Consider the following 56,044-nt stretch of genomic DNA (forward strand, 5'->3'; position numbering starts at 1 on the left):
TCGCGGCCTTCGCCATCGGGATGCCGAGGGCCTTCGACACGAAGGGCACGGTGCGGCTGGCGCGCGGGTTCGCCTCGATCACGTAGAGCACTCCGGCGCTGATCGCGAACTGCACGTTCAGCAGGCCTCGCACTCCCACGCCCTCGGCGATGGCGAGCGTCGCGGTGCGCACGCGGTCGACATCCGTACGGCCGAGCGAGACCGGGGGCAGGGTGCAGCTCGAGTCTCCGGAGTGGATCCCGGCTTCCTCGAGGTGCTCCATGACGCCGCCGATGTAGAGGTCGGTGCCGTCGTAGAGCGCGTCGACGTCGAGCTCGATCGCGTCGTCGAGGAAGCGGTCCACCAGCAGCGGCTTGCCCTCCTCGATCACGACCTCGCCGGCGGTGCGGACGAAGTACTCGCGCAGCGACGCGGTGTCGTAGACGATCTCCATGCCGCGTCCGCCGAGAACGAAGCTCGGGCGCACGAGCACCGGGTAGCCGATGTCCCCGGCGATGCGCACGGCACCCTCGACGTCGATCGCCGTCCCGTTGCGCGGGGCGACGAGGCCTGCGTCGTCGAGCAGGCGGGCGAACAGCTCGCGCTCCTCGGCGAGGTCGATCGCAGCCGGGCTCGTGCCGAGCACGGTGTATCCCGCTGCCTCGATGCCCTTCGCGAGCCCCAGCGGGGTCTGACCGCCGAGCTGGCAGACGACACCGAGGATCGTTCCGCTGCGTGCCTCCGCGTCGAGCACCTCGAGCACGTCCTCGAGCGTCAGCGGCTCGAAGTACAGGCGGTCGGAGGTGTCGTAGTCGGTCGAGACCGTCTCGGGGTTGCAGTTGACCATGACGGTCTCGTACCCGGCGTCCGACAGCGCGAAAGAGGCGTGCACGCACGAGTAGTCGAACTCGACGCCCTGCCCGATGCGGTTGGGGCCCGAGCCGATGATGACCACCTTGGTGCGGTCGGACGGCGCCACCTCGGTCTCGAAGTCGTAGCTCGAGTAGTGGTACGGCGTGAGCGCGGGGAACTCGCCGGCGCATGTGTCGACCGTCTTGAAGACCGGGCGCACGTCGAAGCCGTGACGGATGCGGCGCACCTCGGCCTCGTCCAGGCCGCGCAGCTCGGCGATCTGCAGATCCGAGAAGCCGTGCTCCTTCGCGTAGCGCAGAGTCGCGGCATCGAGCTCGTCGGCGGATGCCACGGCTTCAGCGACCTCGTTGATCAGGACGATCTGGTCGAGGAACCACGGGTCCATGGCCGTCGCGTCGAACGCCTGCTCGATCGTCGCCCCCTTGCGCAGCGCCTGCTGCAGCACGACGATGCGTCCGTCTGTCGGGGTCTTCGAGATCTCGAGCAGCTCGTCGACCGTGCGGTTCTCCTCGCCCCAGTGGAAGCTGGATCCCCGCTTCTCGAGCGAGCGCAGCGCCTTCTGCAGCGCGGTGGTGTAGTTGCGTCCGATGGCCATGGCCTCGCCGACCGACTTCATGGTGGTGGTGAGCGTGGCGTCAGCGGCCGGGAACTTCTCGAACGCGAAACGGGGCACCTTCACCACGACGTAGTCGAGCGTCGGCTCGAAGCTCGCAGGCGTCACGCCGGTGATGTCGTTGGGGATCTCGTCGAGACGGTAGCCCAGGGCGAGCTTGGCGGCGAGCTTCGCGATCGGGAAGCCCGTGGCCTTCGAGGCGAGCGCCGACGAGCGGGAGACACGCGGGTTCATCTCGATGACGATGATGCGACCGTTGGTCGGGTCGACCGCGAACTGGATGTTGCAGCCGCCGGTGTCGACGCCGACCGAGCGGATGATGTCGATCGAGATGTCGCGCATCTTCTGGTACTCGCGGTCGGTGAGGGTGAGCGCCGGAGCCACGGTGATCGAATCGCCGGTGTGAACCCCGACCGGGTCGACGTTCTCGATCGAGCAGACGACCACCGTGTTGTCGGCGGTGTCGCGCATGAGCTCGAGCTCGTACTCCTTCCATCCGAGGATCGATTCCTCGAGGAGCACCTCGTTGGTCGGCGAATCGTGCAGTCCTGCGCCGCCGATGCGACGGAGGTCGGCCTCGTCGTAGGCGAAGCCCGAACCGAGGCCGCCCATGGTGAACGACGGGCGCACGACGAGCGGGTAGCCCAGCTCGTCGGCCCCCGCTAGCAGCTCGTCCATGGTGTGGCAGATGACGGAGCGGGCGACGTCGGCACCCGCTTCGAGCACGAGCTCCTTGAACACCTGGCGGTCCTCGCCACGGCGGATGGCCTCGACCTTCGCGCCGATCAGCTCGACGTCGTACTTCTCGAGGATGCCGCGGGCGTGCAGCGCCATGGCCGCGTTCAGCGCGGTCTGCCCGCCGAGGGTCGGGAGGATCGCGTCGGGCTTCTCCTTGGCGATGATCGTCTCGATGACCTCGGGCGTGATCGGCTCGATATAGGTGGCATCGGCGAAGTCGGGGTCGGTCATGATCGTGGCGGGGTTGGAGTTCACGAGGATGACGCGCACGCCCTCCTCGCGCAGCACCCGGCAGGCTTGGGTTCCCGAATAGTCGAACTCGCATGCCTGGCCGATGACGATCGGGCCGGAGCCGATGACCAGGACGGAATTGATGTCTGCGCGCTTCGGCATCAGTTGGCGCCCTTCTTGTTGGCGAGCACCAGCTCGCGGAAACGACTGAACAGGTAGTGGGCGTCGTGCGGACCTGCCGCCGCCTCGGGGTGGTACTGCACGGAGAACGCCGGCACGTCGAGGGCCCGCAGGCCCTCCACGACCCGATCGTTCAGGCCGACGTGGCTGACCTCGGCGCGTCCGTAGCCATGGGGGCTGTCGAACTCGCCGTCGATCGGCGCGTCGACCGCGAAGCCGTGGTTGTGCGCGGTGATCTCGACGCGCCCGGTCGCCTTGTCGATGACGGGCTGGTTGAGGCCCCGGTGACCGAAGGTGAGCTTGTACGTACCCAAGCCCAGCGCCCGGCCGAACAGCTGGTTTCCGAAGCAGATCCCGAAGTACGGGATGCGCGCGTCGAGAACCTGCCTGAGCACGGCGACCTGCTGATCGGATGCCGCGGGATCGCCGGGGCCGTTCGAGTAGAACACGCCGTCCGGCTCGACCGCCGCGATGTCGTCGAACGACGAGGACTGCGGCAGCACGTGCACGTCGAATCCGAGTGCGGCGAGGTTGTCGAGAGTGGACTGCTTGACTCCGAGGTCGAGCACCGCGACGTTGCCGATGCGCTCGGTGCTGGCCGGGATGACGACCGGTTCCGCGACCGAGACGGTCGCCGACAGGTTCTGGCCGGCCATCTCGGGCGCAGCGGTCACCCGCTGAAGCTGCTCCTCGGCATCCATCGCCGCGTCGGCGCCCGAGAAGATCCCACCGCGCATCGACCCCGTGTCGCGGATCCGGCGGGTCAGCGCACGCGTGTCGATACCGCTGATGCCGACGATGCCGCCGCGCACGAGAGCGTCGTCCAGGGATTCCTCCGAGCGCCAGTTCGACACCCGGCGGGCGGGGTCGCGCACGATGTACCCGGCGACCCAGATGCGCGACGACTCCTCGTCTTCGCGGTTCATGCCGGTGTTGCCGATGTGGGGTGCGGTCTGCAGGACGATCTGACCCGCGTACGACGGGTCGGTCAGCGTCTCCTGGTAGCCCGACATGCCGGTGGCGAAGACGACCTCGCCGAGGGTCGTGCCACGCGCGCCATAGGCGCGGCCCTCGAAGCGGGTGCCGTCCTCGAGAACGAGCACTGCGGGCTCTGCGGGGGTGATGGATGTCATGAGTTCTCTCCGTTCTCCGCTGCCGCGCACAGGCGCTCGAGCTGCGGAAGGATGTCTGCGGGCCCGCCGGAGGCGAGCCGGATGAAGGAGTCGACGTGCACGCCGTCGGCGACCCGCCATACGAGGCGGATGAGGCCGTCGCGCTCCACGACGCGGTCGATGGCGACCGTGGCCCGGTCGGCGGCGGCGAGCCGCGTGGATGCCAGGAAGACGGTCGGAGCGCCATCGAGGCTGAGGGCGACGCCGCGGTCGGTCAGCACGAGCTCTCCACGCGCGCGGTAGGTCAGCGGGCTGACCGCGAGGCGCTCGAGAGGCTGGTCGTGCTTCGTCGTGGCCACGTACAGGATCTCGTGCCTGCCCGTCACCTCGGCGTGCTCGGGGACCCCGATCGGCGCGGTGAGGTCGGAGTCGCGTCGCAGTCTTCGGCGCCATGCGAGGAACATGGTCAGCAGGATGAGCGCGGCGACGAGGCCGATGATCAGACCGGCGGTCTCCCGGCTCACTCGCCCAGCTCCTCGACGAGCACTCCCCCGTCGACGGTCACGACGCCGCCGTGGATCGTCCACTGCACGCGCCCGGGCAGCTCGCGCCCGAGGTACGGGGAGTTGTGACTGCGTCCGTGCAGGTCGGCCTCGGTGAAGACACCGGGCACGCTCGGGTCGTACAGCGTGACGTGTGCGGGACGCCCGGCCTCGAGCGTGCCGAACCCGTCGAGTCGACCGATCTGCGCCGGCGCCGAGCTCATCACCCGGGCGACGTCGGTCCAGTCGAGCTGGCCGGTTTCGACCATCGCCTGGTGGACGACCCGCAGTGCGCTCTCGAGCCCGACCATGCCGTTCGCCGCCGCCTGCCATTCGCAGGCCTTGTTCTCGGCCGGGTGCGGGGCGTGGTCGGTGGCCACGATGTCGATCGTTCCGTCGGCGAGACCCTCGCGCACCGCCATGACGTCCTCAGCCGTGCGCAGCGGCGGGTTGACCTTGTAGCGCGCGTCGTAGTCGCGCACGAGGTCGTCGGTGAGCAGCAGGTGGTGGGGGGTGACTTCTGCGGTCACCTGGATGCCGCGCTTCTTGGCCCACCGGATGATGTCGACCGATCCTGCGGTCGAGAGATGGCAGACATGCAGACGGGAGCCGACGTGCTCGGCGAGCAGCACGTCGCGCGCGATGATCGATTCCTCGGCGACGGCCGGCCATCCGGTGAGACCCAGCTCGGCCGAGACGACGCCCTCGTTCATCTGGGCGCCCTCGGTGAGACGCGGGTCCTGCGCATGCTGGGCGATGACGCCGTCGAACGACTTCACGTACTCGAGTGCGCGTCGCATGATCAGCGGGTCCCAGACGCAGAACCCGTCGTCGCTGAAGACACGCACACGCGCTCGCGACCCGGCCATGGCCCCGAGCTCGGCCAGGCGCTCGCCCTTCTGGCCGACGGTGACCGCGCCGATGGGCTGCACGGTCGCATAGCCCGCTGCCTCGCCGAGGGCGAGCTCCTGCTCGACGACGCCGGCCGTGTCCGCGACGGGCTGGGTGTTGGGCATGGCGAAGACAGCCGTGAAGCCGCCGGCGGCCGCAGCGCGGGTGCCGGTGAGCACGGTCTCGGATGCCTCGAAGCCGGGCTCACGCAGGTGGGTGTGCAGGTCGACGAGTCCGGGGAGCGCGACCAGGCCGGCTGCATCGATCACTCGCGCGCCCGATCTGGTGAGGCCCGAGCCGACCTCGGCGATGACGCCGTTCTCGATCACGATGTCGGCGCTGTCGCGCCCGAGCAGCTGGACGCCTGCGATGACGAGGGTCTGGCTCATTTCACTTCCCCTCTTCGTTGCGCTCGCCTGCCAGCAGCAGGTAGAGCACGGCCATGCGCACCGAGACTCCGTTGGTGACCTGCTCCAGCACGGTGGAGCGGGGCGAGTCTGCGGCTTCGGATGAGATCTCCAGCCCGCGGTTCATAGGACCGGGGTGCATGACGATGCTATCGTCCGGCAGCGTCGCCGCACGGACGGCATCCAGACCCCACAGTCGGGAATACTCCCGCTCAGTGGGGAAATATGCGGCGTGCATGCGCTCGGCCTGGATGCGCAGCATCATGACGGCGTCCGGCCCGTCGGCGAGGGCCGCGTCGAGGTCGTAGAGCACGCGCACCGGCCACTGCGTGACGTTCTGCGGCACGAGCGTCGGCGGGGTCACGAGGGTGACGTCGGCGCCGAGCAGCGAGAGCAGCCAGACGTTGGATCGGGCGACGCGCGAGTGCAGCACGTCTCCCACGATGACGACGCGCAGGCCCGAGAGGTCGTGACCTCGGCTGTCGCGCCCGTACCGTCGCTTGCGGATCGTGAAGGCGTCGAGCAGGGCCTGGGTGGGATGCTCATGCGTGCCGTCGCCCGCGTTGACGACGCCGGCCGAGATCCAGCCGCTGGTCGCGAGCGTGCGGGGCGCACCGGATGCCGGATGCCGCACGACCACGGCATCCGCGCCCATGGCCTCCAGCGTCTGGGCGGTGTCCTTCAGGCTCTCGCCCTTCGACACGCTCGATCCCTTGGCGGCGAAGTTGATGACGTCTGCGGAGAGTCTCTTCGCAGCGGCTTCGAACGAGATCCGGGTGCGGGTGGAGTCCTCGAAGAACAGGTTCACCACGGTCTTGCCGAGCAGGGTCGGCAGCTTCTTGACCTCCCGGAACTGCGTGTCGGCCATGTCCTCCGCGACGTCGAGGATGCGCAGCGCCTGCTCGCGATCGAGGGTGCGGGTGTCGAGCAGGTGCCTCATGACTCGATCGTCACCTCGTCGGACCCGTCGAGCTCGCGCAGGCGCACGTTGACGCGCTCCGCTCGCGACGACGGGATGTTCTTGCCCACGAAGTCGGGGCGGATGGGCAGCTCACGGTGACCGCGGTCGACGAGGATCGCCAGACGCACGGCCGAGGGGCGGCCGATCGACTGCAGCGCATCGAGCGCGGCGCGGATGCTGCGCCCCGAGAAGAGCACGTCGTCGACGAGCACGACCGTCTTGCCGTCGATGCCGTCGGCGGGGATCTCGGTGCGCTTGGGAGCACGTGTCGGGTGCTTCGACAGATCATCGCGGAACAGCGTGATGTCGAGCGATCCCACCGGGATGTCCGTCTCGGCGATGCCGGAGATGATCGGACCGAGTCGCTCGGCGAGCGTGACTCCCCTGGTCGGGATGCCGAGGAGGACGAGACCTTCGCCGCCGCGATTGGACTCGAGGATCTCGTGCGCGATGCGGGTCAGAGCGCGCGTGATATCGGCTTCGTGCAGCACTGTGCGTGCAGACATCGGCCACTTCCCTTCTCCGCCTCTCAGGACGGCTTTAAAGGTTCGGTGATGGTCCGATTCTAACGATTCGGCTCCTCCGCCGCTGGTATACCAACCGGCGCGGAGCATCGATCCTTGACACCTAGTGTTGCTAGGCCTAGTGTCACTAGGCATGAACGCGGAATCTCTCAAAGGGCACATGGACATGCTCGTGCTCTCGGTCGTCGCGCGAGGGCCGTTGCACGGCTACGGCGTCATCGACGCGCTGCGGGAGCGCAGCGACGGGTCGTTCGATCTGGCCGAGGGCACGGTCTATCCCGTCCTCCATCGTCTGGAGCGGGCGGGTCTGCTGACTCACGCGTGGTCGGAGTCCACGGGCCGGCGCCGCAAGCTCTACCGACTCACGCCGGCCGGTACGGCTCGGCTGCGCGAACAGCAGAGCCGGTGGCGCGAGTTCGTGGACGCTGTCGAGTCGGTCATCGGAGGCCGGGCATGGCCGGCGATGGCCTGATCGACGGGTACCTCGCGGCGCTGCACGCACGCACACGCGGCCGCGCCGACCAGCGTGACCTCATCGACGAGATCGCGGACCACCTGCTCTCGGCCGCAGAGCGCCTGGAGCAGCGGGGCGTGCCCCGCGCCGAAGCGGAATCACGCGCTCTGACGCGGCTGGGCGACCCTCGCCTCGTCGCGTCGCTTCTCACCTCCACACCATCGAAAGGCACCGTCTTGTCACTGTTCTTCGCACGCCGACTCGGCATCTTCGCCGGCTTGGCCTCCGTCACCTGGGCCCTCGCAGCCGTATCCACCTACTACGGCTTCACGGCGCTGTCCGGCAGCTGGTCGCAGGAGAGCTACCTCGCCTCGGCCATGCTGGTCGCCACCGCGTGCCTGCTCACCACCGCCGTGCTCTTCGGCGTCAACATCCGCGCGCGCGGTCGGGTAGACGCGGGCACCGTCTGGATCACCGTGCTCGGCTTGTTCGCCACCGCCGTGGCGGTGCTCCTCGCCTGGGCGGTGACCATCTGGCTTCCTGTGCTCGCCGCCGCGGTCACGTGGACGTGCATCCGTGCCCGGCGCGCCCATGCCGGATCACCGGCGTTCGCCGCCGCTCTCGCCGTGCTCTCGCCGCTGCTGGCCATCGCAGTGATCGCCGTGAGCGTCTTCGGCGTGATCACGGGAGACGAGATGGACCTCGCGATCTGGGCTTCGGTCGCCGCTCTCGGGGTGCTGCTCATCGCCGGATTCGTCGACATCGCGGCCCGGGTCTCGCACACATTCCGTCTGACATCGGCCACCGCCTGACGCCTCGGGCATCCGAGGGCCGAGCGTCGACAGCGAGGTCGGCGTTCCGATGGGCCCGTGCGCCTCGGTGCGGATTTCCGCGAGTCGGAGTCAGGCGCCGAGGCGCAGGGCGTCTTCGGTAACCGGGCAGCGCTCCGCGCGGATCGGGTGCCCCGTCGTGGTCAGGCACTTGCCCGTCGCGAGGTCCCACTTCCAGTCGTGCATCGAGCACGTCAGGATGCCGTCTTCGATCTTCCCGGTGCGGGTGAGGTCGGCGCGCAGATGCGGGCAGCGCCGCTGCACGATCCAGTCGCCGATCTCGGCGTCTTCGGTCTGGTCGGTCTGCTCCTGATACCAGTTCTCGACGTACTCGATCCGGTCGACCGAGAGGCACTTGAGGAACGTGGTCAGGAACTCGTTGAACTTGCCGCTGCGTCCGACCGAGAACTGCATCGACAGGAAGATCGAGTTCGACCAGTCGATCTCGTGGTCTCGGATGTTCGTCGAGACCAGGTCAGCGGGGATCGTGTACCAGTAGATGCACTCCTCGCCGGCGTACTCGCGGACCTTGGCCTTGGGGAAGTCGACGACCATGTCGAGGTCGCCGATCTTGAAGCGGACGTTGCCGCCGACACCGAGGCGGATGGTGCGCGACTTCTTCAGCAGCGGCTCCCACCACTCCTTGATCGCAGTGAGCATCTCGTCGGGCGGCATCACCGCCGCCCGGGTCGCCTCCTCGTCGATGATCTCCTGCTGCCGCGTGGCCTTCTGCTCGGCCAGGTACTCCCACTTGTCGTCGAAGATGTGGTCGATCTCCGCCTGGGAGTAAAGGCTCTGCGACACGTTCAGCTCACCGTGGTTCATGTCGACCACGGTGCCGGGGATGAAGAGATGACCGTCGTACTGAGGCGCCAGCTCCTTCATGTGCGCCAGGAACTCCTTCTGATCCGTGAAGATCGAGTCGTCGTTCCGGCCCTTGCCGTTGTACTGGAAGAGCTCTTCGCGCAGGAACATGGGCGGTCCCGCCATCGGGAAGACGTGAGGGGCGTCGACCTTCTCGATGTAGTACATGGCCCGCTTGTTCTGCGCATCGCGCTTCAGACCGGCGAACTTCTGCTTGGCGTCCTGGGGCAGGTCGTAGACCATGGGCCACCAGATCGCTCCGGAGACCTGGGTGAAGTACGCCTCGGGCTTGCCGAACGACAGCAGCGCCTCGAGGTCGAGCGGATGCGAGTCGTTCTGGTTGAGGATCGAGGCCGTACCGTCATCGACGCTCAGGGAGGAGTCGCCGATCGGGCCGTCGCTCGGCGCGCGCAACGGCGTGATCATGATCTTCAGGTCTCCGCGCTCGATCACCTGACCGGCGGGCGCGTAGGTGATGTTGTTGTAGCCGAGCGTGCGGATGTCGACCTCGAGGTCGTCGGTGACGTACTCGGGCAGCAGCACCTCGATGTCCTTGGAGATGTACTTCTCGAGCAGCTTCGGATCGAAGTGGTCGCGGTGGCGGTGCGAGATGTACAGGAAGTCCGCGTCGCGCCCGAAGCGCTCCCAGTCGAGGCCGCGGTTGTCGGGGAACGGGAACCACGAGCCGTAGAACGAAGGACCGAGAACCGGGTCGCAGATGATGTTTCCGCCGGCCGTCTCGATGAACATCCCGGCATGGCCGAGTCCCGTGATCCGCATGTCTCTCCTCTGGGTTGGACAGCGTCAATTCTAACGAGCGCTTGCTGTACGCGGTCGGTGACCGGCCGTGCTTATCCGGATGCCCGTCCGTCTCGCGGCGGTCAGGAGTCCAGTAGCCCGCGGATGTCGTCTGCAGTGAGCGCCTGCGAGAACAGCGCCTCGTCGTCCATCACCGCGGTGAACAGCCGGGCCTTGCGCTGCTGCAGCGCCAGGACCTTCTCCTCGATGGTTCCGGCGGCGATGAGCCGGTACACGAAGACCCGCTGCGTCTGGCCGATCCGATGTGTGCGGTCGATCGCCTGCGCCTCGGCTGCGGGATTCCACCACGGATCGAGGAGGAAGACGTAGTCGGCCTCGGTCAGGGTGAGCCCGAATCCACCCGCCTTGAGACTGATGAGGAACACCGGCGCGTCGCCGGAGCGGAACCCGTCGATGACATCCTCCCGACGGCGAGTCGAACCGTCGAGATGCTCGTAGCCGATGCCTGCTTCGCGGAGCCGCTCGGCCGCCATCTCGAGGTAGGACGTGAACTGGCTGAACACCAGTGCACGATGACCCTCCGCGCGGAGCTCCTGCACGTGCTCGAGAAGCACGTCGAGCTTCGCCGAGACGGCTTCAGAGGCATCCGGGTCGATCAGCCTCGGGGAGAGCGCGAGCATGCGCAGCATCGTGAGCGAGCGGAACACGATGAAGCGGTTGCGGTCGAGATCGGCGAGCAGTCCGAGCACCTTCTGCCGCTCACGCTGCAGCACCGTGTCGTACACCGCTCTGTGGGCGGGGCTCAGGTCGACGATGAGCTCCTGCACCTGCTTCTCGGGGAGGTCGGCCGCGACCAGCTCTTTCGTGCGGCGCAGCATGAGAGGGCGGATGCGGCGGCGCAGCCGCTCGAGTCGCTGCTGACGATACGGGGCGCCCTCCTCGTTCTCCGGTACCTTGCCCTGCTCGATCGGCTGCACGTAGTCCTCGCGGAAGCGGCGCTTCGAGGGGAACAGCCCTGGCGCCGTCAGGGCGAACAGGGCCCATACGTCGGTGAGGCTGTTCTCGAGCGGCGTGCCGGTGACGGCGATGGTCACCGTTGAGCGCAGCTTCGCGATGGCGAGGTGCACCTTCGTCGCCGGATTCTTCGCGAACTGCGCCTCGTCGATGATGACACCCGCCCAGTCGATGCCCTGGTACTCCTCGGCGTCCAGCCGGAGCAGCGTGTAGGAGGTGACGAGGATCTCGGCGTCGGCGACCATGGTCGCGATCTCGTCGGGCCGCCGGGCCCCCGTGCCCTCTACCACCCGTACGCGAAGCTCCGGGGTGAATCTGCCCGCCTCGCTGCGCCAGGTGCTCAAGACCGACGTCGGCGCGATCACGAGGAACGGCCTCTTCTCCCCCGTCTCGACGGCGTGGGCGACCAGGGAGAGCAGCTGCAGCGTCTTGCCGAGACCCATGTCGTCGGCGAGGATGCCCCCCAGACGGTGCTTCCAGAGGAATGCGAGCCAGTCGAGTCCCTGCTGCTGATACGGGCGCAGCTGCGCCCGCAGGCCGCTGGGCGGTGCCGTGGGAGGAACGTGCTCGATCCCTCGCAGCCCCTCTGCTGTCGCGCGCCAGCCGACCGCCTGCTCGGACTCGTCGGCGAGGTCTTCGAAGTCGTCCCAGAGGGCGGTCTGGTAACGGCTGATCCGAGGACCTGTCTCCCACTCGGTGAGAGCCCCCGCCTCGTCGATCAGCTCGCGCAGCTGCTGCAGCGCGGGATGCGCGAGAGAGAAATAGGTGCCGTCGACCAGCATGAGCTTGGTGCGCCGCATGCTCAGCGCGGTGAACAGGGGTGTGAAGGGGATGGAGTGCCCGTCGATCTTCACGAGCACGCCGAGGTCGAACCAGTCCGGGTCGGTCGACTCGACCGTCGACACCGAGATCTCCGGGGTCCCGGTCAGCTCGCGGTACCTGCGGCGCCGCCCGGTCACGACGACCTTGATGTCCGCAGCCTCGTACGCCGGCAGGACGTGAGCGGCCCACTCCGCGGCGGCGAGCTGCTCGAGCTCGCCCTGGTGGCGGAACGGCTCGCCGCTCCCGGTGGCCCAGACGGCCTCGAGCTCGCGCGTGCGCCGGTGTTCGGCATCCGGATCCCTGAACCGCTCGGCGCCCGCGAACGGGACCGGGCCGTGGCCGGCGTACTCCCACTCGAACCGGTAGTCGATGCGGTGCCCGCTGCGGAACGCGACGCGCAGCAGCGGCTCCGGAACGGCGAGCGTGGGCAGCGCGACGTCGGGTGCCGACACCGCGGTCTGTCGTGCGATCGCGGGGTACGCCTCGGCGAGGAACCCCTGCCTGTCGCGCTCCGGCACATCGATCGGCGCAGCGGCGTTCAGCGCGCTGAGCACGGGAGGTGCCAGCGCGACCCGTGCGATGGCGACCTCGATGCCCGCCCCGACCAGCTGCCAGTGGTAGACGCCGATCCGTCCGATGGGGCGGATGGTTCCCGCGGCCGCCGCCTGGCCGTCGATCGCGGCGTCGACGCTCACGGCGAGCCCGCCGCTGTCGTTGGGATCGATACGGAGCCCGATCTGCGCCGTGCCGGCGAGAGCGACCGTCGTGTGCTTCTGCGTCGGGACGATCGGGATGCCCAGCCCGGGGAGCGCGTCGAGATGCTGCCAGAGCAGCGGGGTCTCGACGCGGTCGAGTGCGATCCAGTCGCCGGCGGTGCCCGAGAGCAGCGAGTCACGGGCGATATTGAGGAAGTCGGTGAACCAGCGCGCCTGATCCGCGTCGTACCGCCCCGCAGACCGCCGCACGGAATCCCAGCTCGCATCGCCCTGAATCCACTTGCCCGTGGACGCGCTGCGCGTCAGCGGGCGCACCACGAGCAGCAGCTCGCCATGCTCGCCCGCCAGATCGCGGGGCGTCGCGGTCTGCAGCGCAGCCGGTCCCCACCGATCGAACGAGCGATCAGGGCGCATCCGCAGCTCGATGCCGATCGCGAGCGGCTGAGCATCCGCCGACGTGCGGGATGAATCCAGAAGCGCGCGCCATGCGGGCGGCGGCACGGGGCGCGCGAAGGCGCCGAACTGCTCCCACGGCTCGCGAGGCGGAGGCGGCGCGATGACCGGCCGTGCCTGCACCGGGGTGGTGACCTCGACGCTCTCGTCCGGGGCGACGATGATCGCGGCGACCACATGCTTGCACGCGGTCGCGACACGACACGAGCATCTGGTCGTCATGATGCGCTGCCCGTCGAAGCGGACGCGGCAGCGATAGGGCTCGCGCTCGCTGCCGAAGACCTCGGCGGCCAGCGTCTGCGTCTGCGCATCCCACCGGGCGGCCGCGACGCGCCCCCTTCGTGCATAGTCGAGGCCCCGCTGATACCCGCCATCGCCGGCGAGGTCGCGCAGAACGCTGACGGCAGGACGGGGAGGGCTCATGACAGCATCCTCCCCGTCACCACCGACACGCGCGTCGGGGCGTGTGGTGATCAGATGGATCGCGCGATGCGCGCGAGCACCCCGTGCACGAACGCGCCGGAATCCTCGGTCGAGAGCTCCTTCGCGAGCTCCACGGCCTCATCGATCGCGACGGCCGTCGGCACCTCGTCGTTGTAGACGATCTCCCACGTGCCGATGCGCAGCAGGGCCCGGTCGACCGCCGGCATGCGGTCGAGCTTCCAGTCGTTGCTGTGGGTGGTGATGTGCTCGTCGATCTCGTCGCGGTTGTCGATGATGCCGTCGACGATGTCGCGGGCGTAGAGCCACGACGCCTCGCGAGACGGCTCGCTCGCGGCGCGCTTCGCGGCGGCGGCGAGCACGACCGAGAGCTCCTCGCCGCGCACGTCGGCGGAGAACAGGATGTCGAGGGCGCGCTTGCGCGCCTTGGTGCGAGCGCTCAAGATCAGTCGTTGACGCGGCCGAGGTAGTCACCCGTGCGGGTGTCGACCTTGACCTTGGTGCCGGTCTCGAGGAAGAGCGGAACCTGGATCTCGTAGCCGGTCTCGAGAGTCGCGGGCTTGGTGCCGGCCGACGAGCGGTCGCCCTGCAGACCGGGCTCGGTGTAGGTGACCTCGAGCACGACCGAAGCCGGGAGCTCGATGTAGAGCGGGTTGCCGTTGTTCAGCGCGATCTGCACCTGCTGGTTCTCGAGCATGTAGTTCTTCGCGTCGCCGACGGTGACCGCGGGGACGTTGATCTGGTCGTAGTCCTCCTGGTCCATGAAGACGAAGCTGTCGCCGTCGGTGTACAGGTAGGTGAAGTCACGGCGATCGACGTTCTCGATCTCGATCTTCGTGCCGGCGTTGTAGGTCTTGTCGACCGACTTGCCCGTGACGACGTTCTTGAGCTTGGTGCGGACGAACGCGCCGCCCTTGCCCGGCTTGACGTGCTGGAACTCCACGACGCTCCAGAGCTGTCCGTCGATCTTGATGACGACGCCGTTCTTGATGTCTGCGGTGGATGCCATGGTGATGCGGGTCCGTTCGTTCAGAAGTTTCGAGGGCCGGGCGCGGTTGCGCGCAGAGAAGTGGCCGAGAAGCGATTCTATCGGATGCCCTGGATCGGGCGTGCGGAACGCCCGATCCAGGCGCGTTCAGAGCAGCGTGGCGAGCTCGCGCACAGCATCCGCGTAGCCCTCCACTCCCCTGCCGACGACGCGCACGGCGGCCACGTCATCGAGGTACGAGAAGTGCCGGAACTCCTCCCGTGCGTATACGTCGGAGATGTGAACCTCGGCGAACGGCAGGCCGACGCCCGTCAGGGCGTCCCGGAGCGACACCGAGGTGTGCGTGAGGCCGCCCGGGTTGATGACGATCGCCGCGCAGTCGTCCCGCGCCGCGTGGATCGCGTCGATCAGGACCCCCTCGTGATTGCTCTGCAGAGCGCGCAGCTCGTACCCGGCCTCGGCGGCAGCCGATGCGGTGAGCCGCTCGACGTCGGCCAGCGTCGCCGTGCCGTACACGTCGGGCTCGCGGGTGCCGAGCAGGTTGAGGTTCGGGCCGTTGAGCAGCATCATCCGGCGCGTGTCGCTCATCCCGCGATCTCCTGGTAGGCGGCGAACATCAGCGACTCGTCAGGGGCCTGCACGACAGTCGGCTTGGCGATGTCGTCGAGAAGGATGAAGCGCAGCATCCCTCCGCGGGCCTTCTTGTCGCGCTGCATGGTGGCGAGGAGCTGCTGCCAGGCGCCCGCCCGGTAGGTCGTCGGCAGCCCCAGCGACTCGAGCACCGAGCGGTGGCGGTCGGCGCCGGCATCCGACAGGCGTCCTGCGAGACGCGACAGCTCGGCGGCGTACATCATGCCGATCGAGATCGCCGCTCCGTGTCGCCACTGGTAGCGCTCGGCGTGCTCGATGGCGTGTCCCAGTGTGTGCCCGTAGTTGAGGATCTCGCGCAGCCCGGCCTCGCGGAAGTCGTCGGACACGACCTTCGCCTTCATGTCGATCGCGAGCTCGACGGTGCGACGGAACTCGTCGGTCGTCGGGTCGACCGCCCGCTCGGGCGACGCCTCGACGATGTCGAGGATCTCGGGCGCCCAGATGAAGCCGGCCTTGACGACCTCCGCATAGCCTGCGGTCGCCTCGTTGGCGCTCAGCGTCTGCAGCTCGTCGAGGTCGCCGACCACCGCGCGCGGAGCCCAGAACGCGCCGACCATGTTCTTGCCCTCTGCGGTGTTCACGCCGGTCTTGCCGCCCACGGCCGCATCGACCAGGCCGAGCACGGTGGTCGGCACCTGGACGACCTGCACACCGCGGAGCCAGGTCGCGGCGACGAAGCCCGCGACATCGGTGACCGATCCGCCGCCGTATCCGATCACAGCGTCCGTGCGGGTGAAGTCCGCCTGGCCCATGACCTGCCAGCAGAACGCCGCCACCTCGATGCGCTTGCCTGCCTCGGCATCCGGGATCTCGGCCAGCAGCACGTCGAGACCGCCGTCGGCCATCAGCCTCTCGCGAAGGTCGGCCGCGCGCTTGCCGAGCGTCGGCGGGTGCACGACGAGCACTTTCCGGACGGCCGGATCGAGAGCGGTCTTCACGTGGTCGAGGATGTCGCGGCCGACCGTGATCTCGTACGGGGTCTGGCCTGTGACGGTGATGCTGGTCGTGGTCATTGCTGGTTCCTCCTCCAGTCGGCGATCTCCTCCGCCAGTGCGCGCATAGGTCTGCGTGACGTGTCCACGGTCAGGTCGGCGACCTCTTCGTACCAGCCGCGTCGCTGATCGAAGATGGTCCGCCACCTCTCCAACGGGTCATCCTGGCCGGCGAGCAGAGGTCGCCCTGCCCCACCGATCCGCCGTTCGACGGCGTCGGGGCTGACGGTCAGGAACACGACCGGATGCCTGTGCAGCAGTGCCCGGGTGTCGGCATCCATCACGGCTCCCCCGCCGAGGGACACGACGCCGCCCTGTCCGACCGCGGTCGCGACGGCCTCGCGCTCGAGTTCACGGAAGTGCGTCTCCCCGTGCTCGGCGAAGATCACCGGGATGGGACCGTGCTCCGCGGCGACGCGCTTGTCGGTGTCGGTGAACGGCACGTCGAGCAGACGCGCGACCTTCCGGCCCACGCTCGTCTTGCCCGCAGCCATCGGGCCGACCAGCACGAGCGTCAGCGGATGCTCAGACGAGCTCATCATGGGCGAGCAGCGCCGCCTCGGATGCGGGGGCCGTGCGCAGCGCTTCGGGGATCGATGCCAGGTACGACTCGACGTTGCGACGGGTCTCGCGAATGCTGTCGCCGCCGAACTTCTCCAGCAGCGAGTTCGCGATCTCGATGGCGACCATCGCCTCGGCGACCACGCCGGCGGCAGGAACGGCGCAGACATCGGAGCGCTGGTGGTGCGCTGTCGCGGTCTCGCCGGACGCGACGTCGACCGTGCGCAGGGCGCGCGGTACCGTGGCGATCGGCTTCATCCCGGCGCGCACGCGCAGCACCGTGCCGGTGCTCATGCCACCCTCGATGCCGCCGGCGCGATCGGATGCACGGGTGATGCCGCCGTCGCGGGCGAACAGCTCGTCGTGAGCAGCCGAGCCTCGGCGACGAGTGGTCTCGAAGCCGTCGCCGACCTCCACGCCCTTGATCGCCTGGATGCTCATCAGCGCCTGCGCGAGGCGTCCGTCGAGGCGGCGGTCCCAGTGCACATGCGACCCGATCCCCGGAGGAAGGCCGTACGCGAGCACCTCGACGATGCCGCCGAGGGTGTCTCCGTCCTTGCGAGCGGAGTCGACCTCTTCGACCATGCGCGCGGAGGTCGCCGCGTCGAAGCAGCGCAGCGGGTCGGCGTCGAGCGCATCGACGTCGTCCGGAGTCGGCAGCTCTGCATCCGCCGGCGCGTGCACAGGTCCGATGGAGAGGGTGTGGCTGACGAGGCGGATGCCCAGCTCCGAGAGGAATGCGCGCGCCACCGCACCGAGCGCGACGCGGGCCGCCGTCTCGCGAGCGCTCGCGCGTTCGAGGATGGGTCGCGCCTCGTCGAAGTCGTACTTCTGCATGCCGACCAGATCGGCGTGCCCGGGACGGGGCCGCGTGAGCGCCGCTCCCCTGCCACGCGACTTCTCGGTCAGCTCGACAGGCTCCGCGCTCATGACCTCGGTCCACTTCGGCCACTCGGTGTTGCCGATGCGCAGCGCGATGGGGCTGCCGAGAGTGAGGCCGTGACGCACGCCGCTCGAGATCGACAGCTCGTCCTGCTCGAACTTCATGCGTGAACCGCGTCCGTAGCCGAGCTTGCGCCGCTGGAGATCGGCCTGGATCGCCTCGGCCGAGACGGTCACACCGGAGGGCAGGCCCTCCACGATGGCGATGAGTTCGGGGCCGTGCGATTCGCCGGCAGTGAGCACGCGGAGCATTGCTCTAGTCTTCCATGCCCGCAAGGCGCATGATGTCGACTGTGACGGCCTCGTCGGGCAGCTCATGCCGCTGATCGCCTGTGCGGAAGATGCGGATCTGCCGCACAGCCTGGAACAGCAGCATCTCGAAGCCGGAGATGACGTTCGCCTGCGGCCACAGAGCGGCCAGAGCCGAGGGCCACGGCGCGTATGCCGCCTCGAACAGCGTGCCCCCGACCACGGCGAGAGGATGCGCGACGTCAGCATCGAGTACGGTGCCGCTGGGCAGCGTGGCGACGGTGACGTCGACGTCCGACGCGGTCGCCGAGAAGTCCGCGGTCGTCAGTCGGACTCCGAGCGCCTCCGCAGTCGGTCTCAGGCGGTCGACGGCCTCGGGCCGTCTCGCGCGGAATTCGACCTCGGTGGCGCCGAGATCGCTGAGGGCGACGAGGGCGGATGCCGCGGTCGCACCGGCGCCGAGGATGCGCGCCGTCCGCACCCCGGTGACTCCGGCGTGGGTGAACGCGTCGACGATGCCGCCGACATCGGTGTTGAAGCCGCGCAGCGTCTCGCCGAGGAGAAGGGTGTTGACCGCCCCGGTGAGCGCCGCGTGACGGTCGAGCTCGTCGGCTGCGTCGTGCGCGGCCTCCTTGAGGGGCATGGTCAGCGAGAGACCGCGCCACGAGCCGTCGAGAGAGTCCAGTGCCTCACGGAAGCCGTCGCGGCCGATCCGCCGGCGCTCGTACGTCCAGTCCAGCCCCATCCGGGCGTAAGCGGCCAGATGCAGCTGCGGTGAACGGCTGTGCCCGATCGGGTCGCCCCACACCGCCAGGTGGCGGCGATCGGTCATGTCAGCAGCCCTTGTAGTCGGGATTGGCCGAGCACCATTCGGCGAGCCGGTCGATGCCCTTCTGATGCTGCTCGTAGGTCTCGGAGAACTGGGTCTCCCCCGTGCTGAAGTCGACGGTGACGAAGTACAGCCACGGGCCGTCGGCGGGGTGCATGGCGGCGTCGATCGCGGCGTCGCCTGCATTCGCGATCGGCGTCGCCGGCAGGCCCGTGATGACGTACGTGTTCCACGGATTGTCGTCGAACTGCGCCTCCTTCGAGGTGCTGGCCTTTCCTGCGTGCAGCTCGCCGTAGCCGTACTGCGCGGTCGAGTCCATCTGCAGCATCATGCCGTCCTCGACGCGGTTCTGGATGACGCGGGAGACCTTCGGGAAGTCAGGCGTGCGTGCCTCGCGCTCGATGATCGAGGCGATCGTCAGAACACGCTGGGCTTCGGCATCCGGCACCCCGGCCTTCTTCAGCGACTCGCGGGTGCGATCGACCATGGCGGCGATCACGTCCTTCGCGGACGCGCCGGGATCGAAGGTGTAGACGGCGGGGAAGAGCCATCCCTCGAGGTTCTGCGCGTCGACGCCGTAGACCTTCGGGTCCTTCACCGCCGCCTGCAGATCCCCGAGCGGGATGCCGACGCCTTCTGCGATCCGCGGCAGCGAGGAGTCGACCGTGCTGCCCTCAGCGATCCGCACGGCGTTCTCCATGCGGTTCTCCGGATCCTCGAGCGCCTTCAGGGCGTCCTTCGCCGTCATCTTCTGCTGCAGCTTGTAGACGCCGGGGAAGAACGTGGCGTTCGGCTCGTTCTCGATCAGGTAGTCGTAGAAGACACGGTCGGTCTTGGTCACCTTGGCTTCGAAGAGGGCCGTCGACACCGGAGAGCCGGTGTCGCCCTTCTTGATGGTGACGTACGCCTCGCCCGTGGCGAGGCCGGGTTCGTAGTCCTTCGGCTCGCCCCAGCCCATGATGTCGTCGATCTTGTCCTGGTAGGTGCTGTAGACCCAGGCACCGCCCGCCGCGATCCCCCCGCCGATCACGAGCAGGATGATCAGAGCGATCAGGCAGCCGCGTCCCTTGCGCCGGCGCGGGGCCTCGACCGCTGATTCCGGAGCGAACAGAGCGTCGAGCGGGTGGTCGGAGTCGTCCTTCGGCTTCTGCTCAGCTGGAGCGGCCGCGGACGACTCGGCCGCAGCGGCCGGCTGCGCGGCGACGGGCTGCGCAGGCTGCGCGGGTATCTGCCGCGTCTCATCGCCCGCGTGGGGTGCGCGCTGCCGCCCCTCGGGCTCACGAGCGGCCGCCTCGCGGGCTGCGGCCTCACGAAGGGCGCGACGCGAGCCCGGGGCGGGCTCATCTCTCACCTCGCGCTCGGGCAGGGGTGTGGATGCGGTGGGGACGTTGTCGAAGAAGTCCCCGAGGGAACCGGTCGTGCGGTGGTGCGGGTCAGACATCGCGCGGCGGCTCCTGGGGGGCGGGGATCAACGCACCGGCGGGGCGACCGGTGCTCTTCTCGGTGTCGACCGCATGCTGCAACAGCACCACTGCGGCCACCTGGTCGACAATGCTACGAGACTTCTTCTGCGATCGCCCCGAAGCACGCAGTGCCGTGTGTGCGCTGACGGTGCTGAGGCGCTCGTCGACCATCCGCACGTCCAGTCCGGATCGACGCTGCACCTCCTCCGCGAACTGCAGCGCGTCGGTGGTCGAGAGCGTCTCCTCGCCGCGCATGTTCACAGGCAGGCCGACGACGATCTCCAGTGGCTCCCACTCGGCGACGATCTGCATGATGCGATCGATGGATGTCTCCGAGCGGGGCACCGTCTCGACCGGCACCGCGAGCATTCCGTCGGGGTCGCATCGGGACACGCCGACGCGAGCCCTGCCGACGTCGATGCCGATCCGGGTTCCGCGGCGGAAGCCGGTCACGCGCCCGAGAGCTCCGAGACGACAGCCGACAGAGCTGCGTCCAGCGCCGATGGGTCGGTGCCGCCACCCTGGGCGACGTCGTCCTTCCCGCCACCGCCGCCGCCGAGGGTCCCGGCGGCGATGCGCACGAGTGCACCGGCCTTCGCGCCGGCCTGACGCGCTGCGTCGTTGGTCGCGACCACGACGATCGGCCTGCCTGCCACGATGCCGCCGAAGGCGACGACTGCGGCGTCTGAGCCGAGGCGCTCGCGAACGCTCAGCGCGAGCGTGCGGATGTCGTCCGCCGAGCCGACCTCGCCCAGCGACGTGGCCGCCACGCGGTAGCCGCCCGCCTGAGATGCCGCCTCCACCAGCGCGGGCACACGGCCTTCGCGCTCCTTCGCCTCGAACTGCGCGATGCGCTTCTCGGCGGCCTTCAGATTCGCCTGAAGCTCCTCGATGCGGGCGCCGAGCTGGTCGCGGGGCGCCTTGAGCGCGGAAGTCAGCTGCGAGACCACGGTGCGCTCGGCGGCGAGCTCGCGGAAGGCGTCCTGACCGACCAGCGCCTCGATCCGGCGGTTGGAGGCTCCGACCGACGACTCGCCGACCAGGCTGACGAGTCCGATCTCCGAGCTCGTCGACACGTGCGTTCCGGCGCAGAGCTCACGCGACCACGGGCCGCCGATGTCGACCATCCGCACGACATCGCCGTACTTCTCACCGAACAGCGCCATCGCGCCGGCTTCCTTGGCCTCATCGAGCGACACGATGCGGGTGGTCACCTCGAGGGCATCGTTCACCGCGCGGTTAGTGATCTCCTCGATCTCGGAGCGCGTGTCGAGCGACAGCGGCTGCGACCACGAGAAGTCGAAGCGCATGTAGCCGGCGCGGTTGAGCGAACCGGCCTGCGTGGCGGTCTTGCCGAGAGTGTCGCGAAGTGCGGCGTGCACCAGGTGCGTGGCCGAGTGCGCCTGCCGAGCCGCGCGGCGGTTGGCCGCATCCACCACGGTGGTGGCCCGGTCGTCGACCGAGACCGAACCGGAGGCGACGTGCACGGTGTGGCTGATCAGGCCGGGAACGGGACGCTGGACGTCGAGGACGTCCAGCTCGAAACCCGCCCCGACGATGGTTCCCTTGTCGGCCACCTGGCCACCCGACTCGGCGTACAGGGTGGTCTCGGCGAGGATGATCTCGGCGACCTGTCCCTCGGACGCGGTCTGCGTGGGAGCCCCGTCGACGATCAGTCCGAGCACGCGGGACTCGGTCTGCAGGTCGGTGTAGCCGGCGAAGCCGGTCTCACCGAGTGCACGGTACTCGCGGTACACCGAGACATCGGCGAGCTGACGCTTGCGATTGCGGGCGTCGGCCTTGGCGCGATCGCGCTGCTCCTTCATGAGGGAGTCGAACGCCGTGCGATCCACGTCGAGCCCGGCCTCCTCGGCGACCTCGAGTGTCAGATCGATCGGGAAGCCGTACGTGTCGTGCAGGAGGAATGCCTCCGACCCGCTGAGTGTCGCGCCACCGGCCTTCTTCGTGTCGGCCAGAGCGAGATCGAGGATGGTCGAGCCCTGTGCGAGCGTGCGACGGAAGGTCTCCTCCTCCGCGAACGCGGCGGACGACAGGGTCGTCCACTCGGTCTCGAGCACGGGATACGCGGACTTCATCGCGTCCTTCGAGGCCGCGAAGAGCTCAGGAAACGACGGGGCGTCGACGCCGAGCAGGCGCATGGCGCGCACCGTCCTACGCATCAGCCGGCGCAGGATGTAGCCGCGGCCCTCGTTCGAGGGCCGCACGCCGTCGGAGAGCAGCATCAGCGAAGAGCGCACGTGGTCTGCGATGACCCGGAATCGCACGTCGTCCTCGTGCGCGGCACCGTACGTCTTCCCCGAGAGCTCCACGGCACGGTCGAGCACCGGACGGACCTGGTCGGTCTCGTACATGTTCTCGACACCCTGCTTGAGGAACGCGACGCGCTCGAGGCCCATGCCGGTGTCGATGTTCTTCATGGGCAGCTCGCCGACGATGTCGAACTCGGTCTTGCTCCGCACATTCTCGACGAATTCCTGCATGAACACGAGGTTCCAGATCTCGAGGAAGCGGGAGTCGTCGGCGGCGGGTCCGCCGTCCTTGCCGTAGGCCGGTCCTCGATCGAAGAAGATCTCCGAGTCGGGGCCGCCGGGGCCGGGCTGACCGGTGTTCCAGTAGTTGTCTGCGCGTCCGAGACGCTGGATGCGTTCGGGCTTGAGACCGATGATGTCGCGCCAGATGGCCTCCGCCTCGTCATCCGTCTCGTAGACGGTGACCCACAGGTCCTTCTCGTCGAAGCCGAGGCCTCCGTCGGCCTCTGAGGAGGTGAGCAGCTCCCACGCGTAGCGGATCGCGCCTTCCTTGAAGTAGTCGCCGAACGACCAGTTGCCGAGCATCTGGAAGAAGGTGCCGTGACGAGCCGTGCGTCCGACCTCTTCGATGTCGTTGGTGCGGATGCACTTCTGCACATCAGCGATGCGGGGATGCGGCGCGGGCACGACACCGGTGAGGTACGGGATCATCGGCACCATGCCTGCGACGGTGAAGAGCAGCGACGGGTCGTCGCTCACCAGGGATGCCGAGGGGACGATGAGGTGGTCGTTCTTCTCGAAGTAGTCGAGATAGCGCTGCGCGATCTCCGCAGTTTTCATAGAGCTCGTGGCATTCCTTGCGTAGGAGCGCCGCGTCGGTGCGCGCGGCGCGAGAGGGGGATCGTGGTCAGTCTTCGACGGAGTCGGACAGGCGGGCGTCCTGCTGCCGATACGCGTCGCCGATGATGGCTGTGACCTGCGACAGCCTCGCGTCGAGGTCTGCGAAGAGCTCTTGTCCGCGGGGGTCCTTGTTCATGAAGTGGGCGGCGACGAAACCGCCGATCACGCCGATCAGGAGCCAAGACAGTCTCTTCATCGCTCCATCCTACGACGAGAGGCGCCGGGGATTCCCCGGCGCCTCTCGCGTGGATGCTGATATCAGCGGGCTGCGTAGTACTCGACGACGAGCTGCACTTCACAGGTCACGGGGACCTCGGCGCGCTTCGGACGACGGACCAGGCGGGCCTGCAGCTTGTCGAGCTCGACCTCGAGGTAGCCCGGAACCGGGGGCAGGACCTCGGCGTGACCGCCGGCTGCTGCGACCTGGAAAGGCTCGAGAGCCTCGGACTTGGCCTTGACGTGGATGAGCTGACCCGGCTTCACACGGAACGACGGGCGGTCGACGAGCTGACCGTCGACCAGGATGTGACGGTGCACGACCAGCTGGCGGGCCTGCGCGGTCGTGCGGGCGAAGCCGGCGCGCAGCACGAGGGCGTCGAGACGCATCTCGAGCAGCTCGACCAGGTTCTCACCGGTCAGGCCGTCCTTGCGGCGAGCCTCGTTGAACGCGATGCGCAGCTGCTTCTCGCGGATGCCGTACTGCTCGCGCAGACGCTGCTTCTCACGCAGACGGACGGCGTAGTCGCTGTCAGCCTTGCGCTTGGTGCGGCCGTGCTCGCCCGGAGCGTAGGGACGCTTCTCGAGGTAGCGGGCGGCCTTCGGGGTGAGCGGGATTCCCAGCGCGCGGCTGAGACGGACCTTGCGGCGGTCCTGGGACTTCGTGACCACGAAGTGTTCCTTCCGTGACGTGGACGCGTCTTTCGCGCCTCACGGGCGTATCGCCTCGCTTCCTCCTTCTCGTCGCGCACGCCGGGGCGCGTCGGGAAGTGGTGCAGGAGAGAGGGATGCCCGAAAACTCTGTTTCGAGCCGATCCATTCTAACAGACCTGCGGATTCCTCAGCGATCGCCGAGAATCCTGCGGATGCGCTCGAGCCTGGGCGCGATGTCACGTTCGGCGCCGAGGTTCTTCGGCTCGTAGTAGCGGCGCCCGACCAGCTCGTCTGGCAGGTACTGCTGCGGCAGTATGCCTGCATCGCTGTCGTGCGGATAGCGATAGCCCTTGCCGTGGCCCAGGCGCTTCGCACCGGCGTAGTGCGCGTCGCGGAGATGGATCGGCACGCGACCGAAGCCACCGGCGCGGACGTCGGCGATCGCCTGGTTGATGGCCGTGTACGCGGCGTTCGACTTCGCCGTGGTCGCGAGATAGATGGTCGCCTCTGCGAGAGGGATGCGCCCCTCCGGCATCCCGATGAATGCGACCGCATCAGCGGCCGCCGTCGCGATGGTGAGCGCCTGCGGGTCGGCGAGACCGATGTCCTCCGCCGCGGAGATCACCAGCCGCCGGGCGATGAACCGCGGGTCCTCCCCCGCCTCGATCATCCGCGCCAGGTAGTGCACCGCAGCGTCTGGATCGGACCCGCGGATCGACTTGATGAACGCGCTGATCACGTCGTAGTGCTCGTCGCCCTGCCGGTCGTAGCGAAGGAGCGCCCGGTCGACGGCCTGGGCGACGTCCTCATCCGAGACGACGACCTCTTCCCCCTCCTCGTGCTTCGAGATCGCGACCGCGGCCGCAGCCTCGAGCCCGGTGAGGGCGCGACGCCCATCGCCGGAGGCGAGCCGGACCAGTGCCGCCCTGGCGTCGTCGGAGACGGTCACCGTGCCTGCGAGGCCGCGGGCATCCTGGACCGCACGGTCGAGCAGCACGCCGATGTCGTCGTCGGTCAGGGGCTTCAGGGTCAGCAGGAGCGAGCGCGAGAGCAGGGGCGAGATCACCGAGAACGAGGGATTCTCGGTCGTGGCGGCGATGAGGATGACCCATCCGTTCTCCACGCCGGGCAGCAGGGCGTCCTGCTGGGCCTTCGTGAAGCGATGGATCTCGTCGAGGAAGAGGATCGTCGTCTGCCCGTAGAGATCGCGCTGCGTGATCGCCTCCTGCATGACCTCTCGCACGTCCTTGACGCCGGCCGTGATCGCCGACAGCTCGACGAACCGGCGGCCGGACGAGCGGGCGATCGCCTGGGCGAGCGTGGTCTTGCCCGTGCCGGGAGGTCCCCAGAGGATGATCGACACCGCCCCCGGCGCCTTGGCATCAGGGTCGGCGAGAGCGACGATCGGCGAACCCGCCCGCAGCAGATGCTGCTGCCCGGCCACCTCGTCGAGCGAGACCGGTCGCATGCGCACGGCGAGCGGGGTCTGTCCCGACATGAGGGGGGCTGAGGTCATCCCTCCAGGCTAGTCGGGGCCGCAGACACACGGTCGTCGCCGGTAGGCTCGCACACGATCGGATCAGGAGGACGTCCATGGCTGCACGCGGCTCTCGCACCCCTCAGCGCGCACGCACCGAGGCTGAGCGCGCCCGGCTGTACGCCGCCCGGGCTGCGTGGCATGCGAAGGTCCTCGGCCGGCGCCGTCGTGACACGGTCGTCGCCGCCGTCGTCGGCTCGATCATCGTGGCAGGCGCGATCGCGAGTCAGGCGGTGCACGCGCAGGTGACAGCCCCCGAGCCCGCGCCGAGCAGCACATCCGCACCCGTCGACAGTCCGACACCCGCGTTCTCCCCCAGCCCGGAGCCGAGCCCCGGCAGGAGCGTGACTCCGACGCAGACTCCGGGCGAGTGAACTAGGCTGAGCAACGTCCTTTCCCACTCCCGCGGAGCGACCGCGCAAGGAGAACATCGTGTCTGACAACGACGCCCCCACGCCCACCCGTGCCGTGCCCGGTCCGCCCGTCCCGGCACCGCCGCGCAAGCCGATGCCGGCTGCCGCTCCGGCGGCCGCTGCGGCCCCGGCCGTCGCGCCGAGCGCATCGGACGCCGCCGAATGGGGGCGCGTCGCCGAAGACGGCACCGTCGAGGTGCGCGAGGGCGACACCTGGCGCCCGGTCGGTCAGTACCCTGACGGCACGCCCGAAGAGGCGCTGGCCTATTTCGCGCGCAAGTACGACGATCTCGCGGTCAAGCTCGGCACGCTCGAGACCCGTGCGCAGAACGGCGGCGCCTCGGCATCCGATCTCACCAAGCAGGCCACGCACCTGCGCGGCGAGGCCACCGACGCCGCAGCCGTCGGCGACCTCGTGTCGCTGCGTGAGCGCATCGAGGCACTCCTCTCCTCGCTCGCAGAGGCCACCGCACAGGAGTCCGCCGCCGCCAAGGAGGCGATGGATGCCGCGATCGCCGAGCGGACCGTCATCGTGGAGAAGGCCGAGGCCATCGCGGCTCGCGATCTCTCGAAGGTGCAGTGGAAGCAGGTCACCGTCGAGATGACGGAGCTGTTCGACTCATGGCAGGCCCACCAGCAGAACGCGCCGCGCCTGCCGAAGGGCGTGGCCCAGCAGCTCTGGAAGCGATTCCGGGATGCGCGAACCACGGTCGACAAGGCCCGCCGTGCGTTCTTCTCCGAGCTCGACGACGCGCACCGCGCCGCACGCGACGCCAAGGCGCGCCTGGTCGAGCGCGCCGAGGCCCTCGCCCCGCGCGGGGTCGACGGCATCCCGGCGTACCGCGACCTGCTCGATGCCTGGAAGGCGTCCGGCCGAGCCGGCCGCAAGGCTGACGACGCCCTGTGGGCACGCTTCAAGGCGGCCGGCGACGCACTCTACGCGGCCCGCGCAGAGCAGAACGCCGCCGAAGAGGCCGACTCCGCGCCGAAGATCGAGGCTCGCGAGGCCCTGCTCGACGAGGCCAAGGCCGTGGCGGACGAGCCGAACCTGAAGCGTGCTCGCGCTCTGCTGACCCGCATCCAGCGGCAGTGGGATGAGGTCGGACGCATCTTCCCGCGCGAGAAGGAGCGTGCGCTCGATGACCGCATGCGCTCCATCGAGCAGGCGCTGAAGTCCCGCGAGGACGTCGACTGGAAGAAGAACAATCCCGAGACCAAGGCGCGCGCCAACGACATGAGCTCGCAGCTGCTTGAGGCGATCGAGAAGCTCGAGGCCGAACTCGCCGCCGCCGAGAAGTCCGGAGACAAGCGTGCGATCGCGCAGGCGACTGAAGCGCTCGCGGCTCGCCGCTCGTGGCTGAGCGCCCTCGGCGGCTGATCTCGGCTTCAGCGGGTCTATCCACAGTATGAGCCGCGGTGTCCTCGGTGAGGATTCCGCGGCTCATACTGTTGAGCGTGCATCCCGTCCTGTTCTATCGTCCCGGTGAGCGGCTCACCCTCTCCGAGCTGAGCGCGGCGCGCCTCGACGGCCATGTGGTCGAGATCGGCGAGGGATACATGCCGTGCGACACCGTCGAGGGGGCTGGTGCGAGGGCCGTGAGCCTCTCCTCTCTCATGCCGGCAGGGACGGCGCTGAGCGGGGTGAGCGCCGCATGGGTGCACGGCGCCGGTGATCTGCCGCCCGTCGTGCATCACGTGACGCGGATCAGCCGCAGCCGGCAGCGCGTCACCGTCTCAGCGAGGGTCGTGCATCATGAGCGGCTGCTCGGGCCAGACGAGCGGCAGTCGATCGGCGGCGTCTGGGTTCAGACACCGGTCGCGGCGGCCGTGACGCTGCTGTTCGGTTCCGCTCGCAACCGAGAGGATGCGGGCTGGCTGCATGCTCTCGCCGACGTCTCCCCCGGACTGATCGACGATGTGCGAGCACAGGTGCTTCCGCTGGGGCGCAGGCCCGGCGCCCGCCATGCCCAGCGGATGCTGGACGCCTGGCCCGTCAGGACGTCGTGACGCGGTACACGTCGTAGACCGCATCGATACGGCGCACGGCGTTCAGCACGCGATCCAGGTGCACGGAATCACCCATCTCGAACACGAACCGGCTCAGAGCGAGACGCTCATCGGTCGTCGACACCGTCGCCGAGAGGATGTTGACGTGATGCTCGCTGAGAACCCGCGTGACGTCGGAGAGCAGACCAGAGCGGTCGAGTGCCTCGACCTGGATCTGCACGCGGAAGACGCTCTTGGTCGTGGGAGCCCACTCGACCTCGATGAACCTCTCGGGGTCGGAACCCAGCGCCTTCACGTTCACGCAGTCCTGGCGGTGCACCGAGACTCCGCTTCCGCGGGTGACGAACCCGACGATGGGGTCGCCGGGCACCGGCGTGCAGCAGCGTGCGAGCTTCACCAGGATGTCGGAGGCGCCGCGCACGAGCACACCCGAATCGCTTGTGCGGGGCTCGCGAGCGGGTGCCTGGCCAGGGAGCTGGATCGCTCCGGTGCTGGTGTCCTCGTCGGCGGCGACGAGCGCCGTGACCTTCTCGAGCACCGACTGCGTCGAGACATGCCCCTCGCCCACGGCGGCATACAGACCCGAGACGTCCTCGTAGCGCAGCTGACGAGCGACCTCGGCGAAGGACTCCTGGTTCATCAGGCGCTGCAGGGGCAGGTTCTGCTTGCGCATGGCGCGAGCGATCGCCTCTTTGCCCTGCTCGATGGCCTCTTCGCGGCGCTCCTTGGTGAACCACCCGCGGATCTTGTTGCGCGCGCGAGTGCTCTTCACGAAGCTCAGCCAGTCCTGGCTGGGGCCGGCGTCGGGGTTCTTGGAGGTGAAGACCTCGACGACGTCGCCGCTCTTCAGCTCGGTCTCCAGCGGCACGAGACGACCGTTGACCTTCGCACCCATCGTGCGGTGACCGATCTCGGTGTGCACGGCGTAGGCGAAGTCGACGGTGGTCGCACCGGCGGGCAGACCGACGACCCGCCCCTTCGGGGTGAAGACGTACACCTCCTTCGCGCCGATCTCGAAGCGCAGGGAGTCCAGGAACTCGCTGGGGTCGGCCGTCTCGGCCTGCCAGTCGGAGATGTGCGCGAGCCACGCCATGTCGGCGTCGGCGGCCTTGGCGTCCACCTTCCCGCCGTTCATCCGCTCCTTGTACATCCAGTGCGCCGCGACGCCGAATTCGGCCTGCTGGTGCATCTCGTGGGTGCGGATCTGGATCTCGACCGTGCGGCCGGAGGGGCCGATCACCGTCGTGTGAAGCGACTGGTAGAGGTTGAACTTCGGGGTCGCGATGTAGTCCTTGAAGCGTCCGGGCAGCGGAGTCCAACGGGAGTGGATGGCTCCGAGCACGGCGTAGCAGTCGCGCACGGAGTTGACCAGCACGCGGATGCCGATGAGGTCGTAGATGTCGTCGAACTCGCGTCCTCGCACGACCATCTTCTGGTAGACGGAGTACAGCTGCTTCGGCCGGCCAACGACCTTGCCGCGGATGCGCAGCTCGCGCAGGTCCTCGTTGATCGACTCGACGACGTTCTGCAGATACTTCTCGCGCTGGGGCGTGCGCTGGGCGATCAGGCTGTTGATCTCGGCGTAGATCTTGGGGTGCAGCACCGCGAACGAGAGATCCTCGAGCTCGGACTTGATCGTCTGGATACCCAGGCGATGCGCGAGCGGCGCATAGATCTCGAGGGTCTCCTTGGCCTTCCGCGCCGACTTCTCGGGCGGCACGAACCCCCAGGTGCGCGCGTTGTGGAGGCGATCGGCGAGCTTGATAAGCAGCACCCGGATGTCCTTCGACATCGCGACGATCATCTTGCGGACCGTCTCGGCCTGAGCGCTCTCGCCGTACTTGACCTTGTCGAGCTTGGTCACGCCGTCGACGAGCATGGCGACCTCGTCGCCGAACTCGGCCGTCAGCTCGGTGAGCGCGTAGCCGGTGTCCTCCACCGTGTCGTGCAGCAGGGCCGCCGCGATCGCCCGCGGGCCGAGACCCAGCTCGGCGAGGATCTGCGCGACGGCGAGCGGATGCGTGATGTACGGCTCGCCGCTCTGCCGGAACTGACCCTCGTGCTTCTCTCGGGCGACACGGTACGCGCGCTCGATGATCGGCAGATCGCCTCGAGGGTGATTGGCTCGGACGGTGCGGATCAGGTTGTCGAGATCGTTGACCCTGGGCGCACGCGAGAAGATGCGCGGTACCAGCCGGCGCAGGCTCGACACCTGCGTTGTGGTCTGCGAATCCGCCATCTTCTGCTCCCGTCCCCGATCAGATCATCCTACGCGCGACCGGGCGCCTGCCCGACCCCGGGAGGGCCGGTCACACCTTCGCGACAGCGCGGTCTCGTGCCTCGTGCACCTTCGCGTCGTGGGCGACGATGGCGGGCTCCTTCTCGCGGAACAGCGAGTACAGAGGAGCGGCCACGAAGAGCGTCGAGTACGTGGCGACGATGATGCCCACGAAGATCGACAGCGAGATGTCGGTGAGCGTCTCGGCGCCGAACCACAGCGAGCCGATGAACAGGATCGCGCCGACCGGCAGAGCGGCGACGACCGACGTGTTGATCGAGCGGATCAGCGTCTGGTTCACCGCGAGGTTCACCGACTCACCGAACGTGCGGGTGGTCTGATTGACGTCCTCAGTGGTGTTCTCGCGGATCTTGTCGAACACGACCGTGGTGTCGTACAGCGAGTACGCCAGGATCGTGAGGAATCCGATCACGGCCGCAGGTGAGATCTCGAAGCCGGCCAGCGCGTACACGCCCACGGTGATGAGGAGCACGTCGAGCAGACCGATGATGGCTGCGGCCGACATCTTCCAGGTGCGGAAGTAGATCGCCAGGATGAGGAAGGTCAGCGCAAGGAAGATCGCGAGGCCCCACAGAGACTGGCGCGTGACGTTCTCGCCCCAGGCCGGGCCGATGAACGAGTCGGTGATCTCGTCGGCCTTGACGTCGTAGGCCTCGGAGAGAGCCGCCTTGACCTCCTGGGTCTCATCCGGGGTCATCTGGTCGGTCTGCACCCGCACGTCGCGGTCGTTCACCGTGACGACCTTGGCTGCGGCCTCGGGCACGATCGAGCGGACGGCGTCGGTCGCCAGGCTCTGGTCGGTCGACGACGGCGCGAGCACGACGAACTGCGATCCACCGGTGAACTCGATCGAGAACTGCACAGGGCGGATCAGCGGCACGAGCGCCGAGCCGACCACCAGCAGGATGGCGATGACGAACCAGAGGCGACGCTTCCCGACGAACGGGAACGAGGTCTTGCCCGAGTAGAGGTTGTTGCCGAACTCATTCATGGAGAACATCAGGCGTCGGAGTCCTTTCCGGCATCCTTGGATCCTGCGAGGGCCTCTGCGCGCTTGCGCTCGGCGATGGTCTGTCGCTTCTCGGCCTCACCACGGGCGCCCTTGTTGCGCGCGGCGCGTCCCGAGGATCCGGTGCGCACGTCGCGGAACTGCGCTCGCCCGCGATAGACGGCGCCCAGCGCCTCGGGGTCGAGACCCGAGAGCTTGTGGCCGCCCCCGAAGAAGCGCGTGCGTGCGAGCAGCTGCATCACGGGGTGCGTGAAGATCACGAAGATGAACACGTCGATGAGAGTCGTGAGCCCGAGGGTGAACGCGAAGCCCTTGACCGTCGCATCGGCCAGCACGTAGAGCACCACCGCGGCGAGCACGTTGATCGACTTGGAGATGTAGATCGTGCGCTTGGCGCGACCCCAGCCGTCCTCGACAGCGGCCACGATCGACTTGCCGTCTCGCAGCTCGTCTCGTATTCGCTCGAAGTAGACGATGAACGAGTCGGCGGTGAAGCCGATCGACACGATCAGACCGGCGACGCCCGCGAGCGACAGGCGGAAGCCCATCCGCCACGCGAGGATCGCGATGATGATGTAGGTCAGCACACCCATCACGGCGATGGAAGCCATGATCACCCAGCCGAGGGCACGGTAGGTGATCAGGGAATACAGCGCCACGAGGCCGAGACCGATCAGACCCGTGATGAGTCCGATCTGCAGCTGCTGCGAGCCCAGGGTCGCAGAGATCGTGTCGGAGCTCTCGACGGTGAAGCTGAGCGGCAGCGCACCGTAGCGCAGCTGGTCGGCCAGGGCCTTCGCGCTCTCCTGCGTGAAGTTGCCCGAGATGCTCGGCTTGCCGTTGAGGATGACCGCCTGCATGGTCGGTGCGGAGAGCACCTTGCCGTCGAGCACGAACGCGAACTGATCGCGGGGTGCCTGGTTGGCCAGACGATTGGCGTTGAGACGCTGGCTGACCTTGCCGAAGATCTCGGTGCCCTTCGCGTCGAACTCGAGGTTGACGGTCCAGCGCCCGCTCTGCTGCTCGCGCCCGGCTGTCGCGTCGTCGATCACGGTGCCGTCGAGCTCGACCGGTCCGAGCAGGTACTTGGCGCTGCCGTTCTCCTCGCACGCGATGAGGGGCTTGTCTTCGGCGCTGCTCGCATCGACCTCGGCGGAGCAGTCATATGACTGCAGGGCCGCGATCTGCTTCTCCGTGGCCCAGCTCGGGTCCGACTTGTCGGTCGGCGACGGAGAGGGCTCGTCGTTCATCGTCTCGGCCGGCGTCGGGAACGGCGTCTCCTTGCCGTCCTCACCCGCGAACGAGGTCGCGGGGTCCGTGGCCAGGATCACCGGGCGCAGCTCGAGCTTGGCGCTGGCCTGGATGCGATCGCGGGTCGCCTGGTCGGCGACACCGGGGATCTGGACGACGATGTTGCGGCCGCCCTCAGTGGTGATGTCGGCCTCGGCGACACCCGATGCGTCGACGCGCTGGCGGATGATCGCGGCAGCCTGGTTCAGCTGATCCTCTGTCGGTGCAGCACCGTCGGGCGACTCCGCGCCCAGGATGATCTGCGTTCCGCCCTGCAGGTCGAGCGCCAGCTCAGGAGCCCAGGAGCTCGCAGGCTTGCCCGCATCGGTCTTGAAGACGTAGACGCCGAGGGCGTTGATGCCGAACAGCACTGCGGTGACGATGAGCAGGCCGAGGAGGACTCGCCAGGCGTGGCGAGTCGGAGTTGTGGATGCCACTGAGTTCCGCTTTCGAGTGGGGGTGCCGTGCCGGCGAGTCAGTTCTCGTCGTTGCGCTCGAGGCGCGCCTTGGTCTCTTCCGGCGTCTCGACCTTGATCGACTCGATGCCGTCGGTCCTGTCCTGGGCAGGAGCATCTGCAACCGGGGCGACGACGTCAGCAGCTGCCACGTCGGTCTGCTCGTTGTCGTCGACGAGACGGAGGATGGCCTGGCTGTGCACCTCGATGACGACGCCGGGAGCGATCTCGATCTGCGCAGGCTTGTCGAGGTCGACCGGGTCGTATGAGACCACGGTGCCGTAGAGGCCGCCCTGGAGCAGCACCTTGACACCCGGAACCGTCTTGGCTGCCTTCTCCTCCTGCTGCTCCTTCATCATCTTCTGACGCTTGCGGGTGTTCACGAACATGAACACGAGCATCACGCCGAGAAGGCCGAAGAGCATGAGGGACATGGGATCCATAGGGATGGGCCTTTCAAGGAGCGCACGCCGATGAGCGCACAAGGGTTCAGGGAGGCTTCAGCGATTATAGGTCATCGAACAATGCCACACCGTCCGGGTGGGCGATGCCGAGGTGGCGGTAGGCGTCGGGCATGGCGATGCGTCCCCGCGGGGTACGACCGAGGAATCCGATCCGGACGAGGTAGGGCTCGACGACGCTCTCGACCGTCTCGGCTTCCTCGCCAACGGCGACGGCGAGTGTGCTCAGCCCCACCGGACCACCGCGGAAGCGGCGCACCAGCGCATCGAGCACGGCGCGGTCGAGACGATCGAGTCCGATGGCGTCGACGTCGTAGAGATCGAGCGCAGCTCGGACGTCGGTGATCGACGCCGAGCGCCCGCCGCCGCGCACCAGAGCGTAGTCGCGCACACGGCGCAGCAGTCTGTTCGCGATGCGGGGCGTGCCTCGCGAACGCCGCGCGATCTCACTGAGCGAGTCGTCGGGCAGGCGCACCCCGAGGACGCTCGACGAACGGGAGATGACGCGCTCGAGGTCGTCGTCGCCGTAGAACTCGAGATGGCCTGTGAAGCCGAATCGGTCGCGCAGCGGGTTGGGCAGCAGTCCAGAGCGCGTCGTCGCGCCCACCAGCGTGAACGGCGCGAGTTCGAGCGGGATGCTGGTGGCGCCGGCCCCCTTGCCGACCATGATGTCGATGCGGAAGTCCTCCATCGCGAGGTACAGCATCTCCTCGGCGGAGCGCGCCATGCGATGGATCTCGTCGATGAAGAGCACCTCGCCCGGAGTGAGGCTGGAGAGCAGCGCCGCGAGGTCGCCGGCGTGCTGGATCGCGGGGCCGCTCGAGAGCCGCAGGGGCCGCCCGCTCTCATGGGCGACGATCATCGCGAGGGTGGTCTTGCCGAGGCCGGGAGGTCCGGCGAGCAGGATGTGGTCGGCGGGACGTTCCTGGATGCGCGCTGCCTCGAGCAGCAGCTGCAGCTGGCCGCGCACCTTCGGCTGACCGACGAACTCGTCGAGGCTGCTGGGGCGCAGGGCACCCTCGATCGCGAGCTCGGTGTCGTCGAGGGCCTCGCCGGCATCGCGCGAGGAGTCAGCCACGTGTGGCTCCCGGGCCCATGGCGGCGAGCGTGCGGCGCAGCAGCGCCGGCACCGACTCGCGCTCGGCGTCGGTGGCGTCCTCCGCCGACTGCGCTGCAGCCTCGGTCGCGACCTTCTCCGACCAGCCGAGTCCGACCAGAGCCGCGGCGACCTGCTCGACGGTGGCCGCCGCTGGTGCCCCGGCGGGGGCGGATGCCACTCGGGCCTGGACCTTGCCCGCGAGCTGCACGACGATGAGCTTCGCGGTCTTCGGCCCGATCCCCGACACGCGACGGAACGGCGCGTCGTCTTCAGCGGTCACCGCTTCGGCGATCTGATCGACCGTCAGGTGGGAGAGCACGCCGAGGGCGGACTTCGGCCCGACTCCGGTGACGCTCAGCAGCTGGCCGAAGATCTCGAGCTCATCCCGATCGCTGAAGCCGAACAGCGTGAGCGCATCCTCCCGGACGATCAGGCTCGTGTGCAGCCGGAGCTGCTCCCCCACGACGGCCGTGTGAGCGACGTCTCCCGGAACGAACACGGAGAACCCGACTCCGCCTGTCTCGATGACGACGTGCGTGGAGTCGGCGTGCAGCACGGTGCCGCGCAGAGACGAGATCATACGGCCAGCCTATCGGACATATGTTCTAGAGGTGCGGGCGCCGCGCTCTGCCTCGGCCCACGCCCGCTGCGCAGGCGTCAGACCTCCTGTCGCGCCGACAGGAGCGGTACCGCCTCGCCAGGCGTGGCAGAGCGCGATCGCGAGCGCATCGGCGGCATCGGCCGGCTGCGGTGGGGCATCGAGTCGGAGTATCCGCGCGATCATCGACTGCACCTGTCGCTTGTCGGCCGATCCGTATCCCGTGACCGCCGCCTTCACCTCGCTCGGTGTATGGGTGGCGGCAGGCAGACCGGCCTCGGCCGCGATGAGCAGGGCGACTCCGGATGCCTGGGCCGTGGCCATCACCGTCTGGACGTTGTGCTGTGCGAACACCCGCTCGACCGCCACGGCCTGAGGCCGGTGCTCGTCGATCACCGTCCGGATGCCCGCAGCGACCGCGGCGAGGCGGACCGAGAGGTCGGCGTCGACCGGAGTGCGCACGACGCCCACATGCACGAGTGACGCACGCCGCGAGCGGTCGACGTCGACGATCCCGATGCCGCAGCGGGTGAGGCCGGGGTCGATGCCGAGGACGCGCAGAGAGCTCACTCCCCCAGGCTAGGAGGTGCACGAAGGCCCCGGGCGCAGGCGCGCCCGGGGCCTTCGTGCACGGGGACTACTCCTCGTCGTCGCCTTCGAGCTCGGCCTGCACCTCGGGGGTGAGGTCGAAGTTGGCGAAGACGTTCTGCACGTCATCGCTGTCTTCGAGGGCGTCGATCAGGCGGAAGACCTTGCGCGCGGTGTCAGCGTCGATCTCGACCTTGAGGTTCGGGACGAACTCGACGTCGGCCGAGTCGTAGTCGATGCCGGCCTCCTGGAGGCTCGTGCGCACGGCCACGAGATCGGTGGCCTCTGCTATCACCTGGAAGCCGTCGCCATGTGCCTCGACCTCTTCAGCACCCGCCTCGAGCGCCGCCATCATCACGTCGTCCTCGGTCGTGCCCTCGGAGCCGACGACGATGACGCCCTTGCGGGTGAAGTTGTAGGCCACCGAGCCGGGGTCGGCCAGCGTGCCGCCGTTGCGGCTCAGCGCCGTCCGCACCTCTGCGGCGGCGCGGTTCTTGTTGTCTGTCAGACACTCGATCATGAGGGCGACGCCGTTGGGTCCGTAGCCTTCGTACATGATCGACGTGTACTCGACGGCCTCGCCGCCGATGCCGGCGCCGCGCTTGACCGCGCGGTCGATGTTGTCCTTCGGCACCGACATCTTCTTGGCCTTGAGGACGGCGTCGAAGAGGGTCGGGTTGCCCGCCTGGTCGGGTCCGCCGAGCTTGGCCGCGACCTCGATGTTCTTGATGAGCTTCGCCCACGACTTCGCACGGCGCGCGTCGATGACCGCCTTCTTGTGCTTGGTCGTAGCCCACTTGGAATGCCCGGACATATGTCTCCGCTCGTCGTCTCCGCCCGAGAGTCGCCTCCAGGGCGTCGTCCATTCTATCGAATAGCGGGCAGTGCCACCGGCTCGCCGATGGCGGCATCCGGCGACCAGTGCCCCCAGGGCTACCGGCCGACGGCCGCTTCCCGCTCTGCGACGCGCCGCAGGAAGCGCTCGTGGAAGCGAGGCTCTCCCGAGATCTCAGGGTGGAAGCTGATCCCGAGAAGGTTCCCCTGCTCGACCGCGACGACGCTTCCGTCGTCGAGCGATGCGAGGACCGCGGCCTCCGGCCCGACCGACTCGACCACCGGACCACGGATGAATGCGGCATGCACCGGGGTGGGGCCGAGACCGGGGACGGCGACAGGACCTTCGAAGGAGTCCACCTGCCGGCCGAACGCATTGCGGCGCACGGTGACGTCGAGACCGCCGAAGGTCTGCTGCCCGTCGATCGCGTCCACCAGACGGTCCGCGAGCATGATCAGGCCGGCGCAGGTGCCGAACACCGGCATCCCCTCTCGAATCGCCCGCCGGATGGGCTCGGCCAGCCCGAACATGCGCGTGAGCTTGTCGATCACGCTCGACTCGCCGCCGGGAATGACCAGTCCGGCGACGCTCGCGAACTCCTCCGGTCGGCGCACGAGCACGACCTCGGCGCCGAGGCGTCCGAGCATGGCCGCGTGCTCTCGCACGTCACCCTGCAGAGCGAGCACTCCGACGCGCCCGCTGCGGGCCATCATCGACTCCTGTGTCACATCAACTCCGTTCGATCGGCAGCCACAATTCGGTGGTCGCGGTGCTGAAGTCGCCGGCGCGATCCAGCACCGCGACGACAGAGGGCCCGGGGCGCAGGCGCCACGGATGGGAGGGGAACCACTCGGTCGCGGTGGCGGCCCACGTGTCCTGCAGCGCCGCCGGATAGGCGCCCGCCGCCCGGAAGACCGCCCAGACCCCTCCGTCGACGTCGATCGTGTCCAGGTCGGCCGGCACCGATGTCGTCGCGCTCACCGCGACGCCATGGAGGTAGGTGAGCTCACTGCCCTCGGTGCTGTCCGGGTCGACGTCGGCGCTCACCTGCAGGATTCCCGACGGCTCGGCATCACCGAGGCTCTTGAGCCGGGCGTGGGCCTCGACGGGCAGCGACGCGATGTGGGCCTGGATATGGGGATTGGCTCCGCTGTGGATCAGCGGCACGCGCGTTGCGTGGCCGATCAGGCGGAAGGCGTCTCGTTCGACGATGCGGACATCCATAGGGGTGCTCCCTTCTACGGTCAGGCGGAACCTGAGCTGCGGCTGGCTGCGAAGGGGGCCACCGTCACGGCGGACGACACCATGGGCTACGCCGTGCACGGCGCGGAATGCGCGACCGAAGGCCTCGGTCGATCCGTAGCCGTAGCGAACCGCGATCGAGAGCAGGTCCTCGTCGCCCACGACGTCCGCCGCCGCCACGGTCATACGCCGGCGACGGATGTACTCCGAGACCGGCATGCCCGCGAGCGACGAGAACATGCGCCGCACGTGGTAGCCGGTGGTGCCGGTCGCCGAGGCGATGCCGTCGATGTCTAGGTCGTCGCCCAGATGCGACTCGATCTCATCGACGAGGTGGTTGAGGATCTCGATCACGGTGGCTCCCTTCGACATCGAGTCTCCACCGCGTGCGACGTCACGCACCCGACGATCGGGGTCCGATCCTGTCGGATCCGACCCCGACGCCATGTGTCCGTCCGGTGAAGGCCTTACCAGCCGCGCTCGGCGAGACGGTGCGGTGCGGGCAGGTCCGAGACGTTGATGCCGACCATCGCCTCTCCCAGACCGCGCGATGCTTCGGCGATGACCTTCGGGTCATCGTAGAAGGCCGTGGCCTTGACGATCGCCTTGGCGCGGGCGACGGGGTCGCCCGACTTGAAGATGCCCGATCCGACGAACACGCCGTCTGCCCCGAGCTGCATCATCATCGCGGCGTCGGCAGGAGTGGCGACGCCACCGGCGACGAAGAGCACGACAGGCAGCGTGCCGGTCTCGGCGATCTCGGCGACCAGCTCGTAGGGCGCCTGCAGCTCCTTGGCCGCGACGTACAGCTCGTCCTTCGACAGCGCGCCAAGGGCTGCGATCTCGCCGCGGATCTTGCGGATGTGCTTCATCGCCTCGGAGACGTCTCCGGTGCCGGCCTCGCCCTTCGAGCGGATCATCGCCGCACCCTCGGTGATGCGGCGCAGCGCTTCGCCGAGGTGGGTAGCGCCGCAGACGAACGGCACGGTGAAGGGCCACTTGTCGATGTGGTTCACGTAGTCGGCGGGCGAGAGCACCTCGGACTCGTCGATGTAGTCGACGCCGAGCTCCTGCAGCACCTGCGCCTCGACGAAGTGACCGATGCGGGCCTTGGCCATCACGGGGATCGAGACGGAGTCGATGATGCTGTCGATCATGTCGGGGTCGCTCATCCGAGAGACGCCGCCCTGGGCTCGGATGTCCGCCGGGACGCGCTCGAGCGCCATGACGGCGACGGCACCGGCATCTTCCGCGATCTTCGCCTGCTCTGCGGTGACGACGTCCATGATCACGCCGCCCTTGAGCATCTCGGCGAGTCCGCGCTTGACGCGCTGCGATCCGGTGGTCGGGTTCTGGTCAGTGGATGCCATGATCACTCCTCGTTGTGACAATCCGCACTTTGGCCTATGCCAAACGATAGCACCCTAGACTCAACACGATGGACATCGAGATAACGGGAGCCTCCGCGGCGGAGATCGCCGACAGCGTGCGCGCCCTGCGAGAGCGCGGCACCCTGCGTCCCGGAGATCCCCTGCCTCCTGTACGCGAGCTCGCGACGACCCTCGGCGTCAACCGCAACACCGCAGTGGCCGCGTACCGGCAGCTCGCGCAGGCAGGGCTCGTCGTGTCCCGCGGCCGCGCAGGCACGGTGATCGCGGGCGCCGAGCCCGTCGCGCAGGAGGGTGTCGCAGACACGGTGCTGCGCGATGTGGCATCCGGCAACCCCGACCCGACGCTCATCCCCGATCCGACTCCGGCTCTAGGGCGCATCGCCGGACGTCCTGTCCTGTACGGCGAGCCCGTCCTCGATGCCGGACTCGAGCAGTGGACCCGCGAATGGATGCTCGCCGACCTGCCCCGCGATGATCTGCACGTCGTCGTCACCAGCGGCGCCGTCGATGCAGTCGAGCGTCTGCTCGCGCAGGCGCTGATGCGCGACGACGCCGTCGCGCTCGAGGATCCGTGCTTCCTCTCCAGCATCCACACCGTCCGGCTCGGCGGCTACCGCGCGGTGCCGGTCGCCGTCGATGAGGAGGGCATGACCGTCGACGGCCTTCGGGCGGCTCTGAGCGCCGGCGTCCGCGCCATCATCAGCACCCCTCGCGCGCAGAACCCGACGGGCGTGAGCCTCTCCCCTGCGCGTGCCGCTGCGCTCCGCGAGGTGCTGGCCGATCACCCGTACGTGCTGATCATCGAAGACGACCACTTCTCGCTGCTTTCTCAGCACCCTTATGCCTCACTGATCGGGCCCTCGCACCGCCGGTACGCACTGATCCGCTCGGTGTCGAAGTTCCTCGGTCCGGACATGTGCCTCGCCCTGGCCGGCACCGATCCCACCACGGCGCAGCGCCTGGCGATGCGGCTGAGTCCGGGCACGACCTGGGTGAGCCACCTGCTGCAGCGACTCGCCCATGCCCAGCTGACCGATGAGTCCGTGCGCCGGCAGATCTCACGCGCGGCCTCCCACTACGCCGCGCGCAACAGGTCGTTCAGCGAGGCGCTCGCCGCACGCGGCATCCCGACCGTCTCCACCGACGGACTCAGCCTGTGGGTCCGTCTCGACGTGACGGCTCGCGACGCGGCCGAGCGGCTGATGCGCCGGGGCTGGCTCGCCCGTCCCGGTGACGAGTTCCTGCTGGAGGAGACCGCGGGTCCGTCCCGCCACCTGCGCCTCACCGTTCACGACCTCACAGAGGCCGAGAGCGCGCGCCTCATCGACGACCTCGCGGCCGCCGCGGTGAGAGGATGACAGGATGAAGATCCTCTCGATCCAGTCGGCCGTCGCGCACGGCCACGTCGGAAACTCGGCCGCCGTCTTCCCGCTGCAGCGCATCGGGGTCGATGTGCTTCCGGTGTACACGGTCAACTTCTCGAACCACACGGGCTACGGCGCGTGGCGCGGCCCGATGATCGACCCGGCCGACGTGCGCGAGGTCATCACCGGTATCGAGGAGCGAGGCGTCTTCGATCGGATCGATGCCGTGCTGAGCGGCTACCAGGGCGGCGAGGGCATCGCCGACGTGATCGTCGACGCCGTCGCTCGCGTGAAGGCCGCGAACCCCGACGCCCTCTATGCGTGCGACCCCGTCATGGGCAATGCCAAGTCGGGCTGCTTCGTCGCACCGGCGATCCCCGTGCTGCTGCGCGACAAGGTCGTGCCGGTCGCCGACATCATCACGCCGAACCAGTTCGAGCTCGGGTTCCTCACCGGCACCGAGCCGTCGGACCTCGAGTCGACGCTCGCATCGGTCGATGCGGCGATGGCCATGGGCCCCTCGATCGTGCTGGTGACGTCGGTGGAGCGCCCCGATCGCGAAGAGGGCACGATCGAGATGCTCGCTGCCGACGACAAGGGCGCCTGGCTGGTCGCCACCCCGCATCTCCCGATGAAGGCGAATGGCTCGGGCGACGTGACAGCTGCCCTCTTCACCGCGCACTACACGGCCACCCGCGACGCGAAGGTCGCGCTCGAGCGCACCGTGTCGAGCGTCTTCGACCTGCTGCAGAACACTCTCGACTCAGGCGACCGCGAACTGCGCCTCGTCGAGTCGCAGGAGACCTACGCCAACCCTCGCATGCAGTTCACCGCGCACCAGGTGCGCTGAGCGCGGCGCCCCGGCCGGATCAGCGGGGCCAGGCGCTCGACACGGCCTCGCGGATCTCGTCGAGCAGCTGCGGCAGGGCCTTGGTCTTCGCGATGATCGGGAAGAAGTTGGCGTCCGTCGCCCACCGCGGCACGATGTGCTGATGCAGGTGGGCGGCGACGCCCGCTCCCGCGACCTCGCCCTGGTTCATACCCAGGTTGAAGCCGTCGCAGCGCGATACCTCGCGCAGCACGCGCATGCCCGTCTGCGTGAGTGCGCCGATCTCGGCGACCTCCTCGGGTGTCGCCTGATCGTAGGTGGCGATGTGACGGTACGGGCAGACCAGCAGATGGCCCGAGTTGTACGGGAAGAGATTGAGCACGACGAACGCGGTCTCACCGCGCGCGACGATCAGCCGCTCCTCGTCCGGGTGCTTGGGCGCCTCGCAGAACGGGCACTCGTCGCGCAGGGGCTGTGGCCCCGCCTGGATGTACGCCATCCGATGCGGGGTCCACAGCCGCTGGAACTCGTCGGGCACTCCGACGAGATGGCTGCCGTCTTCGACTCCGGTCAAACCAGATCCTCCGAGGTCATGATGCGCGCGTGGCTGGCGATCGCCGAGCGGATGCGCGACACGGCATCCGCGATCGGAACGCCGTTCTCCTGGGACCCGTCACGGAAGCGGAACGAGACCGTTCCCGCGGCGCGGTCCTGCTCCCCCGCGATCAGGATGACAGGCACCTTCGCAGTGGTGTGATTGCGGATCTTCTTCTGCATGCGGTCGTCGGAGTGGTCGACGTCGGCGCGGACGCCGGCCTCGCGCAGCTGACCGATCACACCGTCGAGATACTCCGCGTACTGGTCGGCGACGGGCACGCCCATCACCTGCACGGGCGCGAGCCACAGAGGGAAATCCCCCGCGTAGTGCTCGAGCAGGATGGCGAAGAAGCGCTCGACAGACCCCAGCAGCGCGCGGTGGATCATCACCGGGCGGTGCTTCTGCCCGTCGGGTCCGGTGTACTCGAGCTCGAAGCGCTCCGGCTGATTGAAGTCGAGCTGGATCGTCGACATCTGCCAGGTGCGGCCGATCGCGTCGCGCGCCTGCACCGAGATCTTCGGACCGTAGAACGCGGCGCCGCCCGGGTCGGCGACGAGCTCGAGACCCGACTCCACGGCGACCTCGCGCAGGGTGTCGATGGCCGTGGACCACTGCTCGGGCTCACCGAGGAACTTGTCGTTGCCCTCTTCATTGGTGGACAGCTCGAGGTAGAAGTCGTTCAGGCCGTAGTCGCGCAGCAGCGTCAGCACGAGGTTCAGGTTGGTCGCGAGCTCGTCGCGCACCTGATCCTGAGTCACATAGATGTGCGCGTCGTCCTGCGTCAGACCGCGCACCCGGGTGAGTCCCGAGAGGGTTCCGCTCTTCTCATACCGGTAGACGGTGCCGAACTCCGCCATCCGCAGCGGCAGCTCTCGATAGCTGCGGCCGCGGGCCCGGAAGATGAGGTTGTGGAACGGGCAGTTCATGGGCTTCAGGTAGTAGTCCTGACCCTGACGGGTGATGTTGCCCTCTTCATCGCGCGCCTCGTCGAGATGCATCGGAGGGAACATCCCGTCGGCGTAGGTCTGCAGGTGACCCGAGGTCATGAACAGGTCCTTCTTGGTGATGTGCGGGCTGTTCACCACCTCGTACCCGTTGCGCAGAAGATGACGCCGCAGGTTCTCCTCGATCTCGTAGCGGATGATCCCGCCCTTGGGATGGAACACCGCCAGTCCCGAGCCGATCTCGTCCGGGAACGAGAACAGATCCATCTCGACGCCCAGCTTGCGGTGGTCGCGGCGCTCGGCCTCGGCCATGCGCTCCTGGTAGGCGCGCAACTCGTCCTTGCTCGGCCATGCCGTGCCGTAAATGCGCTGCAGCTGCGGGTTCTTCTCGCTTCCGCGCCAGTAGGCGGCGGCGACTCGGGTCAGGTCCCAGCCGTTGCCGACCATGCGGGTGCTCGGCACATGCGGGCCGCGGCAGAGATCCTTCCAGGCGACCTCGCCATCCTTGGTGACGTTGTCGTAGATGGTGAGCTCTCCTGCGCCGATCTCGGCGGATGCCCCTTCGGCCGCGTCTGCACCGGAGCCGGGGCCGCCGGCCAGATCGATGAGCTCGAGCTTGAACGGCTCGTTCGCCATCTCGGCGCGGGCCTCGTCTTCGCTGACCACGCGGCGGGTGAAGCGCTGACCCTCTCGGATGATGCGCTGCATCTCCTTCGAGATCGCCTTGAGGTCCTCGGGGGTGAACGGGGTGTCCACCCCGAAGTCGTAGTAGAAGCCGTCGGTGATCGGCGGACCGATGCCGAGGTTCGACTGCGGGCGGATGCGCTGGACGGCCTGTGCGAGCACGTGGGCCGTCGAGTGACGCAGGATGGCGAGGCCATCGGGGCTGTCGATGTTGATCGGCTCGACGACGTCGCTCTCGGCGACGGTCGCGGCGAGGTCCTTCAGCTCGCCGTTCACGCGCATGGCGACGACGGAACGATCGGTGAACAGGGCGAAGCCATCGCGCTTCTGCGCGCTGGGCTGGGCGATGTCTGACACGGGATTCTCCAGATAGGGATATGGAACAGGATGACTCAGCTGCAGGCGCGACCGCGCCCTGCCCGCTCAGGCGTCCGTAGTTCGCGCGACGACACCGGTGACAGAGGTCACGAGAGCGGTCGACGCGGATTCCATGCCCTGAAGTCTACGCCGCAGGCCCCCGGCATCTCGCATCCGCCGTGCGGACACGAAGAAGCCCCGGTGTGCGAGCGCCCGCTCTGCGCACCGGGGCTGGGCGTCGATCGCTACCCGTTGACGATCGACGCGGGGTCGGAGGTCACACGCTCGTGTTTCGACCCGAGACCGCCCTGATGAGCCACGCGATCACCGCGAGCGCAAGAAGGACCAGTCCGACCCACAGCAGGAAGTTCAGGGACTGCACCAGTCCACCCGTGATTGCCAGGATGATCGCGATGACCGCGATGATGATCAGAAGGGGATTCATGACCGCTCCTTTCCATTGTGAAGCCCAGATGAGCTCCGATGAGAAGACCGTAGGCCTGTGCGGCGTGTTCACCGTAGGGGCTTGACTCCGCCGGTGGAACCGTGCGACGAGTGCCCAGAGGTCGTTCTGTCTGTAATGCTGTGCCCATGACGTCCCCCTCGATCGTGTGGTTCCGTGACGATTTGCGGCTCGCCGACAATCCGGCCGTGCGCGCTGCGGTCGACCGCGATGGCCCCGTCATCGCCGTGTACATCCTCGACGACGAGTCTCCCGGGCTCCGCAGGCCAGGCGGCGCGGCCCGCTGGTGGTTGCACCACTCCCTCGACTCGCTGAGCGAACGCATCAGAGAGAGGGGCGGCGCGTTCGTCCTGCGGCGGGGAGCAGCGGCCCGCGTGCTCACCGAGCTCGTCGACGAGATCGGCGCCGGAGCGGTGTTCTGGAATCGGCGCTACGGCGGAGCCGAGCGCGAGGTGGACACGAGGATCAAGTCCTCGCTCCAGGAGAGCGGCGTCGAGGTGCGCTCCTTCGCCGCGTCGCTGCTCTTCGAGCCGTGGACGGTGCGCACCGGTGGGGGCACCCACTTCTCCGTGTTCACGCCGTTCTGGCGCGCCTGCCTGGCCCTCCCCGCACCGCGGGCACCGCTCCCCGAGCCGCGAGAGCTGCACGGGCCGCGCTCGGCACCGGCATCCGACGATCTCGACGACTGGGGTCTGCTGCCGACGGCGCCGGACTGGGCCGGCGGTCTGCGAGAGACCTGGCGTCCCGGTGAGCCCGCCGCGCGGGTCCGGCTGCGCGGGTTCCTGACCGAGGATCTGCCGAGCTACGACGCCGCCCGGGACGAGCCCTCTGCCGGCGCGACATCTCTGCTGTCACCGAGGCTGCGCTGGGGAGAGCTGAGCCCGTTCACGGTATGGCACGAGGCGACCGCTCATGAGGGGGCGGGGCGCTTCCTCTCCGAGATCGGGTGGCGCGAGTTCGCCTGGCACACGCTGTTCCACTTCCCTCAGCTGGCGACGCGCAATCTGCGCACCGAGTTCGACGCATTCCCCTGGCCGCGCCTCAAGCCGACCCATCTCTCGGCCTGGCAGCGTGGCGAAACAGGCGTCCCTCTGGTCGACGCGGGCATGCGTGAGCTCTGGCATACGGGCTTCATGCACAACCGGGTCCGGATGGTGACCGCCTCGTTCCTCGTGAAGAACCTGCTGATCGACTGGCGGCGCGGCGAGGAATGGTTCTGGGACACTCTGGTCGACGCCGATGAGGCCTCGAATGCGTTCAACTGGCAGTGGGTGGCCGGCTCCGGCGCCGACGCCGCTCCGTATTTCCGTGTCTTCAACCCCGAGCTGCAGGCGAAGAAGTTCGACCGCGACGGCCATTACGTCAGAGAATGGGCTCGGGACGCACCTGCCGAGCCCATGGTCGATCTCGCCGAGACACGCAGAGCCGCGCTCGCCGCATACGAGACGATGCGACGCGCGCGTACCTGACGCTCCAAGCTAGAGCAGATCCGCCGGCAGGTCGTCGAACCCGTTCGCCGCTGGGGTGTCGAGCGCCTCGAGGCGGAACGGCAGCACCGCGATGCGGACCCGGCTGTGGGGCGTGAGCAGGACCGACACCTCCGCGCCCTCTGCCGTGCGGAAGTCCACGAAACGGCTCTTCTCGGCGGCCTGTTCGATGCGCTTCTTCAGATCGCCGATGTCCTGATCGCGTTCGAGCGGGATGCTGTCGTCGTCGTCTATGAGAATGATCGCCTGCTGCGTCTGCCCCGTCATGTCAGCGAAGCTATCCACGACACCTCGCATCGCAAGAGGGGGTTGCGCTCGCGGAGCCGACTCGCAAGACGTTCGCTGCTCCGGCTGCCTCCGGGGGTTCAGTCCTCGTGATCATCGTCGGTGGCCGACAGTGCCCGTGAACCGTCCGTGAGCAACCGGGTGCCGGGAACGCGTCTGCCTTCCCCGAGCTCGCCCTGCGATGCGACGAAGCGGTTCACCACCGGAGTGCCGCGGAACTGCACGGAGGGATAGGCTTCCGGCGATTCGTGCTTCCTGCTCGGCGCGATGTTCGCGGGGCGCCCCTTCATCCACTTCCAGGTGAACTTCCCGAACCCCGTGAGGGTCACCTGGTGTCCGGCGCGCAGATGCTCGACCGTGATCCGGATGAACTCGTCGTATACGCGGTCGGCATCCTTGAGCGGAAGGCCGGTAGCCCCGGCGAGTTCTCGGATGAACATCCGTTTGGTGATGACAGTGCCGGACGACGACCCGGCGCTCCCCTCATCTTTGTGCTCTTCGTTCTCGCTGCTCACCTGCAGCCCCTCTCGTACCCATGCCGGTCCGTCCCCCAGCACACCACCCTATTCGGGCGCCTGAGCCGGCCTGGGGACGCCGACGACCATGGCGCGCCCCAGCGGCATGTCGAAGCTCGGCTGCGACAGCGGGCAGAGCGCCGAGAGATGAGAATGCCCGCGCACCGCAAAGAACGGATGCGCGGGCTCCCTCGTGGTGGAGTATCACTGCACGATGACGTTCACCCTCTGGGTGAAGACTCCGTACGGCGTCGAGTACGTCAGCGTCGCGACCTGGGTTCCGGCCCTCTTCGTGTCGACAGCGGATACGGTCGTCGGGTAGGTCACGTAGAGCCGAGTGCCCGCATATGACACCTCGACCGTGTAGGTGGTGCGGAGAGCGTTGGCGACGACCGCGCTCTTCGTGCCCTTCTTGACCACCAGGGATGCCGTGTTGGCGAAGACGCGATCGACGACGTCTGCGGTCTTGACCGTCAGGGCCGAGCGGTCGATCCGGTCGATCTTGCCCGCCGCAGCGCCGAGGAACAACGTGGAGCCCTTCACGGCGATCGACGTGTAGTTGCCCTGCACAGCCCCGAGCTCGGTCCAGTCCCGGCCGTTCGTCGAGGTGTAGACCGTGCTGAAACCGGTGAGCCGCTTCACCGCGTACGCCGTGGCTCCGTCGATGAAGATGTCGGTCATCTGTGTCTGGAGACCGTTGGCCAGATGCTTCTCGACCGGATTGCTGCCGGCGAGCACGCGGCTGGACTGGTCCGAGACGATACGACCCGCGAAGGTCTCCAGCTCCTGGTACGCGTTGATCAGAGGAGGAGCGCTCGTGGTCGACCACGAGCCGTTGCGCCAGACATCCGTCGCGCGCGTGGCCTTCGCGGCGGTGAGGGTCTCACGGTCGACCTCCGCCTGGGCGTACAGCGTGTCGCCGACCACGGAGAGCCAGTAGTAGCGATCGAGTTCGTCGGTCTCCGTGCCGGACCAGCGCGCCTTCTCGATCTTCCACGTCTTTCCGCCGTCGGTCGACGACTTGATCGCGGCGATGGTGTTGTTGGGGCCGTAGAGGCGCTTGTCGGGGTTCACGATCGAGCCGGCCAGGAACAGCGTCTTGCCGATCTTCGCCACGTCCAGCACATGGACGAACGGCGTGGCGGCGTTGTACTGCCATGCGCCGTTGACGTTTGTCGCGTAACCGGCGTTGGCAGTCCACGACACCTTCGGGTCGATGTCGGGCACGTAGATCGCGCCGTCGTAGATGCGGAGCTTGTCGAACGCCTCGCCGTCGACGGTGAGGTGCTTCGTCGCAGAGCCTGTGGTCATGTTCACCGAGATGAGATCGGTAGGACCGGAGTTCTGCGTCCAGTCACCGTAACCGGTGTAGAGCTCGTCACCGAGGACCTGCATCTCTGTGATGCTGCTGCCGGCCTTGCCTGCATCCGCCAGCGCCTTCGCACCGGAATTGACAGCGAAGCTCGACGGGACCGGAGCGGCCGTGGCAGCGGTGGCCGGCGGCACCACGAGGCCCCCGAGAAGGGCGGCCGCCACGAGGGCGCCGCCCCCGACCGCGAGACGGGAATGAGCACGGGAAGAGGGTGATGGCATAGTGAGTCCTTTGCGACACACAGGGGGCACGACGCCCATGAACATGAAGGATTTCGATGCACGCAAGGTCAGCCCTTGCCATCCCCAGATTCACTACTTCCCCGGACTACATGCAGCACTGTTTTTTCCACATATATGTGGAGTTTGTCGCTCTAAACCCCTCGAGCTTGAGATCAATATATCAGAGAAGGCCCGTCGGCCGATACGATTTCTCGCCGCGCGGAGTCCCCGCCCCCGGAAACAAGAAAACCCCCGGCGGAACCGGGGGTTTCTGTCTGTGCGCGATACTGGGATCGAACCAGTGACCTCTTCCGTGTCAGGGAAGCGCGCTACCGCTGCGCCAATCGCGCCTAGAAGGCTGTTCAGTTGTCAGAGAGGTGGCGACGGGATTCGAACCCGTGTAAACGGCTTTGCAGGCCGGTGCCTAGCCTCTCGGCCACGCCACCGCGAGGTGGATTCGAACCCACATGCTGAAACCCCCTGAAGGGGGCTCCTGCACTCGAGCGGATGACGAGACTCGAACTCGCGACCCTCACCTTGGCAAGGTGATGCGCTACCAACTGCGCTACATCCGCATATTCTGTTTTTCGTTTCCGGCGTCCCGGGCACTTGAAATACATTAGCCCAGGATCGGCGCATCGCCAAACCGCTCCGCGACGCCGGGCGTGTCTCGCGAAGCCCCAGCGCGTCGCCACGCCCGGCCTCCCGGCCGGTGTCGGGGCTCCGCCGCCGATCGGGTATGCTTTCTGACTGTGCCGCTGTGCACGACACAACTCCACATGGGCGATTGGCGCAGTTGGTAGCGCGCTTCCTTCACACGGAAGAGGTCATCGGTTCGAGTCCGGTATCGCCCACCATCGAGAAGCCCCGTCAGACGTCTGACGGGGCTTCTGCGTTCGCCGTCCGTAGCACAGACGGTCGCGAAACGCGCCCCCGTTCACACATTCACGAGCCGCCCTCAGGCTGGTGCCATGCTTCACCGGATCGCAGACGATGCTCCCCTGCTTCTCATGCACGGCTACGACCTCGGCGCACGCGTGTGGTCACGCGTGCGAGACGGGGCCCGCGGTGCGCCGATGCGGCTGCTCGGCCATCGCGCGGTGTTCGTGCGCGGCGCCGAGGGAGTCCGCCTGTTCTACGACGAGAGCCGCATCGCGCGGCACGGCGCCATGCCGCGCTTCGTGCATGAGACCCTCTTCGGCCACGGGTCGGTGCACAGCCTCGACGGCGCCGAGCACCGGCACCGCAAAGCCACCTTCGTCGACGTCGCCTACGAGGACGAGCAGGTGCGCCGTCTCGAACCCGAGCTCGAACGCGAATGGCAGCGCGAGCTCGACGCCTGGCTCGCGGGCGGTGGCCGCTCGGCCTATGACGCGGCGGTGGGCGCTCTCGGCCGCGCCGGGATGTCGTGGGCCGGCCTCCCCGGCTCCGATGACGCGCGCACGAGATGGGCGGCCAGGCTCGCCCAGATCGTCGACGGCTTCGGTCGCCCCTTCTCCCCCGACTTCGCCATGGCAGCGTTCAACCGGCTCTGGTCCGATCGACGCGCCGCCCGGCTGATCCACGACGTGCGTTCGGGCATGCTGACGCCTCGACAGGGCACGGCCCTGTTCGAGTGGGCGTGGCACCGTGGCCCCGACGGCCGGCTGCTGCCGGAGCGACTGGCGGGCATCGAGCTGCAGAACAGCATCCGACCTCTCGTCGCCGTCGCTCGCTTCGTCGCCTTCGCGGCGAAGCGCCTGCACGAGAACCCCGACTGGCGGCTGCGAATCCACGCCGAGACGGCGAGAAGCGGTCGGCTCGTCGGCGGTCCCCTCGCGGTCGCGTTCGCTCAGGAGGTGCGCCGCACGTCTCCGTTCGTGCCGATGCTGCCGGGCAAGGCGATCACTGAGATCGATTTCGACGGGCAGCAGGTGCCCGCGGGCGGCCGCGTGGTGATCGACATCCTCGGTACCGACCTCGACGACGCCTCTTGGGATGACGCGACCGAGTTCCGCCCCGAGCGCTTCAGCCATCGGCCCGACTACGAGGCCATTCCGGCCTTCATCCCGCATGGTGGTGCCGACGTGCAGACCGGCCACCGCTGCCCAGGCGAGAAGCTCGCGATCGCTGCCCTCTCCGCGGCCATAGCGGCGCTCAGCGACCCCCGGGTGCGCATCTCGCCGCACGGGCTCGAGGTCGACCGGCGGCGGCTGCCCGCGATGCCCGCCTCAGGGGGCTGCGTGCATGCCGCCGCCGCACGCGACTCCACCGCAGAGAACCGACGCCAACACGACGAGACCACAGAGCAGAGGAGCACATCATGAAGGCACTGACCTGGCACGGCAAGCGCGACGTCCGCGTCGAGCAGGTCCCCGACCCGGGCATCCTCGAGCCGACCGACGCCATCATCCGCGTCACCTCCACCGCCATCTGCGGCTCGGATCTGCACCTCTACGAGATCCTCGGGCCGTTCCTCGAGCGCGGCGACATCCTCGGCCACGAGCCCATGGGAGAGGTCGTCGAGGTCGGCTCCGCCATCCGCGACCTGAGCGTCGGCGACCGGGTCGTCATCCCCTTCAACATCGCCTGCGGGTCGTGCTGGTTCTGCGTGCGCGGTCTGCAGTCGCAGTGCGAGACGACCCAGGTGCGCGAGTACGGCAGCGGTGCAGCCCTCTTCGGCTACACGAAGCTCTACGGTCAGGTGCCGGGCGGGCAGGCCGAGTACCTGCGGGTTCCGCTTGCCGACCACAACCACGTCAAGGTCGGAGCGGACCTGCCAGACGAGCGCTACCTGTTCCTCAGCGACATCCTGCCCACCGCATGGCAGGGGGTCGAGTATGCGCAGGTCCCGGCAGACGGCACCGTCGCAGTGCTGGGCCTCGGTCCGGTCGGGCAGTTCGCCGCCCGAATCGCCCGGTCCCGCGGCTATCGCGTGCTCGCGGTCGACCCCGTGCCCGAACGGCGCGCCATGGCGGCGCGCCACGACATCGAGGTGTTCGATCTCGACGACGACACCACACCGCATCTGCGCGACCTCACCGAGGGCCGTGGTCCGGACTCGGTCATCGACGCCGTAGGGCTCGAGGCGCACGGCAGCCCTGCGATCTCGCTGATGCAGCAGGCGGTCGGGCTGCTGCCCGACGCTCTCTCGCGTCCGATGCTCGAGCACGCCGGCGTCGATCGCCTGGCCGCGCTGCACGCCGCCATCGATCTCGTGCGCCGCGGCGGCACGGTCTCACTCAGCGGGGTGTACGCGGGCGAGGCCGACATCATGCCCATGAAGACGCTGTTCGACAAGCAGGTCACCATGCGGATGGGTCAGTGCAACGTCAGGCGATGGACCGGCGAGCTGCTCCCGATCGTCGAAGACGACGCCGATCCGCTCGGCGTGATGGACCTCACCACCCACCGCGCGCCTCTCGACGACGCACCCGAGCTCTACCGCACGTTCCAGCGCAAAGAGGACGGCTGCATCAAGGTCGTGCTCAGCCCCGGTGACTCGCACGTCTCGCCGAGCTCACCTGCCGTGGAAGGCGGCCTATGATCGAGCCCATCGGCGCCGGTCGTGCGCCTCTCACGGAGGGCCCAGCGAATGAATGACTCACGCGTCGTCATCTCGGGGGCCAGCGGCCTCATCGGCGGGGCTCTCACCCGGTCGCTGCGCTCCGACGGCATCCGCGTGGTGCACCTCGTGCGGCGGCCGAGTCGCAACGCGGACGAGGTCGAGTGGCTCACCGGCGCCAGACTCGAACCGGCCGTGCTGGCCGGCGCCGCCGCGGTCGTCAACCTCAATGGAGCGAGCATCGGGCGCCTGCCGTGGGGGCCGCGCTACCGCCGCACGCTGCTGCAGTCGCGCGTGGAGCCGACAGCGGCGCTCGCCGACGCGCTTCTCGAACTGGCGTCCGACCGGCCGGCGCTGCTGTCAGCGTCGGCCGTCGGATACTACGGCGATCAACCGGGTGTGCACCTCGACGAGGCGGCGGCCGCCGGCGACACCTTCCTCGCCGAGGTCTGCGTGCAGTGGGAGCGCGAAGCCATGCGCGCCGCCGCTGCGACCAGGGTGGCGCTGCTGCGCACAGCGCCGATCCTGCACCCGGAGGCCGTACTGAAGCCGATGATCACCCTCACCCGCGTCGGGCTCGGTGGCCCACTCGGCTCCGGGCGGCAGGTCTGGCCGTGGATATCCCTCGATGACGAGGTGCGCGCCATCCGGCATGTCATCGACTCCGACCTGCACGGCCCGGTCAATCTCGCCGGTCCGCAGCGCGCCACGGCGGGCGGGATCGGCCGCGCCCTGGCATCTCGGATGCGCCGGCCCTACCTGGTCCCCGCGCCGGCATGGGCGCTGCGGCTCGGCCTCGGTCGCGCCGCAGCCGACTCGCTGCTTCTCGCCGACGCCGATGCGGCTCCCGATGCGCTCGCGCGCTCGGGTTTCGAGTTCCGGCATCCCACCGCAGCGGATGCCATCGCCGCAGCGATCGGGTGAGCACCGGCCTCGGATCAGTGCGCGCCTGCGCGCAGCGCCGCATCGATGGCCGACCCGGCGCCCCGCGTCCACGGATCCCCATGGCCCGGAAGCAGGATCGAGTCGTCGACCTCGCGGAGCATGTCGAGCGAGGCGAGTGCGCGCGTGCTGTCCGCGGTCGCCGCGCCCGCGACGATCTGCGGTCCGCGCATGCCGGTGTAGGGGTCGAGAGTGACGAGCGCGTCACCGCAGAGCAGCGCTCCCGCGCTCTCGAAGAAGAACGCGCAGTGTCCGTCCGTATGGCCCGGCGTCCAGATCGCACGCGGACGCCCGGGTACGTCGAGAGCCTCGCCGTCCGCCACGCCTGGCGCGGCGTCGACTCCTCGCACCGTGAGCGCGCCGTTACCCACCATCGCGAGCATCGACGGAACGATGCGCGGATGACGCAGCGGATACGACCAGATCGGCGCCTCGTGCGAGTAGCGGTACGGATGTCGCGCGAGCCGCGCGTCTGCGGGGTGCACGAGTGACGCGACGCCTTCGCCGGCCAGTGATCGCGCCATTCCCACGTGATCGAAGTGCCCATGGGTCAGCAGCACCGCATCTATGTCGCCCCTCCTGGCGCCGATGCGGCTCAGCACGGAGTCGAGAAGACGGGCGCTGCGCGGCAGGCCCGCGTCGACGAGGGTCAGGCCGCCCTCGGCTTCGATGAGGTAGCAGTTCACATGCGCCACGTCTATCCGGTGCACGCCCGGCGCGGGCTGCGTCCATCCGGTTGCGCTTCGGTTCATGACACCACTGTGGGGTGACGGCGCCCGACACGTACGTGCCTTGCCGTCACCCCGCAGTGGTGCTAGTCGTCACAGATCACGCGCGGGCGGTGGCCAGCTTGGCCGTGGCCGGCTGCGGCTCGGAGAAGATCACCACGAGGATCACGGTGACGCCGACGACCACGTGGGGAACCCAGGCGTTCGGCGAGGCCGAGACGAAGCCGAACAGCCACGGCGACAGCGCGAGGAACAGGCTTGCGACGACGTCGAACACCAGGTGCACCGGCATCGGGATCAGCTTGATGGGCCCCCATTCGTAGCTGGTGAGCAGGCTGTACACGATCAGGCCGACCCCGAGGATGACGGGGATCACGACGGCGGGTCCGCCCATCGACGCGAAGCCGAACAGCCAGGGCGCCGCGATGAGTGCGATTCCGACCAGGTAGTCGAGCACGCCGTGGACTTTCGTGGGGATGAAGCGCATGATTCCTCCTTGATCGATGAGTCGCGGTGGCGGCTCGACGGGGGTTCGTCACCCCCGTTCCGATCGGATTGGATGCCGGAACCAGGCATCCGCGCGCTGCGACGGCGTCGTCAGGCGCGGGCCCACCCGTAGCGCTCGATCAATGCCTGCGCGACACGACCGTAGCGGCCGGCGTCGAGCGCTGCGGCCTCGCGACGCATGCCCTCTCGATGGACGCTGTAGAGCTGTTCGATGTCCACCCATGACTCCCTGCCCTGACCGTCCCAGTCCCCCGAGCCGATGGAGATGAAGTCGCGGTCCCGATCGTGCGGCTTGCTGGTCATCCGGACGGCGTACACGCGGTCCGCGCCGTCCCGGCCGATGACCAGCACCGGACGGTCCTTGCCGCGTCCGTCGTTCTCCTCGTACGGCACCCACGTCCAGATGATCTCTCCGGAGTCGGGAAGCCGGTTGCGGGACGGCGAGTATCCGACGCTCACATCGCCGACGCGCTCCGGATCGACCTGCACGGTCTCCGATCCCGGCATCCGGCCTGCGGATGCCTCGCCAGACGCCCTCGGCTCCTCCGAGCGGCCGGGAGCGGGGCCTCTTCCGTCCGGCCGCAGCGTGGCGCGCGGACGGGGGCGGGCCTGCTGCCCGCCCCCGCTGCGCCCCGACAGCACCCTGCCGAGGATGTCGACGATGGCCGAAACGATCCTGCTGCTCGAACTCACCCGCTCACACTAGCGGCGTGTGCCGGCTCGAGTGCATAGCCCTCCTCGCCGTGCACGGCCAGGTCGACTCCGGCGACCTCGTCCTCGCGGGTGACACGGAACCCGATCGTCTTCTCGATCACGAATCCGATCGCATATGCGACGGCGAACGAGTAGAGCATGACTCCTCCGGATGCGATCACCTGAACCACGAGCAGACGCCAGTCACCGCCGGTGAACAGACCCTGCCCGGTGGCGAAGAAGCCCAGGTACACCGTGCCCAGCAGACCGCCGACGAGGTGCAGGCCGACGACGTCGAGCGAGTCGTCGAACCCGAGCCGGAACTTGAGCTCGACCGCGAGGGCGCACGCCGCACCGGACAGAGCGCCCAGCAGCAGCGCCCAACCGGGAGTCAGGCTGGCGCATGCCGGGGTGATCGCCACGAGACCGGCGACGAGTCCGGATACTGCGCCGACCGAAGTGGGCTTTCCGACGCGCAGCTTCTCGACGAGCACCCAGCCGAGGATTCCTGCCGCCGCCGCTCCGAGCGTGTTGATGGCGATCAGGCCGACGCCGCCCATGTCCTCCGAGAGCCACTCGGCTCCGGCGTTGAAGCCGAACCAGCCGAACCAGAGCAGCGCCGCGCCCAGGAGCGTCAGCGGCACGTTGTGGGGCTTGCTGAGCTCGCGTCCGAACCCGATGCGCTTGCCGAGCACGATCGCGAGGGCGAGCGCCGCCGCGCCCGCGTTGATGTGCACTGCCGTGCCGCCGGCGTAGTCGATCACCGCGATGCCGCTGTCCGCACCGAACAGGGTCGTGCCCAGGTGCATGATCCATCCTCCGCCCCACACCCAGGCGGCGATCGGGAAGTATCCGATCGTGCCGAACACTCCCACGAAGATCAGCCAGGGCCCGAAGCGGGCGCGGTCGGCGATGGCGCCTGAGATCAGTGCCACCGTGATGATCGCGAACGTCGCGCCGTATGCGATGCCGAGCAGGGCGACATTGGCGTCCGGCCCGGTCGAGGCCGAGGCCAGCCCGAGATCGGCGAACGGATCTCCGGCGAACTGCGTCGGCGAGGTCACCGAGCTCATCGAGAAGCCGTACAGCACCCACAGCACGGCGATCAGACCGATCGCGCCGAAGCTCATCATCATCATGCTGATGACGCTCTTCGCCCGCACCAGGC

General features: G+C 68.4%; 53 protein-coding genes and 4 tRNA genes (2 of these 57 running past the window's edge). 12 read left to right on the forward strand and 45 right to left on the reverse strand.

Translation table 11 applies throughout. From position 1 onward, the window contains the following. The 6 genes in view from carB to pyrR are tightly spaced (at most 1 nt apart) and all read right to left on the reverse strand, a layout consistent with a single transcriptional unit that may run on beyond the window. Positions 1-2,596, reverse strand: the 5' portion of a protein-coding gene (carB, locus tag AB0N59_RS11555) for a carbamoyl-phosphate synthase large subunit (protein ID WP_363483120.1). The gene continues 692 nt to the left of window position 1, outside the view; 2,596 of the gene's 3,288 nt are visible here — the first part of the coding sequence; the start codon lies at positions 2,594-2,596; the stop codon falls past the left edge of the window. Then, positions 2,596-3,747 (reverse strand): glutamine-hydrolyzing carbamoyl-phosphate synthase small subunit, encoded by a 1,152-nt coding sequence (carA, locus tag AB0N59_RS11560; RefSeq protein ID WP_363483123.1) that lies wholly within the window; start codon positions 3,745-3,747, stop codon positions 2,596-2,598. The genes carB and carA overlap by 1 nt, the downstream gene beginning before the upstream one ends. Further along, complete coding sequence (locus AB0N59_RS11565; protein WP_363483126.1) at positions 3,744-4,250, reverse strand: hypothetical protein; 507 nt, start codon at positions 4,248-4,250, stop codon at positions 3,744-3,746. Before AB0N59_RS11565 ends, carA begins: the two co-directional genes overlap by 4 nt. Continuing rightward, positions 4,247-5,548, reverse strand: coding sequence for a dihydroorotase (locus AB0N59_RS11570; RefSeq protein WP_363483130.1), 1,302 nt, complete (start codon positions 5,546-5,548; stop codon positions 4,247-4,249). Before AB0N59_RS11570 ends, AB0N59_RS11565 begins: the two co-directional genes overlap by 4 nt. 1 nt (position 5,549) lies before the next feature. Continuing rightward, the gene (locus AB0N59_RS11575) at positions 5,550-6,506 is read right to left on the reverse strand and encodes an aspartate carbamoyltransferase catalytic subunit (RefSeq protein WP_363483133.1); all 957 of its coding nucleotides are present in this window, start codon (positions 6,504-6,506) and stop codon (positions 5,550-5,552) included. Then, on the reverse strand, positions 6,503-7,033 hold the full coding sequence (pyrR, locus tag AB0N59_RS11580; protein ID WP_363483136.1) for a bifunctional pyr operon transcriptional regulator/uracil phosphoribosyltransferase PyrR: 531 nt from the start codon (positions 7,031-7,033) through the stop codon (positions 6,503-6,505). The genes AB0N59_RS11575 and pyrR overlap by 4 nt, the downstream gene beginning before the upstream one ends. Positions 7,034-7,184: 151 nt before the next feature. On the opposite strand from pyrR, the gene AB0N59_RS11585 reads away from it, so the two are divergent. Together AB0N59_RS11585 and AB0N59_RS11590 are read left to right on the forward strand one after the other, a co-directional pair. After that, entirely contained in the window at positions 7,185-7,523 is a 339-nt protein-coding gene (locus AB0N59_RS11585) for a helix-turn-helix transcriptional regulator (protein ID WP_363483139.1), read from the forward strand. Next, positions 7,505-8,317 (forward strand): permease prefix domain 1-containing protein, encoded by an 813-nt coding sequence (locus AB0N59_RS11590; RefSeq protein ID WP_363483142.1) that lies wholly within the window; start codon positions 7,505-7,507, stop codon positions 8,315-8,317. The genes AB0N59_RS11585 and AB0N59_RS11590 overlap by 19 nt, the downstream gene beginning before the upstream one ends. Positions 8,318-8,407: 90 nt before the next feature. Here the strand turns inward: AB0N59_RS11590 and AB0N59_RS11595 are convergent, their stop codons facing one another. The 15 genes from AB0N59_RS11595 to AB0N59_RS11665 all read right to left on the reverse strand — a co-directional run bounded on the left by AB0N59_RS11595 (position 8,408) and on the right by AB0N59_RS11665 (position 25,635). Continuing rightward, positions 8,408-9,979, reverse strand: a complete 1,572-nt coding sequence (locus AB0N59_RS11595) for a Rieske 2Fe-2S domain-containing protein (RefSeq protein WP_363483145.1) — start codon at positions 9,977-9,979, stop codon at positions 8,408-8,410. 101 nt (positions 9,980-10,080) lie between these two features. Further along, complete coding sequence (locus AB0N59_RS11600; RefSeq protein WP_363483148.1) at positions 10,081-13,386, reverse strand: DEAD/DEAH box helicase; 3,306 nt, start codon at positions 13,384-13,386, stop codon at positions 10,081-10,083. A 50-nt stretch (positions 13,387-13,436) separates the two neighbouring features. Next, positions 13,437-13,847, reverse strand: coding sequence for a transcription antitermination factor NusB (gene nusB / locus AB0N59_RS11605; RefSeq protein ID WP_101186608.1), 411 nt, complete (start codon positions 13,845-13,847; stop codon positions 13,437-13,439). A gap of 2 nt (positions 13,848-13,849) precedes the next feature. Further along, complete coding sequence (efp, locus tag AB0N59_RS11610) at positions 13,850-14,413, reverse strand: elongation factor P (RefSeq protein ID WP_363483151.1); 564 nt, start codon at positions 14,411-14,413, stop codon at positions 13,850-13,852. 126 nt (positions 14,414-14,539) lie between these two features. Next, positions 14,540-14,980 (reverse strand): type II 3-dehydroquinate dehydratase, encoded by a 441-nt coding sequence (locus AB0N59_RS11615; protein ID WP_363483154.1) that lies wholly within the window; start codon positions 14,978-14,980, stop codon positions 14,540-14,542. After that, on the reverse strand, positions 14,977-16,056 hold the full coding sequence (gene aroB, locus AB0N59_RS11620) for a 3-dehydroquinate synthase (protein ID WP_363483156.1): 1,080 nt from the start codon (positions 16,054-16,056) through the stop codon (positions 14,977-14,979). Before aroB ends, AB0N59_RS11615 begins: the two co-directional genes overlap by 4 nt. After that, positions 16,053-16,577, reverse strand: a complete 525-nt coding sequence (locus AB0N59_RS11625; RefSeq protein ID WP_363483159.1) for a shikimate kinase — start codon at positions 16,575-16,577, stop codon at positions 16,053-16,055. Before AB0N59_RS11625 ends, aroB begins: the two co-directional genes overlap by 4 nt. Further along, on the reverse strand, positions 16,561-17,790 hold the full coding sequence (gene aroC / locus AB0N59_RS11630) for a chorismate synthase (RefSeq protein ID WP_363483162.1): 1,230 nt from the start codon (positions 17,788-17,790) through the stop codon (positions 16,561-16,563). The genes AB0N59_RS11625 and aroC overlap by 17 nt, the downstream gene beginning before the upstream one ends. A 4-nt stretch (positions 17,791-17,794) precedes the next feature. Then, positions 17,795-18,619 (reverse strand): shikimate dehydrogenase, encoded by an 825-nt coding sequence (locus AB0N59_RS11635; protein WP_363483165.1) that lies wholly within the window; start codon positions 18,617-18,619, stop codon positions 17,795-17,797. Position 18,620: 1 nt separating this feature from the next. Continuing rightward, positions 18,621-20,057 carry an endolytic transglycosylase MltG gene (mltG, locus tag AB0N59_RS11640; protein WP_363483167.1) on the reverse strand — a complete coding sequence of 479 codons (1,437 nt, stop codon included), beginning with the start codon at positions 20,055-20,057 and terminating at the stop codon, positions 18,621-18,623. Next, the gene (ruvX, locus tag AB0N59_RS11645; RefSeq protein ID WP_363483170.1) at positions 20,050-20,532 is read right to left on the reverse strand and encodes a Holliday junction resolvase RuvX; all 483 of its coding nucleotides are present in this window, start codon (positions 20,530-20,532) and stop codon (positions 20,050-20,052) included. The genes mltG and ruvX overlap by 8 nt, the downstream gene beginning before the upstream one ends. Beyond that, entirely contained in the window at positions 20,529-23,189 is a 2,661-nt protein-coding gene (alaS, locus tag AB0N59_RS11650; protein WP_363483173.1) for an alanine--tRNA ligase, read from the reverse strand. Before alaS ends, ruvX begins: the two co-directional genes overlap by 4 nt. Before the next feature lie 67 nt (positions 23,190-23,256). Further along, positions 23,257-23,445, reverse strand: a complete 189-nt coding sequence (locus AB0N59_RS11655; RefSeq protein ID WP_363483175.1) for a hypothetical protein — start codon at positions 23,443-23,445, stop codon at positions 23,257-23,259. Between the two features lie 62 nt (positions 23,446-23,507). Then, a complete protein-coding gene (rpsD, locus tag AB0N59_RS11660; protein ID WP_099196950.1) occupies positions 23,508-24,137 on the reverse strand; it encodes a 30S ribosomal protein S4 in 630 nt (209 codons plus the stop codon). 169 nt (positions 24,138-24,306) lie between these two features. After that, the gene (locus AB0N59_RS11665) at positions 24,307-25,635 is read right to left on the reverse strand and encodes a replication-associated recombination protein A (protein WP_363483179.1); all 1,329 of its coding nucleotides are present in this window, start codon (positions 25,633-25,635) and stop codon (positions 24,307-24,309) included. 77 nt (positions 25,636-25,712) lie between these two features. On the opposite strand from AB0N59_RS11665, the gene AB0N59_RS11670 reads away from it, so the two are divergent. From AB0N59_RS11670 to AB0N59_RS11680, 3 genes are all read left to right on the forward strand, one after another. Further along, on the forward strand, positions 25,713-26,030 hold the full coding sequence (locus AB0N59_RS11670) for a hypothetical protein (RefSeq protein ID WP_363483182.1): 318 nt from the start codon (positions 25,713-25,715) through the stop codon (positions 26,028-26,030). Between the two features lie 133 nt (positions 26,031-26,163). Further along, positions 26,164-27,447 (forward strand): DUF349 domain-containing protein, encoded by a 1,284-nt coding sequence (locus AB0N59_RS11675; RefSeq protein ID WP_363484219.1) that lies wholly within the window; start codon positions 26,164-26,166, stop codon positions 27,445-27,447. 77 nt (positions 27,448-27,524) lie between these two features. Further along, positions 27,525-28,076, forward strand: coding sequence for an SAM-dependent methyltransferase (locus AB0N59_RS11680; protein WP_363483184.1), 552 nt, complete (start codon positions 27,525-27,527; stop codon positions 28,074-28,076). On the opposite strand, the gene AB0N59_RS11685 is transcribed toward AB0N59_RS11680, so the two are convergent. From AB0N59_RS11685 to pdxS, 11 genes are all read right to left on the reverse strand, one after another. Continuing rightward, positions 28,063-30,315: a bifunctional (p)ppGpp synthetase/guanosine-3',5'-bis(diphosphate) 3'-pyrophosphohydrolase gene (locus AB0N59_RS11685; RefSeq protein WP_363483187.1), complete on the reverse strand. Its 2,253-nt coding sequence runs from the start codon at positions 30,313-30,315 to the stop codon at positions 28,063-28,065. The genes AB0N59_RS11680 and AB0N59_RS11685 overlap by 14 nt on opposite strands. A 70-nt stretch (positions 30,316-30,385) precedes the next feature. Next, a complete protein-coding gene (gene secF / locus AB0N59_RS11690; RefSeq protein ID WP_363483190.1) occupies positions 30,386-31,375 on the reverse strand; it encodes a protein translocase subunit SecF in 990 nt (329 codons plus the stop codon). Then, entirely contained in the window at positions 31,375-33,111 is a 1,737-nt protein-coding gene (gene secD, locus AB0N59_RS11695; protein WP_363483193.1) for a protein translocase subunit SecD, read from the reverse strand. The genes secF and secD overlap by 1 nt, the downstream gene beginning before the upstream one ends. Positions 33,112-33,149: 38 nt before the next feature. Beyond that, complete coding sequence (locus AB0N59_RS11700; protein ID WP_363483196.1) at positions 33,150-33,563, reverse strand: preprotein translocase subunit YajC; 414 nt, start codon at positions 33,561-33,563, stop codon at positions 33,150-33,152. A 73-nt stretch (positions 33,564-33,636) separates the two neighbouring features. After that, positions 33,637-34,668, reverse strand: coding sequence for a Holliday junction branch migration DNA helicase RuvB (gene ruvB / locus AB0N59_RS11705; protein ID WP_363483199.1), 1,032 nt, complete (start codon positions 34,666-34,668; stop codon positions 33,637-33,639). Continuing rightward, positions 34,661-35,269 carry a Holliday junction branch migration protein RuvA gene (ruvA, locus tag AB0N59_RS11710; protein WP_363483202.1) on the reverse strand — a complete coding sequence of 203 codons (609 nt, stop codon included), beginning with the start codon at positions 35,267-35,269 and terminating at the stop codon, positions 34,661-34,663. The genes ruvB and ruvA overlap by 8 nt, the downstream gene beginning before the upstream one ends. Before the next feature lie 9 nt (positions 35,270-35,278). Next, positions 35,279-35,857, reverse strand: a complete 579-nt coding sequence (ruvC, locus tag AB0N59_RS11715) for a crossover junction endodeoxyribonuclease RuvC (protein WP_363483205.1) — start codon at positions 35,855-35,857, stop codon at positions 35,279-35,281. 67 nt (positions 35,858-35,924) lie between these two features. Then, positions 35,925-36,689 carry a YebC/PmpR family DNA-binding transcriptional regulator gene (locus AB0N59_RS11720; RefSeq protein WP_204973676.1) on the reverse strand — a complete coding sequence of 255 codons (765 nt, stop codon included), beginning with the start codon at positions 36,687-36,689 and terminating at the stop codon, positions 35,925-35,927. A gap of 119 nt (positions 36,690-36,808) precedes the next feature. Beyond that, positions 36,809-37,420, reverse strand: coding sequence for a pyridoxal 5'-phosphate synthase glutaminase subunit PdxT (gene pdxT / locus AB0N59_RS11725; protein WP_363484222.1), 612 nt, complete (start codon positions 37,418-37,420; stop codon positions 36,809-36,811). Between the two features lie 19 nt (positions 37,421-37,439). After that, the gene (locus AB0N59_RS11730) at positions 37,440-38,324 is read right to left on the reverse strand and encodes an AraC family transcriptional regulator (RefSeq protein ID WP_363483209.1); all 885 of its coding nucleotides are present in this window, start codon (positions 38,322-38,324) and stop codon (positions 37,440-37,442) included. Positions 38,325-38,419: 95 nt separating this feature from the next. Further along, positions 38,420-39,322: a pyridoxal 5'-phosphate synthase lyase subunit PdxS gene (pdxS, locus tag AB0N59_RS11735; protein ID WP_363483211.1), complete on the reverse strand. Its 903-nt coding sequence runs from the start codon at positions 39,320-39,322 to the stop codon at positions 38,420-38,422. A gap of 68 nt (positions 39,323-39,390) precedes the next feature. Between pdxS and AB0N59_RS11740 the strand changes: the two genes are divergently transcribed. Together AB0N59_RS11740 and pdxY are read left to right on the forward strand one after the other, a co-directional pair. Further along, positions 39,391-40,701, forward strand: a complete 1,311-nt coding sequence (locus AB0N59_RS11740) for an aminotransferase class I/II-fold pyridoxal phosphate-dependent enzyme (RefSeq protein ID WP_363483214.1) — start codon at positions 39,391-39,393, stop codon at positions 40,699-40,701. A gap of 4 nt (positions 40,702-40,705) precedes the next feature. Beyond that, a complete protein-coding gene (gene pdxY, locus AB0N59_RS11745) occupies positions 40,706-41,557 on the forward strand; it encodes a pyridoxal kinase PdxY (RefSeq protein WP_363483217.1) in 852 nt (283 codons plus the stop codon). A gap of 19 nt (positions 41,558-41,576) precedes the next feature. Here the strand turns inward: pdxY and AB0N59_RS11750 are convergent, their stop codons facing one another. From AB0N59_RS11750 to AB0N59_RS11760, 3 genes are all read right to left on the reverse strand, one after another. Continuing rightward, positions 41,577-42,110, reverse strand: coding sequence for an HIT domain-containing protein (locus tag AB0N59_RS11750; RefSeq protein WP_363483220.1), 534 nt, complete (start codon positions 42,108-42,110; stop codon positions 41,577-41,579). Continuing rightward, a complete protein-coding gene (gene thrS, locus AB0N59_RS11755; RefSeq protein WP_363484225.1) occupies positions 42,107-44,044 on the reverse strand; it encodes a threonine--tRNA ligase in 1,938 nt (645 codons plus the stop codon). The genes AB0N59_RS11750 and thrS overlap by 4 nt, the downstream gene beginning before the upstream one ends. Before the next feature lie 352 nt (positions 44,045-44,396). Then, positions 44,397-44,564: a hypothetical protein gene (locus AB0N59_RS11760; RefSeq protein ID WP_177243763.1), complete on the reverse strand. Its 168-nt coding sequence runs from the start codon at positions 44,562-44,564 to the stop codon at positions 44,397-44,399. 146 nt (positions 44,565-44,710) lie between these two features. Here AB0N59_RS11760 and AB0N59_RS11765 point away from each other — a divergent pair, with 146 nt between their 5' ends. Beyond that, entirely contained in the window at positions 44,711-46,051 is a 1,341-nt protein-coding gene (locus AB0N59_RS11765) for a deoxyribodipyrimidine photo-lyase (RefSeq protein WP_363483223.1), read from the forward strand. A gap of 9 nt (positions 46,052-46,060) precedes the next feature. On the opposite strand, the gene AB0N59_RS11770 is transcribed toward AB0N59_RS11765, so the two are convergent. The 6 genes from AB0N59_RS11770 to AB0N59_RS11795 all read right to left on the reverse strand — a co-directional run bounded on the left by AB0N59_RS11770 (position 46,061) and on the right by AB0N59_RS11795 (position 49,037). Next, a complete protein-coding gene (locus tag AB0N59_RS11770) occupies positions 46,061-46,336 on the reverse strand; it encodes a hypothetical protein (protein WP_363483226.1) in 276 nt (91 codons plus the stop codon). A gap of 98 nt (positions 46,337-46,434) precedes the next feature. Beyond that, a complete protein-coding gene (locus tag AB0N59_RS11775) occupies positions 46,435-46,869 on the reverse strand; it encodes an HU family DNA-binding protein (protein ID WP_363483229.1) in 435 nt (144 codons plus the stop codon). Between the two features lie 204 nt (positions 46,870-47,073). Further along, entirely contained in the window at positions 47,074-48,462 is a 1,389-nt protein-coding gene (locus AB0N59_RS11780; RefSeq protein ID WP_363483232.1) for a hypothetical protein, read from the reverse strand. A 278-nt stretch (positions 48,463-48,740) separates the two neighbouring features. Continuing rightward, positions 48,741-48,812: transfer RNA gene (locus AB0N59_RS11785), tRNA-Val, on the reverse strand. Positions 48,813-48,837: 25 nt separating this feature from the next. After that, positions 48,838-48,908: transfer RNA gene (locus AB0N59_RS11790), tRNA-Cys, on the reverse strand. Positions 48,909-48,964: 56 nt separating this feature from the next. Then, positions 48,965-49,037: transfer RNA gene (locus tag AB0N59_RS11795), tRNA-Gly, on the reverse strand. 206 nt (positions 49,038-49,243) lie between these two features. Between AB0N59_RS11795 and AB0N59_RS11800 the strand changes: the two genes are divergently transcribed. From AB0N59_RS11800 to AB0N59_RS11815, 4 genes are all read left to right on the forward strand, one after another. After that, positions 49,244-49,319, forward strand: a tRNA-Val gene (locus tag AB0N59_RS11800). Positions 49,320-49,433: 114 nt separating this feature from the next. Next, a complete protein-coding gene (locus AB0N59_RS11805) occupies positions 49,434-50,768 on the forward strand; it encodes a cytochrome P450 (RefSeq protein ID WP_363483235.1) in 1,335 nt (444 codons plus the stop codon). After that, entirely contained in the window at positions 50,765-51,988 is a 1,224-nt protein-coding gene (locus AB0N59_RS11810; RefSeq protein ID WP_363483238.1) for a zinc-dependent alcohol dehydrogenase, read from the forward strand. The genes AB0N59_RS11805 and AB0N59_RS11810 overlap by 4 nt, the downstream gene beginning before the upstream one ends. 48 nt (positions 51,989-52,036) lie before the next feature. Beyond that, positions 52,037-52,930, forward strand: coding sequence for a TIGR01777 family oxidoreductase (locus AB0N59_RS11815; RefSeq protein WP_363483241.1), 894 nt, complete (start codon positions 52,037-52,039; stop codon positions 52,928-52,930). Between the two features lie 14 nt (positions 52,931-52,944). Here AB0N59_RS11815 and AB0N59_RS11820 read toward each other — a convergent pair whose 3' ends face one another. The 4 genes from AB0N59_RS11820 to AB0N59_RS11835 all read right to left on the reverse strand — a co-directional run. Next, the gene (locus AB0N59_RS11820) at positions 52,945-53,700 is read right to left on the reverse strand and encodes an MBL fold metallo-hydrolase (protein WP_363483244.1); all 756 of its coding nucleotides are present in this window, start codon (positions 53,698-53,700) and stop codon (positions 52,945-52,947) included. 76 nt (positions 53,701-53,776) lie between these two features. Continuing rightward, entirely contained in the window at positions 53,777-54,163 is a 387-nt protein-coding gene (locus tag AB0N59_RS11825) for an SPW repeat protein (protein ID WP_363483247.1), read from the reverse strand. 110 nt (positions 54,164-54,273) lie between these two features. Further along, positions 54,274-54,690, reverse strand: coding sequence for a type II toxin-antitoxin system PemK/MazF family toxin (locus AB0N59_RS11830; protein WP_363484228.1), 417 nt, complete (start codon positions 54,688-54,690; stop codon positions 54,274-54,276). Positions 54,691-54,872: 182 nt separating this feature from the next. After that, positions 54,873-56,044: the 3' portion of an ammonium transporter gene (locus AB0N59_RS11835; protein WP_363483250.1), read on the reverse strand. 88 nt of this gene lie beyond the right edge of the window; the window shows 1,172 of its 1,260 coding nt (coding positions 89-1,260); its start codon lies beyond the right edge, outside the window; its stop codon occupies positions 54,873-54,875.

Source organism: Microbacterium sp. NPDC089321 (assembly GCF_040684935.1).
GTDB lineage: Bacteria > Actinomycetota > Actinomycetes > Actinomycetales > Microbacteriaceae > Microbacterium.

What these genes read in the sequence shown, in the direction of transcription:
- carA (WP_363483123.1), bottom strand. Translation starts at nt 3,747, where the DNA reads ATGACATCCATCACCCCCGCAGAGCCCGCAGTGCTCGTTCTCGAGGAC.
- AB0N59_RS11570 (WP_363483130.1), bottom strand. Translation starts at nt 5,548, where the DNA reads ATGAGCCAGACCCTCGTCATCGCAGGCGTCCAGCTGCTCGGGCGCGAC.
- AB0N59_RS11575 (WP_363483133.1), bottom strand. Translation starts at nt 6,506, where the DNA reads ATGAGGCACCTGCTCGACACCCGCACCCTCGATCGCGAGCAGGCGCTG.
- pyrR (WP_363483136.1), bottom strand. Translation starts at nt 7,033, where the DNA reads ATGTCTGCACGCACAGTGCTGCACGAAGCCGATATCACGCGCGCTCTG.
- AB0N59_RS11585 (WP_363483139.1), top strand. Translation starts at nt 7,185, where the DNA reads ATGAACGCGGAATCTCTCAAAGGGCACATGGACATGCTCGTGCTCTCG.
- AB0N59_RS11590 (WP_363483142.1), top strand. Translation starts at nt 7,505, where the DNA reads ATGGCCGGCGATGGCCTGATCGACGGGTACCTCGCGGCGCTGCACGCA.
- AB0N59_RS11595 (WP_363483145.1), bottom strand. Translation starts at nt 9,979, where the DNA reads ATGCGGATCACGGGACTCGGCCATGCCGGGATGTTCATCGAGACGGCC.
- AB0N59_RS11600 (WP_363483148.1), bottom strand. Translation starts at nt 13,386, where the DNA reads ATGAGCCCTCCCCGTCCTGCCGTCAGCGTTCTGCGCGACCTCGCCGGC.
- efp (WP_363483151.1), bottom strand. Translation starts at nt 14,413, where the DNA reads ATGGCATCCACCGCAGACATCAAGAACGGCGTCGTCATCAAGATCGAC.
- AB0N59_RS11615 (WP_363483154.1), bottom strand. Translation starts at nt 14,980, where the DNA reads ATGAGCGACACGCGCCGGATGATGCTGCTCAACGGCCCGAACCTCAAC.
- aroB (WP_363483156.1), bottom strand. Translation starts at nt 16,056, where the DNA reads ATGACCACGACCAGCATCACCGTCACAGGCCAGACCCCGTACGAGATC.
- AB0N59_RS11625 (WP_363483159.1), bottom strand. Translation starts at nt 16,577, where the DNA reads ATGATGAGCTCGTCTGAGCATCCGCTGACGCTCGTGCTGGTCGGCCCG.
- aroC (WP_363483162.1), bottom strand. Translation starts at nt 17,790, where the DNA reads ATGCTCCGCGTGCTCACTGCCGGCGAATCGCACGGCCCCGAACTCATC.
- AB0N59_RS11635 (WP_363483165.1), bottom strand. Translation starts at nt 18,619, where the DNA reads ATGACCGATCGCCGCCACCTGGCGGTGTGGGGCGACCCGATCGGGCAC.
- mltG (WP_363483167.1), bottom strand. Translation starts at nt 20,057, where the DNA reads ATGTCTGACCCGCACCACCGCACGACCGGTTCCCTCGGGGACTTCTTC.
- alaS (WP_363483173.1), bottom strand. Translation starts at nt 23,189, where the DNA reads ATGAAAACTGCGGAGATCGCGCAGCGCTATCTCGACTACTTCGAGAAG.
- AB0N59_RS11655 (WP_363483175.1), bottom strand. Translation starts at nt 23,445, where the DNA reads ATGAAGAGACTGTCTTGGCTCCTGATCGGCGTGATCGGCGGTTTCGTC.
- AB0N59_RS11665 (WP_363483179.1), bottom strand. Translation starts at nt 25,635, where the DNA reads ATGACCTCAGCCCCCCTCATGTCGGGACAGACCCCGCTCGCCGTGCGC.
- AB0N59_RS11670 (WP_363483182.1), top strand. Translation starts at nt 25,713, where the DNA reads ATGGCTGCACGCGGCTCTCGCACCCCTCAGCGCGCACGCACCGAGGCT.
- AB0N59_RS11675 (WP_363484219.1), top strand. Translation starts at nt 26,164, where the DNA reads ATGCCGGCTGCCGCTCCGGCGGCCGCTGCGGCCCCGGCCGTCGCGCCG.
- AB0N59_RS11685 (WP_363483187.1), bottom strand. Translation starts at nt 30,315, where the DNA reads ATGGCGGATTCGCAGACCACAACGCAGGTGTCGAGCCTGCGCCGGCTG.
- secF (WP_363483190.1), bottom strand. Translation starts at nt 31,375, where the DNA reads ATGTTCTCCATGAATGAGTTCGGCAACAACCTCTACTCGGGCAAGACC.
- AB0N59_RS11700 (WP_363483196.1), bottom strand. Translation starts at nt 33,563, where the DNA reads ATGTCCCTCATGCTCTTCGGCCTTCTCGGCGTGATGCTCGTGTTCATG.
- ruvA (WP_363483202.1), bottom strand. Translation starts at nt 35,269, where the DNA reads ATGATCTCGTCTCTGCGCGGCACCGTGCTGCACGCCGACTCCACGCAC.
- AB0N59_RS11720 (WP_204973676.1), bottom strand. Translation starts at nt 36,689, where the DNA reads ATGTCCGGGCATTCCAAGTGGGCTACGACCAAGCACAAGAAGGCGGTC.
- pdxT (WP_363484222.1), bottom strand. Translation starts at nt 37,420, where the DNA reads ATGGCCCGCAGCGGGCGCGTCGGAGTGCTCGCTCTGCAGGGTGACGTG.
- AB0N59_RS11730 (WP_363483209.1), bottom strand. Translation starts at nt 38,324, where the DNA reads ATGTCGAAGGGAGCCACCGTGATCGAGATCCTCAACCACCTCGTCGAT.
- pdxS (WP_363483211.1), bottom strand. Translation starts at nt 39,322, where the DNA reads ATGGCATCCACTGACCAGAACCCGACCACCGGATCGCAGCGCGTCAAG.
- AB0N59_RS11740 (WP_363483214.1), top strand. Translation starts at nt 39,391, where the DNA reads ATGGACATCGAGATAACGGGAGCCTCCGCGGCGGAGATCGCCGACAGC.
- pdxY (WP_363483217.1), top strand. Translation starts at nt 40,706, where the DNA reads ATGAAGATCCTCTCGATCCAGTCGGCCGTCGCGCACGGCCACGTCGGA.
- thrS (WP_363484225.1), bottom strand. Translation starts at nt 44,044, where the DNA reads ATGCGCGTGAACGGCGAGCTGAAGGACCTCGCCGCGACCGTCGCCGAG.
- AB0N59_RS11760 (WP_177243763.1), bottom strand. Translation starts at nt 44,564, where the DNA reads ATGAATCCCCTTCTGATCATCATCGCGGTCATCGCGATCATCCTGGCA.
- AB0N59_RS11765 (WP_363483223.1), top strand. Translation starts at nt 44,711, where the DNA reads ATGACGTCCCCCTCGATCGTGTGGTTCCGTGACGATTTGCGGCTCGCC.
- AB0N59_RS11770 (WP_363483226.1), bottom strand. Translation starts at nt 46,336, where the DNA reads ATGACGGGGCAGACGCAGCAGGCGATCATTCTCATAGACGACGACGAC.
- AB0N59_RS11780 (WP_363483232.1), bottom strand. Translation starts at nt 48,462, where the DNA reads ATGCCATCACCCTCTTCCCGTGCTCATTCCCGTCTCGCGGTCGGGGGC.
- AB0N59_RS11805 (WP_363483235.1), top strand. Translation starts at nt 49,434, where the DNA reads ATGCTTCACCGGATCGCAGACGATGCTCCCCTGCTTCTCATGCACGGC.
- AB0N59_RS11810 (WP_363483238.1), top strand. Translation starts at nt 50,765, where the DNA reads ATGAAGGCACTGACCTGGCACGGCAAGCGCGACGTCCGCGTCGAGCAG.
- AB0N59_RS11815 (WP_363483241.1), top strand. Translation starts at nt 52,037, where the DNA reads ATGAATGACTCACGCGTCGTCATCTCGGGGGCCAGCGGCCTCATCGGC.
- AB0N59_RS11820 (WP_363483244.1), bottom strand. Translation starts at nt 53,700, where the DNA reads ATGAACCGAAGCGCAACCGGATGGACGCAGCCCGCGCCGGGCGTGCAC.
- AB0N59_RS11825 (WP_363483247.1), bottom strand. Translation starts at nt 54,163, where the DNA reads ATGCGCTTCATCCCCACGAAAGTCCACGGCGTGCTCGACTACCTGGTC.
- AB0N59_RS11830 (WP_363484228.1), bottom strand. Translation starts at nt 54,690, where the DNA reads ATGCCGGGATCGGAGACCGTGCAGGTCGATCCGGAGCGCGTCGGCGAT.